Source organism: Limosilactobacillus rudii, assembly GCF_014145455.1.
GTDB classification, from domain to species: Bacteria; Bacillota; Bacilli; order Lactobacillales; family Lactobacillaceae; genus Limosilactobacillus; species Limosilactobacillus rudii.
This window is the reverse complement of sequence record NZ_JACIVB010000063.1, coordinates 115,343-173,013: the sequence shown is the minus strand read 5'-3', so window position 1 is coordinate 173,013 and position 57,671 is coordinate 115,343. Positions and strand designations below refer to the sequence as shown.

Genomic DNA, 57,671 nt, shown 5'->3' with positions numbered 1-57,671 from the left:
GTTAATACCGCCAGTGACGCCGTTAAGCACGACCAAACTTTAGTTAACAACGCACAAGCCGCCGTTAATGCGCAAACTAGCACAACTACTAACGACAGCATTGACAACTTAAAAGAAGGTCAGCACTTAACTTACAATCAAGCTTTACAATTGATTGATAAAATTTATCCCCGTATTAAGTTAAACCCTGCATTTGTTGAAGCCTTAAAAGCTGGCAAAGATACCGATGATATTAATCCTGGTGAGTTCGTTTCCGATGGCACATATGACATTCCCGACGGTTTAAACTTTGATCTCGGGTACAATGCCAACGGTAGCTTAGACGCTAAATCTTCTAAACTTCTTTCAATTTACATTATTAAAACCTTAAACTACATGCGCCAACAAATTGGCACTTTGCCATTACAGATCAATGATAAAGCCATCAATGAAGCCACTTGGATTACTGATCAATACACCAAACAAAACTGGATTATTGATGCCGGCCACGATATGACAACAATTCATCAAGCAATGGCTAAATATAACTTAGAAAATATTGGTGAATGTCTAGGCGGAGGTCTAGGTAACAATAATAAAAAATATTTGAATACCAAGGTAAACACCGCATTTAACCTTACAATACAATATTTATATAGTTCAATATTGTCAATGATAACCCAAGATTGGAATAACGGAAATAAAAACGGACATGCAAAAGCAATGCTTGGATTAAGCGTTTCTCAAGGAAAAAACAATGAATTTTTTGCATATAATTCCGACGCATCGAATATCGACTTAAGCCACTTCGAATTCATGTCCTTCGCTGATCCCGCTGACGCCGCCGTGTCTGATTCCTTAGATTACGTGCCAAACCAAGTTGACGCCACGGCCAAGGCTAACTTAGCTAAAACTCAGCAACAGCTTGCCGCTGATCAAGCTAAACTCAATCAAACTCAAGCCGCATTAACAGCCGCTCAGCAACAAGCTAACAACGATCAAAACGCCCTTAACGACGCCAAGGCTAAGTTAGCTACCTTAAAGAGCAATCGTGATCTTAATATCAATACCTTAGCCGGCAATGCTGCTCCGGATAACGCTCACGTTACCCAGTTAAAGCAACAACTTGCTGCCGTCGAGACTAAATACAATAACGACGTCAAGCACGCTAACGAACAGTTCGTTGCCAACAAGAACAAGTTAGAACAGGATTATCAAGCTAAGATTACCCAAATTAAGGTCCAACCTGAATCTAACAATGATCTTAAAGCTCAGTTAGACGCCAAGTTAGCGGCCTTAAGAAAGAATCACGAAACTAAATTAGCCAACATCAAAGCTGATGCTGATCAAAAGTTAACTGTGTTAAAGCAACAAGTTGCTAAACTCGACGATGACAAGATTAACGCCATTCAAAGTCAAATCAACCAATTACAACTTGAATTGACTAACAAGAAGCACCAACTTGACCAACAATTAACTAACTTAAAGAACCAACATGCCATTGAATATCAACAATTGCATGACAAGCTCTTTACTAAGAATGATCCATCGGCCGCTGCCAAGGGTCAACAAGACCACTACACCACTGATCACGGTCAAGAAGTTGTCTTGAAGCCGGATACGAAAGACGATAGTTCTGAAACAGAAAAAGTTGAAGTAGTTTCAACTAGTTTTAATAAAGGAGTTACTAATTCTTCCGTTCATATGACTCGGGAACAATATAGAAAATTACCGCAAACTGGTAATAATAATTCGCTGGCAGTAATAGCATTAGGTGTAATTAGCTCGATGTTTGGTATTAGTTTGGTTGCTAAAAAACGTGAGCAATAAACTATAATACGACTTTGTTTTAGTATTTAGTAAAGGTAGAGTGAGGCTTTATGAAAGATAAGATAAATGAAACTACGAAAGCGGTTAATAGTACCTCAACATCAGAAAAAGTGTCAGAGGACAAGAAAGAAGATCTGCAAAATGATGAGGAGACTCCTAAAAAACAGATAGAGGAAATACCATTAGATGTGGATGAAGATTTAAATGAATTCTTAAAACAGAGAGACATCAAGAATAATATAGCTGCATTGCGTAAAGCTTATCGTATAAAACGTTTAGTAGCAGATATTCCCTTTGGTGTATTTATAATATTTTTGTTACTGTGCATAAGATGTAGGAATTTGTGGATTATAATGGGGCTGATTGTTTTAGGATATGCTATTTGTGGGTATTGTTATTACAAATTGCGAAGAAGAGGAAACCGCAAATTTTCAACTGCTTCTCGTGATATGATTAATTCAGTACAGGAGATTTTTGAAAATGATGAATTTAGAGATAAGGAACAATACCTGTATTTTATATTGTCACAGCGAATTAAAGAGAGACAGAGACTCGATAATCAATTTGAAAAAATAATGAAAATAATTAGTGGAATCTTGAAATTACCTCTTCTATTAGGTGTTATTGTTGAAGGGATAATAATAGTCAAGGCTGGTACAAGTATTGATAGCAAAATGATAACTTATGATTTAATAGTTATAGCAATTATTATTATCATAGGAATAGTTGTAGACTTGTTCAACTATTTGACATCCGATTCTTATTATTTGATACATCAAACGCTACTTGCTGGTATTAAGAAGTCTATTAGTAAAAAGGCGTAAGTAAATAAAAGCCCCGGATTATCCGGGGCTTTTTTATTAGAACAATAAATAACAACCTTTTAATGTAATTTCAAAGTCACCGCTAATAGTATTAAGCGCTAATTCCCAACCGACATCTTTACTATTTGATTCATTAAGATAGGTCACAACCTTATTTAAATAAGGAGCAAACTTTATAATATCGATTCCAATTCTTCCTGTTAATCTTAATTCGTCAGTTTGCTCAGCAGAAAGTTGATAACCAACTTGTAATTCTAGGTCTTCTTTGACTTCCTCCACGCGTTTATTAATTGTCTCTTGTAAATTTAACATAATAACGTACCTCCTGATTTTGTTATCAGAAGCTGTTCAGTCGGGTACCGACTTCAGTTACTTTTTGATTTGCGCTTAGCATTCATCGTAAGGTCTTTTCGTATACTTAGATATACATTTATTAATAATGATTTTTATTGGTATTTTAGTTATACTAAACATAACCTAAATAAAAGGAGTGTAGCTGAATGGAAATCACAATCAATGGTGAAAAGCATCAATTAGTTGGTAATCCGCCTAAAGTAGGTGATGAATTCCCTCATTTTAAGGTTTTTGATAAGAATAACCATAAGATTAAAATGAAAGAATTACTTGGTAAGGTTACCTTATTGAGTGTAGTTCCTGATATTAATACACCAGTATGTAGCATTCAGACTAAGCACTTTAACTCAACAATGGATCAGTTTAGCGATGTTAACTTTTTAACTATTTCAACTAATACCATTGCAGATCAGCAAAAGTGGTGTGCTGCTGAAGGCGTTAAGAAGATGCAATTAGTTGCTGATACTGAAGAATCGTTTGGTTATGAATCAAAGTTATTAATTCTAGATGAAGGAATTCTAGCACGGTCGGTTTGGATTCTTGATAAAAATGGTAAAGTTGTTTATCGGGAGATTGTTAGCGAATTAGTCGACGAACCAGATTATGATCAAGCAATTACAGCATTAAAAGAACAATTGAAAAAATAAAGGTTTAAAAACGAGACTTCATTACATTAAAAGATGTGGTGAAGTCTCGCTTTTGATTATTTCTGTGTTTCCTTTTCCATATGTTTCTTTCCCCATTCAAAAAGATCGCCCATTGTGTAGATTAAACTCTTTCCTGTATCAGTTAAGTGATAGGTAACTGATGGCGGAACGGTTCCTTTGGATACACGTTTGAGTAAGCCATCCTCTTCTAATTCACGGAGACTCTTTGTTAGCATCGTATTCGTAATTGAGCCAATACTGCGTTTTAGTTCGTTGTAGTGCTGACCATCGTTAAGCATCAAATACCACATGACGGGGATTTTCCACTTTGAGCCGATAATCTTCATTGAGTAAAGTATTGGACATTCCTTAGGCATATTTTCATGAAAGTATTTTATTTTCTTATCGAATTCATTTTGATCCATTTTAATCCCTCCAAATAAATTTAAAGGAAGAAAAAAGTGCGTACTTGTCCTTCTCTTTCTATCAAGATACAATTACTTTTGTACTTAGTCAAGAGATAAAGGAGTGAATAAAATGCCATTTATTATGTCACGAGTAAATATTAAGATTCCTAAGAATAAGGAACTAATGTTAAAGAAGAGATTAGGATTAGCGATTGCAAATGTCCCCGGAAAAAGTGAGGATGTCTTAATGGTTGGTTTTCAAGATAATTACCCACTTTACTTACGTGGAAAAGGTGATGAACCTCTAGCGTATATTGAAGTAAGTATTTTTGGTACTGAAAATCATATTGGTTACGAAGGACTAAATGCTGATATTACTAAAGCATTTTATGACATTTTAGGTATCCAGCCTGATCATTTATATATTAAATATGATGATATTAGCAGTTGGGGTGTACAGGGACAGTATATTGACCGACGAGATTATCTATAGTAAGTTATTAATTTTTTTAGCCTTTAAGGAAGAAAAAAGTGCGTACTTTAAAAAATATCTCTAGAAGATAAAATGAATATAACAATAAAAAACAAAGGAGTTTTCAATTATGAACAAAAAATATGAACCACTATTTCAACCATATACACTCAATAATGGTGTTGAAATTAAAAATCGTCTCGTTGTTGCTCCATTAACAGTTTATGATGCAGGCCCTGATGGTGAATTAACACCTGCATCAATAAAGTTTTGGCATGATCGCTTTAACGGTTTTGGAATGTGGATAATTCCATTTACAAATGTTCACCCAAGCGGAATCGGTTTTGAATCACCGAATGCTTTTAGTGAAGATCATCTTGAAAACTTAAAGGAATATGCACGGATTTCACACGAACAAGGTGCTAAGGCAGTTATTCAATTAGCCCATGCTGGTGTTCACGCTGATAAGTCAATGACCCGTGGTAACGGAGTGTGGGGCCCAAGTGAGTTATCATACTTTGGCGCTCGTGAAATGACTGATGCAGAAGTTCGCGAAATCGTTCATTCATTTGCTTATGCGACTGAACTAGCGATTCGGGCTGGACTTGATGGTGTCGAAATTCACGGTGCAAACGGTTGGTTGATTCAACAATTTGTTTCAGCAACTTACAATCACCGGACAGACCACTGGGGAGGAACAATGGAAAAGCGTTTCAACTTCCCACTGGCAATAATTGACGCAGTTGATGAAGTACGACAAAAATATAATCGTCCTGATTTTATTGTTGGCTACCGCTTCTCACCAGAAGAACCGGGGGCAGACGGTTTAACAATGAAAGAAACGCTTGCACTTGTAGATCGGTTGGTTGAGAAGCCGCTACAATACATTCACATTTCTTTGTGGAACTTCTACAAGAAGGTACGCCGTGGTGGCGATCAAAATGTTACCCGGATGGAAGCAGTTCACCGTCGTATTAATGGTCAAGTACCATTTATCGGTGTTGGTGACCTCTTTGCCGAAGAAAATGGATTGAAAGCCTTTAATACAGGATGGGCTGATTTCCTTGCCGTTGGTGGAGCAGTTGAATTGAATCCGCACCTTGTCCAAATGATTAAGGATGGTAAGGAAGATGAGGTTCAAAGTGAATTTGACTGGAATAAGATGGACTCTTATCGGTTCACGCCAGCAATGCTTTATGGGACATTAGCTGGTAATGCAATGTTTCCAAAGGTTAAGCAACGATAGGAGGAATTGATGATAATGGCAAAATTAACAATTACAACAGTTACCGACCCGATGATGGGGATGCTATGGGAAACATGGCCAACAATGAGAAAACTTGAAACGCATTACGGTGACCAAATTGATTTTAAATTTATGATGGGGCAGTTGGTAAAAAATGTATATGACCTTGTTGATCCGAACGTGACCCAAATGTATGGAAAAAAAGTTGCTCTTAATCAATACTGGACACGGTTAATGCAGGTATATTTGCAAGAAGAACAAATTGCAGGAATGCCAATTTACATGGGTGGAAATGAACGGCTTTTTGATGAAGAACACCTTTCGTCAGTTCCACTTAATCTTGGCTTTTTAGCGATTGCTGGTAATGATTCTGAAAAAGAAAATCAAGTTCTTTATGAAATGCAATATGACACAGTTGTTAATAATTTACAAACTAACGATATTAAATATTTAACAGCACTAGCCAGTAAATTTGGAATAGACCAATCACAATTTGAATCACGTTATAATTCGACTGGCGTTAAAGGGCATTTGGCACAGTCACAGCAAATTATGCAACAAATGAAGATTGATCAATTGCCTGCTTATATTCTTACTTATAACGGAAAATCATATATCATTAAAGGAATTCCCAAATATGATGAATGGCAAAGGTTAATTAAGCAAGTTACAGATGACGAGATAAAAGCAAGCAGGATCGAAGCAAATAGCGAAACTATTAATGCTTTCATAAATTGCCATCCCCACATTTCAAGTCTTGAGTTAAAGGAAGCATTTGATGTTGAAGAAAAAGACGTTGTCGAATTGTTGAAGGAGACTCCATTAGAAAAAGAGAAAGTTAAGTCAACTATTTTTTATCGTAAAGCATAATGAAAGGAGGATAAGAGGATGAAGCGATTATCACTTCCAACTAAACGGGGGAGTGTCTTAACGGGAGTCTTATTTGATGCTCCTGCGCATGTTGCTCCTAATCCCTCAACAGTGGTGATTGCCATCACTGGAATCCATGGAAATTTTTATTCCAATCCCTTTTATGTAAATATTGGAAAAACACTATCAGCAGCTGGAATAGATTTTATCTACGCGCAGACAGCTGATGCGTTTGGTGAAATTCCTACCCTGAATGTTAAAACAGGAAAGCAGGAAATAATTGGTTCATGGAACGAGGACTTTAATAATACTGATGAAGATATTGAAGCCTATTTGGATTATGCCAGCCAGCAAGGATACCAGAATATTATTTTAGCTGGGCATTCACTTGGTGCTAATAAAGTTATTTACTATTTATCACGTCACCATGACTCACGAATCAAACACTTTATTTTCCTGAGTCCTGCTAATTTGGAGTATTTGACTAGCGTTGTAACTGAAGAGGAAAAGAATGAAATTTTAGCGCAACGGAAACGCGGTGAAGGTGATCAGCGGATGTCATTTAATTTGCTCGGCTGGATCCCAGGAACTGCTAACACCGACTATCAGTGGGTTTTTGATAATATCTTGGATAATGTCCATGTGGAACCAGAAAAGGACTTTTCACAAATCAAAGCAATCACCCATAGCGGGGCACTAATAATTGGTGGTTATGACCGCTTTACCTATGGCGACCCGCAAAAGTTTCTTGAAAACATCAATGATCATATGCAGACTGCAAAGCAAAATAAGTTAGTTGTTATCCCTGAGACTGGGCATACTTATCAGCAAAAAGAACAGCAATTGGCTGATGAACTGCTTAAATTGTTAAAAATGTGGGGATACTAATCAAAGGAAAGGGGAGAAAATCCAATGAAAAAGAAATATGAAGTCCTTTTTAAGCCGTATACGTTTAACAATGGCGTGGAAATTAAAAACAGACTAGTTGTTGCACCACTTACAATTTATGATTCTGGTAAGAATGGTGAGCTGACACCAACAGCGCGTAATTTCTGGCGTGATCGTTTCCGTGGTTTTGGAATGTATATCATGCCGTTTACTAATGTGGCGCCAAGCGGAATAGGGTTTGAATCCCCCAATGCCTTTGATGAGTCAAGCCTTGCAACATTGCAAGAGTATGTAAAAATTGCCCATGAACAAGGGGCTAAGATTGTTATGCAACTTGCTCATTCTGGTTATAAAGCAAAGAAATGGATGACAAAGGGGCATCCGGTGGTATCACCAACGGGAGATTCCCGTGGTCATGCACGGACGATGACTGGAACGGAAGTCAAGCAGATGGTCGCTAATTTTGCCAATGCGGCAGAACTAGGACTTCGTGCGGGAATGGATGGCGTTGAAATTCAAGGCTCAAATGGCTGGCTGATTGAACAGTTTTTTGCTGGTAATATCAACCACCGAAATGATGAATGGGGCGGAAGCTTTGCCGGCCGGCTTAAGTTTCCACTTGCGATTATTGACGCGATTGATGAAGTACGGAAGAAATATAATCGTCCTGACTTTATCATTGGTTATCGTTTCTCGCCAGAACGACCACGCCAAGGCTTTACGATGGAGGATACATTATCATTAGTGGATGAGCTTGTTAAGAAACCTTTACAGTACCTGCACATTTCATTACTTGGCTTCTATTCTCATCCACGACGCGGAGCAGATAAAAAATTAACTCGGATGCAGGTGTACCATGAACGAATCAGTGGAAAGTTACCATTAATAGGTGTTGGTTCGCTGAAAACGGCTGACCAAATCTTGGAGGCTTATAATACTGGTTGGGCAGACTTAATAGCTGTTGGCTGGGCGGTAATGTTAAATCCTAATTTGATTGACCTGATAAAGAATGATCATGAAGACCAAATTGAGACCAGTTTTAACTGGAAACATGCTGCTCATTACCGCTATACACCAGCAATGTTGCAAGCAGAGCATGATCATTTGGATATGGCAATTCACAACCCTCGTCCGGTTAGAAAAAATTAATAGGAAGAAGGGGTGGATGATGCTTGGAGCACTTGAAGTAAGTACTAAAACGGGAACAGTATTAAAGGGCAATATTTTTAAGACCCCCGGATCCCAGACCGTTGTTATTTTGATTACAGGTGTAGAAGGAAATATTCGTAATAATCCGTTTTATACGGTCATTGGAAAAAAGTTACAGCAAGAAAAAGTTGATTTAATTATTGGTCACACTCGTGATGCCTTTAATCGGGTGGCTGCTTTCAATGCGAAGACCAAGGTAAAAGAAATTTATGGTGCATTTGATGAAGATTTTGGGAAAAGTGATGACGATGTTGAAGCTTATCTAACTTATGCTCGCAATGCAGGGTATTCACATATTATATTAGGTGGACAATCCTTTGGTGCTAATAAGGTTATTCATTACCTTGCTAACCATCACAGTACTAATATTGAACATTTCCTATTGATGAGTCCGGTTGATGTTGAAGTTTTAAGAAAAAGTATTACTAACCGCCAACGACAGATAATTGATGAATACCTAGTTAATGGGGATGACAATAAAATTCTCCCATTTCGAATGTTTCGGTGGTTGACCAGTACGGCTATCAATGCCAAACGCTGGTTGGATGATGACACACTTAATAATGTTCATGCCGCCAATGATGGTGATTTTAGTCAATTAGAACATGTCAATTATAATGGGGCAATGCTCATTGGGATGTATGACCGGTTTGCCGGTAATTCGCCAAAACGATATTTGGAAAATCTCAATGCCCATTTGTTGAATAAAAGTGAGAATACATTGATATATATCCCTAATACTGGTCATATTTATAGTCACCAGGAAGAACGGGTTGCCCAGGAGATTAAAAAGTTACTGAAAAACTGGCGGTTGCTTAAAAATGGGTGAGTTAAATGTTTAATTATTGTCCGCAATGTGGAAACTCGTTGGTATGGAAAAAATATAAAGGACGACAGCGAAAAGTATGTCCTAACTGTCATTATGTTCATTGGAGTAATGAGAAAATAAGTGTTGGCGGTCTTGTCGCTAGGGATAAGCAGATATTGCTGGTGCAGCGAGCACAAAGACCGGGAAAAGGATTATGGACAATTCCAGGTGGCTTTGTTGAACAAGAGGAAACGATGCAAGAGGCAATTAAACGAGAAATTAAAGAAGAAACAGGGGTAATTGCAGAACCGCAACGGATAGTATCAACTGCTGAGATTCCAGAGAAAAAGTGCCATGAGATATATGTCACATTTGCTTTAGCATTTGTTAGTGGGGATGTTGTAATTCAACATAGTGAGATTTTAGAAGCACATTTTTTTACTTTAACGCAAGCTATGGACCTACCACTAGCAGATCTAACTCGTCAATTGTTGACTAATAACAGTGCTAACCATCTTAGTCCATTAGGCATAAAACCTGAGTTAGCCAATGGCTTTTACTTATACGGGTAAGTAAAATTTAAAATAATTGTTTTCAATAACTCGTCAACATGATATAATAATTTGTGTTGATAAGTTATTCCGGCATAGCTCAGTTGGTAGAGCACCTGACTGTTAATCAGGTTGTCGTCAGTTCGAGTCTGACTGCCGGAGTTATAGTAGATGTTAGCCTAATTTTAAGGTTAGCATCTTTTTTTATTTCACTTTTTAAATTTATATTTAATAACTGTTTTACCTAAAACTGTATGTTTCGCTGCTAAATAAATAATTGTCCTATCAAAAAAATTGTAGAAAGTGTGAGAGGAGCATATACTAAAAATGTAGTTAGTGTATGGCTTAAGAGAATGGAGGCTTAATAATGCAATTTAGTAAGGCAATTTTATTAGTAACAAGTATTTTTGCAATTGGTCTATGTTCAAGTGGTTGTAGCAATAATTCTAGTACTAGTAGCAGTAAAAGCAGTAGTTCTCAATCATCCGCGACTAAGAAAACAGAAGCACAGATTGTGGGCTCTTATCGTGATGATGCTGATGGAGCCGCTATAACATTAAATTCTGACGGAACGGGGACCTATGTAATGGCTAACCCAACGAAAGCGGATATTCATGATCAGTTGACGTGGAAGAAAGAAAAGAATAATTACATTATCAATTTAAATGATAGTAATTATGATACGCCGATTGATGCACGATTGAATGAAGATAATTTAAGCTTAGTTGGGAATGATGAATGGCCTAATCAATCGTTCCGACGGGTACATGGTGATTTTAACATTGATGATTTCTTAAATGAACAGCACTCGAAGAATAGTAATTCATCAAAGAATACGGAACCTAAAGAGTCATCGTCACATGCACGAGCGGCCTTAAAAAAGTGGGCCAAGGATCATCACAAAGATAGTAAGAAGATTGACTCACTAAAGGCGACGACTGACTTATCCGAGCCGGATGAAGGATGGGCATTTGTTGATGACAATGGTACTGAATATGCGATTGTACGAAATGGAAAAGTATATCCACGACCGGTTATTGATAACGATGATTCATCAAATTAATTTCTAATACAACAAAGTTAATTAAATGAAGGATAATAGCTCATATACCCTCCTTACTTCTCATCAAAAACTTATTTTTTAATTGACGATGTTTTAAAACACGTTTATAATAGTACTATTCTGAATTTTATTGTTAAAGTTTTTTAATATTTGGAATGAGTATCCAATTAACGGGTTGTTAATTGAAAAGCGAAATTATTTGGAGGAATTATATGAGTAAACAGAAAAATTTGGATACCTCCTTCTTCGGGCAACCACGTGGATTGTCCACCCTGTTCTTCACTGAAATGTGGGAACGGTTTAGTTACTACGGAATGCGGGCTATCCTTTTATTCTACATGTACTATGCTGTTACTAAGGGTGGTTTGGGAATGGACCAAGCTACCGCAGCATCGATCATGTCTATCTATGGATCATTAGTTTACTTAGCTAGTGTTGTCGGTGGATGGCTTTCTGACCGTGTTTGGGGATCGCGGAGAACGGTTTTCATCGGTGGTGTCCTGATTATGTTTGGACATATTGCGTTGTCATTACCGTTTGGTGTGTCTGCACTGTATGTATCAATTGCTTTAATTGTTATTGGTACTGGTTTATTAAAGCCAAATGTTTCTGAAATGGTCGGGGGATTATATAGTCCAGAAGATCGTCGTCGTGACTCTGGGTTCAGTATGTTTGTCTTTGGTATCAACTTAGGGGCAGCCGTTGCTCCATGGGCTGTTCCGTGGGCCGCTAATGGATTTGGGCTAAACCTCTTCCATGGTGAGATGAACTTCCATGCTGGTTTCTCATTAGCCGCTATCGGAATGTTCTTTGGCTTAGTTCAGTATGTTGTTGACGGCCGTAAGTATCTTTCTAAAGACAGTTTGTATGCGGATGACCCGATTGATAAGGAAAGTTTACGCCCCGTTATTATTTGGACAATCGTGGGAGTAATTGCCTTAGTTGTAATCCTCGGCTTACTCGCTGCAATGGGCCAGTTAAATATTACCAACATTATTACTTTAATTACGATCATTGCGATTGCATTGCCAATTTACTACTTTGTAATGATGCTAAATTCCAAGAAAGTTACAAAGGATGAAAAGTCACGGGTTGTTGCTTATATTCCACTTTTTATTGCCGCTGCAATTTTCTGGGCAATTGAAGAGTCTGGTTCTGTTGTTTTAGCTCTTTTTGCTGAACAACGGACAGTGTTACACATTGGTGGCTGGCACTTTGCTGCTGCTAACTTCCAGACGTTAAACCCATTATTCATCATGATCCTAACACCATTCTTCGTAATGCTTTGGGATCGCTGGAAAAAACAGCCAAGTGCCCCTGGTAAATTCGCTGCTGGGTTAGTAATTGCTGGTCTTTCATATGTATGGATGGCATTACCGGCAATGATTCATGGTACTACTGCTGGACGGGTTAGTCCTTTCTGGTTAGTTGGTTCATGGTTTATCGTGGAAATTGCTGAAATGTTGATTTCTCCAATTGGTCTTTCAGTTACGACTAAATTGGCGCCAAACGCATTTAAGTCCCAGATGATGAGTATGTGGTTTTTAGCTGATGCTGCTGGACAAGCGGTTAATGCTCAAATCGTTAAGTACTATTCATCAGCTACAGAAGTCCCTTACTTCTTAATTATCGGGGCTGTAAGTATTGTCTTCGGATTAATCCTCTGCTTGTTTGTTAAGAAGATTCATGCTTTAATGGACGGGGTAGAGTAAATATTAAATAGGGAGCTTGAGAAGTCTTTTATGCCTCCAAAACACAATAAGACTCCAGAGTTCGGTCTTGCCGAGCACTGGGGTCTTATTTACATACCACATTGATGGTATATTTAACTGACTGGAAATTTAAATGAAAGAAGGTCTTATATGAGAATTGCAGTAAGCAGTGATTTGCATTTAGATTTGAACCATGCAGAAATAGCAAATTTCATTACCCAACAAGTGGATTATTTAACGACTATGAAGGTTGATTACTATTTTTCATTGGGGGATATGTTTAATGATTTTGCTAAAACAGAGGAATATTTTAAGCAATTGCAACAGCAACTTCCTACTACCCAAGTTTTTTATTTAGCTGGTAACCATGACATGTTGAAAAATGTTACTTATAATCAGCTTGAGAATCTTGCGGATCCCCATTACTTGCATAATCATTTTATTGATCTTCCAAAAACTAACTGGCGAGTAATCGGCAATAATGGCTGGTATGATTATTCTTTCTCACAATATTATGGTTTTCCCGATAAGGTTGCTAGGTGGAAAAAAGCATATTGGATTGACCGCAATATTAGTCAGCCCATGAGTGATCAAGCACGAATGATTAATGTTTTAACTCAAGTTCGCCAACAATTGACTGCTGCTCAAATAAGCGGAAAACAAGTTTTATTTATGACTCACTTTGCGCCTGAAGCTGTGTTGCTTCCTCAAAAAATACCTTCTCAGCGGAAACGTCGACGAATGTGGGAAATGGTTAAGGCGATGATGGGCAGCCAAAAATTAGGAGATTTATTAGCTGAATTTCCAGTGGTTCGCCAAGTTTTTTATGGTCATTTGCACTATGCGCCCGCACTAACTACGATTAATGGGATTGCGTATCGGAATTGTGCAGTTGGTGTTCAGCGCAAGAATAGGGGAACCTGGCAAGACAAAAGCTTATTAAATCAATGGATTAGCCGTCTTTATTTTACACAACTCTAATTTTTTTGAGAAAATAGAAAAAAACTCTTGCAATGAAGATAGAAATTAGGTATTATAATAAACGTTGATTGATATGAGTTATCAATTACGTTACTTCATGGAGGAGTAGCGAAGTCTGGTTAAACGCGACGGTCTGTAAAACCGTTCCTTCGGGTTCGGCGGTTCGAATCCACCCTCCTCCACTTTATTATTGGGCTATAGCCAAGCGGTAAGGCAACGGTTTTTGGTACCGTCATGCGCTGGTTCGAATCCAGCTAGCCCAACTGTATTAAAGCTGTGACATGTATGTGTCGCGGCTTTTTTGTTACATTTTATTTTAAGGACTGAGATGTCATGCCAAAACAAGGACACTTTGCTAAATCATCACAGATAAAACAGTTAAACAACTTCAAGGTAAAGAAGCGTGGGGGTGAAACGGTAATTGCTAATAATCAATTAACTGATTTCTTAGTTGTCCGTTATGCCTTAACATTAAAAAAGCGGGTCAAGCCAGCGTATCGTGAAACGATTCAACGGATGCTTATTGAAATTTGCGAACAATTGCTCACTGCAAATGGTAACCTCCAGCAAATTGTTCCACCATTGCTTACACGGTTAAATGCCCGTGTACCTTGGCAATTTTATTTACAGGTATTAGCCGAATGGGAAGCCCTCCAACGTTTCTTACAAAAAGAGTTACCAGCTGTGCCACTTCGGCAGCGCTTGCGGATTACAGCGTCGATTAGCCAACCTGCGCTGGAAGAATTAGTTCTTCAGTTATTGGTAAAGAAAGTAGTAGCAATTACCTTCATTAATCAACCGCAAGCAGACCAGCAACGAAAATCACAAATGGTTGCAATGCTTACTACGTCGCTCTTCACTAACCAACAGATTGATTGGAAAAAGGTTCGGGCTTTACTACAACCATTTCCATTTGAGATTGACCAATCACTGGATGAGGGTACTCGACAGTGGTTGCAAAAATTAAGTGAGCAATAATGACATTGACTTTTATTTATCTTACTTGGTAAAATTAAACCGTTATTTAAAATCGTTTTATTGCATGGAGCTGTGGTGGAGTTGATCACCGTAGCTCTTTTGCTTTTAAAGGGAGGAATTAATACTGATATGGAAGCCAAAAATTTTTTCCGAATTTATCTTGCAATCGGTTCGGTAGCACTATTAACATTCATTGGGGTTCTTAATGAAACGTCAATGAATGTTACTTATCCGGAACTATCAGCACAGTTTAAGGTGTCTCTTGACGTTGTTCAATGGATTACAACCGGGTATTTGTTAATGGTTACAGTTACGATGGGAACGACTGCCTACCTATTACGTCAATATGCTGCGCGATGGCTGCATTTATTCGCGGTATCATTTTTTATCGTTGGCGACTTAATGTGTGCGTTGACGATAAATTTCCCAATCTTATTAACAGGACGGTTAATCCAGGCCGTGGCAACTGGGCTAGCAACTCCGATCATGTTTCATTTAATCTTTACCGAAATCCCGCGAGAACGGATTGGAATGATGACTGGTCTAGCTGGAATGGTAATTTCATTTGCACCGGCTTTAGGACCGACATATGGTGGAGTTGTTTCTGAAACACTATCCTGGCGGATGATTTTTTGGATCTTGCTTCCGATTGTATTAATTAGTCTTCTTGGTGGTCAGTTGTTTATTCGCAATAAGCCATTAGGGAATGACAAGGCCTTTAGTTATGCAAGTTTAATTACGCTTGCGATTGCTTTAGTCAGTACGATTAGCGCAGTTGCAACGGTTGGGAAACACGGTTTTAGTTTCCAATTTTGGTTATTATTATTAGTCGCAATTATTTTCTTTGCTATATTTATTTACGTTAACAATCATGGTAAGTCTTCGTTATTTGACTTACGCGTGTTCAAAGTTATTCCATTACGTTTATCGACGTTAACTTATTTTAATTTACAATTTATCAATATTGGAATTTCCTTGGTTATTCCAATTTATATTCAATATGTATTGCATTCGTCAGCGATTGTTGCTGGATTAGTTTTATTACCCGGATCACTAATCGGGGCATTTGTTTCACCGATTGCGGGGAATCTTGCTGACCGCCAGGGGTTTGTCGTGCCGGTAGTAACCGGTGGATGCTTACTCGTAGTTGGTACAATTTGTTTTAGCATTTTTCAACAATATTTGACACCGCTATTTGTCATGATTTTCTTTGTGATATTGCGAATTGGTTTTAATTTTGCCTTTTCTAATACCATTTCAAATGCTTCCATGTTAGTGCAAGCGCAGAATGCGCCGGATGTAAATTCAATTTTCAACATGGTCCAACAATTTGCTGGATCGTTGGGAACTAGTTTATTGGCTTCGGCGATTGCTCTATTTCAAGCGAAAAAGGTTGGCTCCTTAGCCGGGCGAACTTATGATGGTGGTCGCTTTGATTTTATTCTGCTTGGCATTATTGCAGTGGTAACTTTATTAACGATGATTGCCAATTATCATTTGCAGAAAAAGGGGCAAACAAGTATTTCCAAATAGGTGGTTGAATTAGGACGATAAGAATGTAATAATGTGGCATGATTAATGGAATTGCTATGATTTTAAAGAAAGCGACTAAAAAAGATGATACATTCTATCGTTCACTTTATGGTGAGCAATCAAGTTTTTACACTTTTTATTTGCCTCGCACTTGGCTTTTTAATTGGTAATTATAAAATTGCGGGGAAATTTAATATTGGTGCAACAGTGGGGACTTTAATCGTCACCCTTATCGTAGGGCAGATTGGAGCATTTCCGCGTAATGAAATGCTTGGGACGATTTTCTTCGGAGCCTTTATGTTTTCAGTTGGTTACCGAATTGGCCCACAGCTTCTTGTAAGTTTAAAACTTTTTGGAATTCGTATTTTGATTGCCAGTATTTTTTGGATGCTAATAGCATTTTTAGTTGGTTGGAGTCTTTTCTCCGCCTTTAAAATTGGCCCAGGAATTGCAGCAGGGGTGATTTCTGGAGCTCTGACACAATCTGCAACAGTCGCTAGTTCCTTGCAAACAATCAGTTCGTTACCTGTGAGTCAAAGTATCAAATCAACTTATGAAGCACAATTGCCAGTAGCCTATGCGTTAACATATGTGTTTGGCACACTGGGAGTAATTATTTTTTTGCGAGATATTGCTCCTAAGATTTTAGGAATCTCGATTGAAGAGCGTGGACCGCAAATGGCAGAACATTATCATTTTCACGCTAAAAATCCTAATCCAACTTGGCGCAGAACATATCGAATTGCTAGTGACTCGTCTCTTGTTGGGAAAAACCTAGAAGAATTTAACCGTCGTTCAGATTATCGTATTATTGCTTTAGCAGCATTTCATGATGGCAAAATGACCGATCACCTTGAATATCGTTTACAAGCGGGGGACCTATTAACGGTTATCGGTTATGCGGTACACTTTGACCGGCTTATGCGTGTTGCGGGTATTACCGAAGTACTTACACCGACGAATGCCCCCCGCGAACGGGAATTTGTGCTCGGCAAGGGGTTCAAGCCCAGTGAGTTAGCAATTTTACGCCAGCACGGGGTATTTATTAATATCCAAGACCCGATTAGCGGGAACCAACAATTAATTAACCAGTTACGTCCGGGAGATGTGATTTCATTAACTGGGAATACCTCTCGCACTAGGGCAATCTTAAAGAAAATTGGCCGGTGGAAAGCAGCGGATTCGGCGATGAACTATTCTTTGTTTTCATTAGGAATCGGTTGTGCTTCCCTTTTAGGGATTATCGGGATAAAATTAAACAGTATTCCTTTACAGCTTGGTAACGGGACTGCCGCATTGATTATGGGATTGATCTTAAGTTCATGGATTGAACGCCACCGCGACCGTAAATCGATTCCTGAGACCGTGACAGGGTTCTTGCAGAGCTTTGGGTTAACGATCTTTGTCGGGACGGTTGGATTACAGTCAGCGCAAGCTTTTACGAGTGCTATTAAATCGTTGGGGATTGGGGTTCTTGTAATTGGCGTCCTCATTTCAATTATGCCCCACCTGTTGACGTTGCTATTTGGTCGCTATGTTCTAAGAATGGAACCACTGGCGCTGATTGGGGCATTGACTGGATCGGGGACAATTGCTGCGGCAATGAGTGAGATTTCACAAAAAGCGGGACCAGAAGGAGGAGCGTATTACGCTGCTGCCTTTACACCAGCCTTTGTAGTCGGAAATATTGGGATTACATTATTAGGGCCGATTTTTGTGGCTTTATTATCATAGAATAATCGCTAAGAAAGGGCGTGCAAAAATAAATGCAACAGTTTTTTACAATTTTAGGTGGAATGGGTACCTTAGCAACGGAGAGTTATGTACGTCTATTAGATAAAAGGACACCAATCCACCGTGATCAGGATTATTTAAACTACTTGGTTGTCAACCATGCAACCGTTCCTGATCGAACAGCATGGATTTTAGACCATAGCCAGCCGGATCCAAATGAAGCATTGATTGAAGATATCAAGCAGCAAAGCCTATTAAATCCTGAGTTTTTTGTGCTGATTTGTAATACAGCGCACTATTCTTTCAATAAGCTTCAAGCAGCGACCGAAATTCCAATTTTAAACATGCTGCAAGAAACAGTGAATGAGATTAAAAATATTAAACCAGCAGCAAAGCGGGTAGGGCTTCTTGCAACGAATGGGACCTTAGCTGCTAACCTATATGATCCGTACATTACCGGTGCTGGCTATGAAGAAGTAAAGCCAACGCAGGAAATTGCAGACATGACAGAAGATTTAATTTACCATGATATTAAAGAGGCGGGCCACTCTGATGGTAAAAAGTATCATGAATTGGTACGTAAGATGGTAGAAGAGCAAGGATGTGATGTGGTTATCCTTGGATGTACAGAACTATCATTTGCTGAAGAAATGGATCCAGAGACCAGGTATCCCGTCGCTGATTCTCAATCAATCATTGTTGATCGGTCCCTTGAACGTGCATTAAAATTACGTCGCAAATAGTCAAAGCGTGATTTGCTACAGAATTTGTAGTGAACCACGCTTTGATTATTTTTAAAAATTGGTCTAGATGGGTAGGATGGTGTAAAATATAGGGGTATGCGACACTTGACAAATAGTGGCGTAAGGAGGAGAGAAGAATGAGTTCACCGGTCTATATTCAAATTCATAATCAGTTAAGAAAAAATATTGAAGACGGTAAATGGAAAGTTGGTGAGAAAATTCCAGCGGAGCGTGAGTTGGCTAGTGAATTTAACGTTAGCCGAATGACCCTGCGTCAGGCAATTCAAGCATTAGTTGATGAAGGAATTCTTGAACGCCGCGTTGGTTCTGGAACATTTGTTGCTAATCGTAAAGTTCAAGAAAAAATGTCAGGAGTAACAAGTTTTACGGAGCTGATGCAGGCGATGGGGAAAAAAGCTGCTAGCAAGACTATTTCCTACCATCTAACGGTTCCGTCACAAACGGAAGTGGAAAAGCTAAAATTAACTCCTGGTGAACAAGTCCTGCGAATGGAGCGAATTCGTTATGGTAATGAAGTGCCGATTTGCTATGAAATTGCAACGGTTCCTGCTAATCTCATTCAAAAATTTAGTAAGGAGGAAGTAACAACTTCTTTCTATCGGACATTAGAGGAGAAGGCTAATTTATATCCTGGACATGCCACTCAGCATATTTCTGCTACCAAGGCAACTGAAAAAATTGCTAATTACTTACAAATCAAACGAGGCGATGCTCTTTTACGCATGACACAGCTATCTTACTTACAAGATGGCCGGCCGTTTGAATATGTTCATACTCAATATGTTGGTTCACGATTTGAATTTGTCTTTGAAAAGTAAAATTTATAAGCTTAAGACAAATCCGTGTTACAATACAGACTAACTATATTACTTTTTGAGAGGAATTATACTAATGAAATTTGATTATCCGGATGATAGCATTGCCCTTCATACTGACGCGTATGAATTGAGCATGATGCAGACTTATTGGAAACAAGGACTGGGAAACCGTCGGGCGGTATTTGAAGCATTCTTTCGTAAAATGCCGTTTCAAAATGGGTATGCTGTATTTGCCGGGTTAGATCACATTATTCGGTACGTGAAGCAGTTACATTTTACTGATAGCGATATTGAATATTTAAAGTCAACAGGTCAATATGATGAGGAGTTTTTGGAATACTTACGTGATTTCAAATTTACTGGTTCAATCAATAGTTTTGAAGAGGGTGACTTGGTCTTTAATCATGAACCGATTATCCAAGTCGATGCTCCGATTATAGAAGGACAGTTGATTGAAACGGCTATCTTAAATATCCTTAATTACCAAATTATGGTGGCAACAAAGGCCGCAAGAATTAAGTCAATCGTTGGCAACCAGACTGTAATGGAATTTGGTTCGCGGCGGGCACAGGAATTTGATGCTGCTTTATGGGGAACGCGTGCTGCTTATATTGGTGGATTTGATGCAACAAGCAATGTTCGTGCGGGTAAGTTATTTGGTATCCCAATTTCTGGAACTCATGCCCACGCACTTGTTCAGGTTTATATGAACGATTATGATGCATTTAAGGCATATGCAGAAACGCACCATGATTGCGTGTTCCTCGTCGATACCTTTGATACCTTAAAGAGTGGCGTGCCTAACGCAATCAAAGTGGCCAAAGAGTTCGGTGATAAGATTAATTTTGTGGGTGTCCGGATTGATAGTGGTGACATGGCATATCTCTCAAAAAAAGTGCGTAAAATGCTTGATGATGCTGGATTTCCAGATGCTAAAATTATTGCTTCAAATGGCTTGGATGAAAAAACCATCCAAAATCTTCAAATGCAGGGAGCAAAGATTGATACGTGGGGAATTGGCACCAAGTTAATTACTGCTTATGATCAGCCAACTTTAGGGGCGGTTTATAAGCTTGTAGCGATGGAAGATGCCAATGGCAAGATGGTTGATACGATCAAGATTTCAAACAATGTTGCTAAAATGTCAACTCCTGGTAAGAAGCAAGTTTGGCGGATTAATGATCGGGCTGACCGTAAGAGTGAGGGTGACTACATCACATTAGTTGATGAGGACCCGCGTCAGGAAAAATCACTCAATATGTTCAATCCTAATTTTCCCCTTCAACAAAAAGACGTCGATGACTTTACCGCACGCCCAATGCTTAAGCCGATTTGGCAGGATGGTAAATTTGTCTATGATGAACCGACCCTTGAAGAAAGCCGTCAACATGGCTTTGATAGCTTAAATGCTTTATGGGATGAATATAAGCGGGATCTTAATCCGGAAGTATACCCGGTTGATCTCTCACAAAAATGCTATGATAATAAACTTGAATTAATCCATAAAGTCCATGAATATGTTAAGTCATTAAATAAATAGAGGTAGTTACTAGTGCGAAAGTATCAAGAAAAAATAATACGGGCCCTACATGTTAGCCCCCAAATTGATTCGCAAGAAGAAGTCCAGAAGCGCGTGCAGCTTTTAGGTGACTTCTTGCAAAAGACAGGGATGAAAGTTTTAGTGCTAGGGATTTCAGGCGGTCAAGATTCGACGCTTGCTGGACGGCTGGCCCAATTAGCGGTTGAACAGTTACGAGAAAAAACTGGTGATAGTGCTTATAAATTTATTGCTGTCCGCCTGCCGTATGGCGAACAAGCCGACGAATCAGACGCAATGACGGCAATTAACGACTTTATTAAGCCTGACCAGGTAATGCGGGTTAATATTAAACCAGCTACTGATGCAATGGTTGATTCCTTGATAACTGCTGGTTCACAAATTAGTGATTTTAATAAGGGAAATATTAAAGCTCGTGAACGAATGATTGTTCAATATGCGATTGCAGGACAATTTGGTGGTGCAGTTGTTGGTACCGACCATGCTGCTGAGGCGGTTACCGGTTTTTATACCAAGTTTGGGGATGGCGGTGCTGACATTACTCCGCTTACCGGTTTAGATAAAAGACAGGGAAAGCAGTTATTGCAATTCCTTGATGCTCCTGCAAGACTTTATGACAAGATTCCTACTGCGGACCTTGAAGAGGATAAGCCGATGCGGCCAGATGAAGAGGCGCTAGGGGTACGTTACGAAGAGATTGATGATTATCTTGAAGGGCGTGATGTTTCACCAGTAACAGCGGAGAAGATTGAAGGATGGTATGCAAGAACTGAGCATAAACGCCACTTGCCGATTACCCCTTTTGATACATGGTGGAAGTAATAACTAACGATCATTACGAGGCTGAGGATCATATTTTCTTAGCCTCCCCCCCTTATTTTAAATTAATTATTTTGGAGGAAAAAATGGAAGAGGAAACACTTCAACTTGTTAGCAAACAATTACCCGATATTCGTCCGCAGCAAATTAAAGCGGCCCTCGGTTTGATGGATGAGGGAAACACAATTCCTTTTATTGCCCGGTATCGTAAAGAAATGACCGGAACTTTGGATGAAGTACAATTACAGTCAATTCGGGATGAATATCACCGGGTCACCGTACTTCGTGAACGACAAGCAACAGTTATTAATAAAATCAAGGAGCTGGGGAAATTGACGCCAGCTCTTGAAAAACAAATCGAGGCCGCTACTGAACTACAAGAAGTAGAAGACCTTTATCTACCATATAAGCAGAAGCGACAAACAAAAGCGCAACAAGCAAAAGAACATGGCCTGGCCCCATTAGCAAACTGGTTATTGTCTTATCCTGATAGCAGTCTTGAAGAAAAGGCAGCAGAATTTATCAACGATGATGTTCCAGACGTTGACAGTGCCCTTGCTGGTGCTCATGAAATTTTAGCAGAGGCAATTAGTGAAATGGCAACAGTTCGTAGTTGGCTGCGCAATTATACTGCTCAACGCGGCCAGCTAGAGACGAATGTTAAACGTGATGGTGAAGAAAAGGACGAGTTAGGTACATATAAACAGTATTATGAATTTGCTAGTTCTATTCAAAAACTTAATTCGTACCAGATTTTGGCTTTTAACCGGGGCGAAAAGGAAGGCGTAATTAATGTAAAAGTAACGGTGGATGATGCGCCAATAATGAATTATCTTCACTTTCGGCTAATTCGAACAAGTAAGCAAAATGAGGCTACAGCTTTTATCGAAGAAGCATATAAGGATGCATATAAGCGTTTCTTAGGACCAGCAATTGAACGAGAACTACGGCGGCAATTGACCGAAAAGGCTGATGAACAAGCAATTAAGGTATTTGGTGAAAACCTTTACCATCTGTTGATGCAAGCTCCGATTAAGGGAAAAGTTGTCTTGGGCTTTGACCCAGCATACCGAACGGGTTGTAAATTAGCGGTCCTTGATGAAAATGGTAAGTTTTTAGCCAAAGCAGTTATCTATCCTCATAAGCCAGCACCAGAAAAGCAACGGGAAGCAGCAGAGGGTGAATTTATTGACCTGCTTGAAAAATACCATGTTGAAATGATTGCGATTGGTAATGGAACTGCTAGTCGGGAATCAGAACAGTTTGTTGCAGAAGCATTGAAGAAGGTTAAGCGACCGATTTATTACGTAATTGTTAATGAAGCGGGGGCCTCTGTTTATTCCGCAAGTAAGGAAGCACGAGACGAATTTCCGGACTTACATGTTGAGCAACGAAGCGCAATTAGTATTGGTCGTCGGTTGCAGGATCCACTGGCAGAATTAGTGAAGATTGATCCACAGGCAGTCGGGGTTGGGCAGTACCAGCATGATTTGCCAAAGAAGGAGCTAAGCGGTGAACTAGAAACAATCGTTGAACGGGCAGTTAATCGGGTTGGTGTTAACCTTAATACCGCTAGTTATCAATTGTTGACTCGTATTTCTGGCCTGAATAAGACAATTGCAAAAAATATTGTAACTTACCGGGATGAAAATGGACGCTATACTAACCGGACACAACTAAAGAAGGTTCCCCGGCTTGGACCTAAGGCTTACCAACAGTCGGTAGGTTTCTTACGGATTATTGGTGGAGAGAACCCGTTAGATAATACTGATGTTCACCCGGAAAGTTATAAAGTTGCTCAGCAAATTATTGAGTCAGTCGGAATTGAATCTACTGACTTAGGGACGCCAGCGACTGAGAAAAAATTAAAGGAAGTTAACATTGACCAGTTTACTAATGACCAAGTTGGTGCTGAAACGGTTAAAGACATTATTGCTTCCTTACAAAAACCTGGGCGCGACCTTCGTGATTCAATGCCAGCACCATTACTGCGCCATGATGTTATGACAATTGAAGACCTTAAGCCGGGGATGAAACTTCAAGGGACGGTTCGAAACGTTGTCGATTTTGGAGCCTTTGTTGATATTGGTGTCAAACATGATGGTTTAGTCCACGTTTCGAAGATGAGTAAACAGTTTATTCGTGATCCGCGGGCAATAGTTGCCGTTGGTGATATTGTTGACGTATGGATTGATGACGTTGATTTGAAACGACAACGAATCCAATTAACGATGATTGAACCACAAACAGTTGCTAATGACTAACGAAGAATTGCAGCGATTGACTGAGCAGTGGTCAGAAGAATACTTTAATCGTCCCTTTAACCACCAAGTATTTTTTAATAAACGGTTAAAGACAACTGGCGGTCGTTATCATCTTGGTGATCATCATATTGATATTAATCCGTTAATGTATACCGAATTTGACCTGGATAATTTACGCGGGGTTGTCCTGCATGAGCTATGCCATTATCATTTACACTTAGCAGGAATGGATTACCATCATCGCAGCCATGCGTTTCGAACGTTACTAGCCCAAGTTGGTGGTTCGAGGTTTGCACCGCCAACCAGTAAGCGGCGCGTTGATGTAAGAAAAAAATGGCATTACCAATGTACTGGTTGTGGGGTTAAAATAGCGCGACAACGGCGTTTTAACACTCATCGATACGTTTGCCGAAGATGCGGTCACCATTTTATTTTAAAAAATTAAAAAAAGTTGTTGCCAACGAATAGGTATCTTGCTATAATAATATTCGTTGGTTGATATGCGGCCGTGGCGGAACTGGCAGACGCGTAAGATTAAGGATCTTATGGTCAATTATGACCGTGGAGGTTCAAGTCCTCTCGGCCGCACTAATAAAGTCTGAGTTTAATTACTCAGGCTTTTTTTGTTTTAAATTTTACTACTAAAATTTAGTAAAACTTTAACCACTCCTCTTGCTATTATATTTATGAAAGCGCTATACTTTAGTTGTTGTATGTAGTAACGAGGAGGGATTTACTGATGGATGCAAATATAAAGTGGCTTGATGATCCGGAGACATTCCGGGTCAATCAGTTACCAGCACATAGTGATCATTATTACTATGGAAATTATGATGAGTGGCAGCATCACAATAGTCGGTTTGTTCAAAGTCTTGATGGTAAGTGGCAATTTAACTTTGCCAAGAATCCGCAGGAACGGATAAATAACTTTTATGCTACCGATTATGATAGTCGGAGCTTTGATACAATTGATGTTCCTAGTGAAATCGAGCTAAATAATTATGCCCAGAATAACTATATTAATACCCTAATTCCATGGGAAGGAAAAATCTATCGGCGACCTGCTTATGCCTTGAGTCCAGATGACGACCAGGAAGGATCATTTAGTCAGGGGAAGGATAATACTGTTGGTCAGTATTTAAGACGTTTTGACCTTGATCCAGCCTTACGTGGCAAGCAAGTGCGAGTTCGTTTTGAGGGTGTTGAACGCGCAATGTTCCTCTGGCTAAATGGCCACTTTATTGGCTATGCTGAAGATAGTTTTACCCCGTCTGAATTTGACCTTACGCCATATCTTCAAGATGAAGGTAACGTGATGGCAGTTGAGGTATTTAAGCACAGCACTGCTTCGTGGATTGAAGATCAGGATATGTTCCGCTTCTCCGGTATTTTCCGTAGTGTTGAACTAATGGCGCAACCGCTTGTTCATCTTGAAGACCTTGATATTCGGCCAACAGTAACCGATGATTATCAGGATGGTATTTTTAACGTAATGCTCCACTTGCAAGGTGAGAAGACGGGGACAGTTAATGTACGGGTGCTAGATGATGATGGCAATACGCTAATTAATGAAAGTCATCCGGTCGATACCGAAGTAAAAGTTGTTGACCAACACCTTGAAAATGTTCACTTATGGGATAATCACCATCCTTACCTTTATCAATTATTGGTTGAAATTAGAGCTGAAAATGGTGACTTACTTGAATTAGTTCCATATCGGTTTGGTTTCCGACGGATTGAGATTAATAAAGATCATGTTGTCTTATTAAATGGTAAACGCTTGATTATTAATGGGGTTAACCGTCACGAGTGGGATGCAAAACGTGGACGGGCAATCACAATGAAAGACATGACTGATGACATTGCAACGTTTAAAGAAAATAACATCAATGCTGTGCGGACATGTCATTATCCCGATCAAATTCCTTGGTATTACATGTGTGATGATAACGGAATTTACATGATGGCAGAAAATAATCTTGAATCGCATGCAACATGGCAAAAGATGGGTGCTATCGAGCCTTCATATAATGTTCCCGGTTCTGTTCCGCAGTGGCAGGAAGTAGTAGTTGATCGTGCGCGGACAAATTATGAGACATTTAAAAATCACCCTTCAATATTATTCTGGTCACTCGGTAATGAATCATATGCCGGCGATAACCTTGTAAAAATGAATGATTTTTATAAGAGACACGATGATAGTCGGCTCGTTCATTATGAAGGTGTCTGTCATACGCCAGAGTATCGTGACCAGATTTCTGATGTGGAAAGTTGGATGTATCTACCACCAAAAGATGTTGAAGAATACTTAAAGAATAATCCAGATAAACCGTTTATGGAGTGTGAGTACATGCATGACATGGGAAACTCCGATGGGGGGATGGGATCATACATCAATCTTCTCGACAAGTATCCACAATACTTTGGTGGATTTATTTGGGACTTCATTGACCAAGCCTTATTTGTTAAAGATCCGGTAAGTGGTCAGGAAGTTATGCGATATGGCGGTGATTTTGATGATCGTCATTCAGATTATGAATTCTCAGGAGATGGCTTAATGTTCGCGGACCGGACACCGAAACCGGCAATGCAGGAGGTAAGGTACTACTATGGCTTACACAAATAAATTAAATGTTATTTATGGTGATGGGACACTAGGCTTAGCCGGCAATGATTTTCATTACATTTTCAGCTATGAACGTGGTGGCCTTGAATCAATGAAAATAAGCGGTAAAGAATGGCTTTACCGTGAACCGATGCCGACTTTCTGGCGGGCAACCACCGATAATGACCGGGGGAGCGGTTTCAATATTCGATCGGTACAGTGGCTGGGAGCAGATACCTTCCATAAGTGTACTAAAATTGATTTAACGGTTGATGGCCAACAATTTACTGAATTACCAATTGCACCGATAACGAATGAATTTAGTGATGCTATTGAGGCCCACACCGTGGTGGTTAAGTTTACTTATGAGACATTAACGACTCCGGCAACCAATGTTACAGTTGAATATACGGTTACACCAGATGGTCAAATTAAGGTAACCATGCATTATTATGGTCATGAAGGGCTGCCCGAACTTCCGGTTGTCGGAATGCGGTTTGTGATGCCGACAATGGCTAAAGGTTTTGATTATGAAGGACTTTCAGGTGAGACTTATCCTGACCGGATGGCGGGCGCAAGTGAAGGAGTTTACCATGTTAATGGATTGCCAGTTACTAAGTATTTGGTTCCGCAAGAGAATGGAATGCATATGGCAACGCATCGGGTGGAAATTACCCGCGATACAACATTAAATAATGCTGATAAAGACAAAACTCCATTTTCACTAACGATAGCGCAAGAGAACCAACCATTTGCATTCAGTTGTTTGCCGTATACGGCAGAAGAACTAGAGAATGCTACTCATATTGAAGAGCTGCCTCTTGCACGGCGGACCGTTTTGGTTATTGCCGGTGCTGTTCGTGGTGTTGGTGGTATTGACAGTTGGGGTGCTGATGTTGAAGAGCAATACCATATTCCAGCTGACCAAGATGTTGAATTTTCATTTATCTTGAATGCTAAAGAATAATCAGACGAAAAAAATACCTAGTTTAAAATGAAATCGGACGATGAGCTGAAAAAACTTGTCGTCCGATTTTATGCATTAAAATTATATCGCAGCTCGTATTTTCTAAACCTTGCCTATTTTTAGGTTATCTTTGTCATTCCCAGTCATAATATGGTCAAAATAGTTTTTGAGATGAGTACAAAAGTAATAAAGACCGTACAACGATAGGATAAATAAGCCGCTTAGCGAAATAGTAAGCAGGATTGTAAACCAAGTTGCTTGTTTAAAGTAAAGGGTAACAGTATTTTTCCCCGGTTGTTGGTCAACATAGGGAGCGCCGACTGATGAACGTTGGTAGTGACGCAACCGGTGACCGTTAACCGTTAGGATCGATTCCTTATAAGTGATGATGGGGAGCCGTACTTTTTGAGCAGTTTTTGCTGTCCATGTCAGTTCAAGACCTCCATGTTTTAAGACGGTGTGGGTATATTTACGGGATTCGTTGATAATTTGGCGCTCATAAGCATATGAACGAACGTAATTTTGGTTTAAGTATTTCTTAGGTATTGGGAGGTAGTCCGGGCTCCGCTTTTCGACCATCGTTAGTAGCTGCCCAGGATATAAGTCGTGAACAGAGTGACGAATCGCTGCCTTATCGTCACTAACGCGAGTGATTGCGCTAAAACTATTAAGAACGACTTCCGAATCGTAGCGCGCAGCCCGAGCGTAAACATCAATTGTTGTTGGTGAAAAAACCAAAAAGAGCAATAACATTAAAAAGCCCTTTGTCAATTGATTGCAGAGAACGGGATGATTGCTGTTTTGAGTGATGGTTGTCATGCTGATTGCAACCCCTGCCAGTAAGAGTGGATAGGCAATAATTGTAAGGCGATTAGGAAACTGGAGGGTATGACCAAGCATTGGAAATATTTTTTGGATGATATTCCAGGGAGTAAATATCGAACTGAACAGTAGCATAAGAGTACCAAGAATGGTTAATACAGTATTAGTTAATGAATTTTTTAGCGTGAACAAAACGTATATTAACTGCAAAATAAATAGAATCCACATTGCGTAAATTAAATAATCACGGGTACTATTAAACATTGCAGGTTGTAAAGCGTTATTCAATAGATTGAATTTAGCAGGAGTGGCAATGTCATTATCCACGTTAAGCATTAATAGTGCTCCCCAAACATTAGCAGTTAAGATAATTGTTCCGAAGACAGCTTTTATTGTATCAATCCACATTTGCCAACGATTTGTGGCTAGGATCATTCCAATAATAAAAAACGGTATTAATGTGACTACAAAGAATAAGGAGCTTAGGATATGAATTTGAATTACGACGGTCATTAGGATCATTAACTGGAGCCAATTAATCGGACGTTGATGATTTTGAATCATTCGAATACCGCAGATGACCATAAAAGGAGCAAGGGCAGCTCCCCAGGCATTCATGTTTTGTGCTAGTTCCCACCGTGGTAGCCAACCGATATTCATATATATCAGGGCACAAATAGTAGCAAAAAACCTTTTACTATGGGCATTAATCCCTAAGCGGTACATTCCAACCCCGCCGATGAAATAAACAAGAAAAGTGGTAACGATTTGATAACGGTACCAGGTGCCAACGATTCCTAGAATAATACCGTTTAAATAAGCAAATAACGGTCCATAGACAGCGTTGATAATTCGTCCACTTTGTTGAAAAGAGTAATTGCTTTGAAAATAGTTAAAATTAAATTGTTGAACCTGCTTGGCGGCATCATAGAAGCGATTAAAATGAAAAATCGAATCGGTTCCTAAAATGACACCATGCGATACGATTTGGGGAAACATAATTAGGTAAGCCATAGCAATAATGGCACAATAAGGAAGCCCCCAGTTAATTAAATTTGCGATTTTGGATTTCATAGAATTAATAGCTAAGCATAGTTAAGCTTATTTATTTCCTTTCCTCGAATACTTACCTTAGTAATTATACGGCAGAAATAGATTTTGCGAAAATTCAATTGAAATGATTATTGACTACTTGATTGTTAAGAACGACTAAAATGCGCTATTATAAATAGTGGCAAAGGGGAGTGAAAGAATGGCAGAATTAGTGATTGTTCGTCATGGACAAAGCCAAGCAAACCGCGATAACATATTTACTGGTTGGACAGATGTTCCATTGACTCCTAAGGGAATCGAACAGGGTGAAATGGTCGGTTTAGAACTGCAGAAGCTAGGAATTCAATTTAGCGATGCTCATACGTCGTATATGCAACGAGCTATTGTAACTACTGATATTATTTTAGCTAAGATTAACCAGCTATATATCCCAGTGCATAAGACGTGGCGGTTAAACGAACGACATTACGGTGCCTTAAGCGGGCGCAATAAAGACAAAGTAAAACAAGAAATTGGTGCAGAACAGCTTCATAAATGGCGGCGGGGGTTTAAAGACTTGCCACCACAATTGAAAGTTCGGCAACATGACCGCCGATATGACCGTTTAGGTGTTAAGATTCCCCTTAGTGAAAGTCTTGAAATGACCCTTCAACGACTACTTCCATACTGGGACGATCATATTGCGCCACGCCTTCTTGACGGGCATAATCAGCTAATTGTAGCACATGGTAGTTCCTTGCGGGCACTGATTAAATATCTGGACAGAATACCGGATGACCAGATTGATAAGGTAGAAGTGCCGAATGGAAAGCCAATTTTATATCGTTTTGATGACCACCTTAACGTCATTAAAAAAACTTTTATAACAATGGATGGTGAAACTGATGACAATACACGAACTAGCAAATAATCCAACACTCAGTGGACAAGTACGGTTAATTGAAAATGTTACTTATGCCGCAATGTCTGGTGAGGCATTGCATATGTCAATTCTTGCTCCATGGACACAACGCTTTCCGAAGCAATATCAAACCAAAGCGCGTCCGCTAATTGTTTTTGTTCAGGGGAGTTCCTGGCGGACGCCAACATTGGGTGAAGAAATTCCCCAATTAGTTCAGTTTGTTCACGTAGGATATATTGTTGCGACGGTACAACACCGAAGCTCGATTGACGGGCACCCATTCCCGGCATTTCTCCAGGATGTTAAAACCGCAATTAGATTTTTGCGGGCTAATGCAAAGAAATACGCAATTGATCCACACCAAGTAGCAATTTGGGGTACTTCATCAGGCGCCAATGCTGCAATGCTTGTTGGGTTAACAGGAAATGATCCACGTTATAAGGTTGACCTATATCAAGATCAATCTGATGCGGTTGATGCCGTTGTAAGTTGTTTTGCGCCAATGGATGTTGCGGATACTTTTGAATACGATGCGAATGTCCCGGGAAATAAATTATTACAATATTGCTTATTAGGATCAGATGCATCTAAGTGGACGGAAATTGCCAAACAAATGAGCCCGTTATACCAAGTGAAAAATGGACAAAACTATCCGCCATTTCTATTGTTCCATGGTGATGCCGACAAGGTTGTTCCTTATGAACAAATGGAGCGAATGTATATGCGGCTAAAAGATAATGGCAATAAAGTAGAAGCCTATCGCGTTAAAGGTGCCAACCATGAGCGTGACTTCTGGAGCCCGACAATTTATAACACAGTCCAAAAGTTTTTAGATGACCAATTTAAATAAAGGTGTTGACAACTTATTTTTGATAAGTTAATATATTGACATACTAAGTTAGGAGGAACACGCCATGTTTAACAATCAACTTGTAAATGCAGCTGCTTGTTGTTGTGGATCGCGTCTTATGCGACCCACGTTTTGGCGTGCTTACTTTTAGTTGAGTAACTGCTAACATATCGGGAATAAATGCATAAGGCGCAAATTCAAGTGATTAATTCTTGAATTTGCGCCTTTTTGTATACAATTTTTGAGTTTATTAAAAGGAGATAAGTGTTATGAAATTCAATACGCAGTTAATTCATGGTGGCAATAGTGAAGATCCAGCGACTGGTGCAGTATCAACCCCTATTTATCGGTCGTCGACATTTCACCAACACGTTCTTGGCGGCGAACCAAAGTGGGAATATTCGCGAACAGGTAACCCAACACGGGCCTCGCTGGAAAAACTGATTGCGGAGTTGGAACATGGAACGGCGGGCTTTGCATTTGCATCCGGCTCTGCAGCTATTCATGCTGTCTTTTCTCTCTTTTCACAAGGAGATCATTTTGTAGTCGGGAGTGATGTATATGGCGGGACTTTTCGGCTAATTAATAAGGTTTTGAAGCGCTTTGGTCTTGAGTTTACAGTTGTTGATATGCGTGATTTAGCAGCAGTTGAGAACGCAATTCAGGATAATACAGTTGCAATTTACTTTGAAACACCAACCAACCCGCTTCTTCAGATTGCGGATATTCATGCGGTAACTACCATTGCAAAACGTCATGGAATAAAAACAATCGTTGATAACACCTTTGCAACTCCTTATAACCAGCAACCATTAACACTTGGTGCAGATATTGTTGTTCACTCTGCTACTAAGTATCTTGGTGGACATAGTGATGTTGTGGCAGGGCTAGCTGTTACTAATGATGAACAAATTGCTGAACAATTAGCTTTCCTGCAGAATTCAATTGGCAGCACCCTTGGACCTGATGATAGCTGGTTGTTACAACGGGGAATGAAGACTTTGGGAGCACGGATGCGGGTTCATCAAGAAAACGCAGATGCAGTTATTGAGTTTTTACAGGCGGATCCACATATTGACAAGATTTATTACCCTGGCCTAAGCAACTTTACAGGACATGACGTAGCTGCGAAACAAATGCGTAACTTTGGCGCAATGATTAGCTTTGAATTGCAGGCAGGGCTTAGTGCTAAAAAGTTTGTTGAAAGTTTGCGGCTAATTGACCTAGCAGAGAGCCTCGGAGGAATTGAAAGTTTAATTGAAGTGCCAGCAGTAATGACACATGGTTCTATTCCCCGGGAAATAAGATTAGAAAACGGGATTAAGGATGAATTAATTCGCCTGTCTGTGGGAATTGAGGATCCTGAAGATATTATTGATGACTTAAAACAAGCGCTTAATAACCTTGATTAGTCAATGGAAAGGAAAACTTAGCTTATGTGGGAAATAATCAAGACATCATTACCGCAACTATTAGCAGCAGGATTTAAGTATACGATTCCGCTGGCGATAATTTCGTTCTTCTTTGGCCTTGTAATTGCCTTAGTGACTGCTTTAATACGGTTATCTCGGCAGCAAGGGGCATTTATGATTCTCAAGTGGATAGCTGGTTTCTATGTTTGGCTCTTTCGCTCGACACCATTACTAGTCCAATTATTTATCGTTTTCTTTGGCTTGCCGTATTTACGGATTAAGGGTATTTTACCGCACGGGATAAAATTAGAACCGTTTACGGCCGGCATTATTACTTTTTCCTTAAATACCGGTGCCTATGCTTCAGAAACGATTCGAGCGGCGATTAGTGCGGTGCCGGTTGGACAATGGGAAGCAGGAGCGGCGATTGGCATGACGCGCTGGCAAATTCTGCGCCGAGTAATTTTGCCGCAAGCATTACGTGTTGCGTTACCGCCATTATCAAATAGTTTTATTAGTTTAGTGAAAGATACATCGCTAGCTGCTTCAATTACGATCATGGAAATGTTTGCGGTAAGCCAGCAAATTGCGGCTGAAAATTACCAGCCATTACTAATGTATAGTTTAGTAGCAATGGTTTATGCAGCTTTTACAACCGTCCTATCTTATCTTCAAACCTATTTGGAAAGAGTAGTTAATCAGCATGTAAGTGTAAAACGGTAGGTGAAAAAATGAAATTAACAAATATTAATAAGTATTTTGGTAATAAACATGTCTTGAAAAATACCACATTGGATTTTCCTGCGGGGCAAACGACAGTAATGGTTGGCCCATCTGGATCAGGAAAATCAACAATCCTCCGATCGCTTAATTTATTGGTAATACCAGAAAGCGGGCAATACGACTTTGGGAAACATCATCTGGATTTTAGTCACAAGGTAAGTAATAAAACCAAATTGGCAATTCGGCGCGAAACGGGAATGGTATTTCAAGATTATAACCTTTTTCCAAACAAAACTGTTTTGCAAAATATCACTGAGGGACCAATCCAGGTGCTAAAACAACCTAAACAAGCAGCAATTAGGAATGCACAAAAATTACTTGTAAAAGTAGGATTAGCAAATTATGGCGATGCATATCCTCATGAGTTATCTGGTGGTCAGGCACAGCGGGTAGCGATTGCACGTGCATTAGCGATGAACCCAAAGTATATTTTACTTGATGAACCAACCTCGGCACTTGATCCAGAATTAGAGCTAAGTGTGTTAAAAGTCCTTTCGCAGCTGGCCGCTGAACGACAATCAATGGTGATTGTTACCCATAATATGATATTTGCCAAACGAGTTGCTGACCGAATAATTTTCGTGGAAAATGGTGAAATTTTATATGATGGCACACCAGAAGAATTTTTTGCGGTAAATAACCCCAATCAGCGAATTAAGAATTTTATTTCATCAATGACAATGGAAGATTTATAAAATAAGGAGAGATTAAAATGAAGTTTTGGAAGAAAGCATTATTGACCATAGCAGCGTTAACAGTTGGTACATCGGCAGGAATTAGCAGTATTCATGCGGCCTCAGTGAACTCTGAACTAAAGAATAAGGGTGAATTAACAATTGGGCTTGAAGGAACATACTCACCATACTCATATCGCCAAAATAATAAATTAACTGGTTTTGAAGTTGAACTTGGGAAGGCCGTCGCTAAGAAGATGGGCTTAAAAGCTAAGTTTGTTCCAACTAAATGGGATTCTTTAATTGCTGGTCTTGGTTCTGGCAAGTATGATGTAGTCATGAATAATATTACACAAACCCCAGAACGAGCTAAGCAGTATAATTTTTCCACACCATATATTAAATCGCGCTTCGCATTAATCGTTCCTGCTAATAGTAAAATTAAGAACTTAAATGATATTAAGGGTAAAAAAGTCGTTGCGGGAACAGGAACTAACAATGCGGATATTGCTAAAAAATATGGCGCAAAACTTGTTCCTAATGGTGATTTTGCCAGTGCTGTGGGCATGATTAAGCAAGGACGTGCTGAGGCAGAAATTAATTCTCGCGAAGCATGGTATTCATACCGTAAAAAGAATAATACTAAGGGACTAAAAATGATTGATGTTTCTAGTGAACAGAAGCCAGCGAAGATTTCAGCCCTTTTCAATAAAAAAGATCCGGCAATTCAATCTAGCTATAATAAGGCAATAAAGGAATTACAAAAAGACGGTACTATTAAGAAATTGTCTGAAAAATACTTTGGTGCTGACATTACAGAATAAGGGTAAGTTAACAATATTAAGCGCTGAATAAAAAGAATGAGGTTATATTTACACTAATTGTGTTGTTGAAACCTCATTCTTTATTTTAAATTATGCGATTGTTTTAACCATGGCTAGGTTATTTATGTAATTACTAAGCACGGTTAGTCTTAATGACGTTTGCGAATAGCCTGCCGGATGGGACGATAATGAATTATCAAGTACATGTCGTAGGTAAGGCTGGTAGCAACATTTAATACCCAAACGAACCACTCGTTTTTGATATTGAAAAAGGCTACTATCGAGATGTCCTTTAATATTTCATTAAGTAATTCATGAATAATGCCGTCAGTCTTGAGCGTTGGTTCGTAGTGTAAGTCAATAATAATTATAATGATAAAGACTAATAACCAACCGATAAGGTATGACCACCCGCGTTTAACTTTAACGATCGGTCGGTGATATTTGTCGATTTGTCCGGTTGTTTGTATTTTGATTTTACTTGCTTGAAACAGACCAATACAAATACCAAGGATTAACAGAAAGACTGCGGTTAGTATTTTTGATAATGAATATTCATTATTTAAAGTGATTACCATCATTAGTGTTGAATAGGCAGGGATGAGGACCATGTCGAAACGCGTTATTTTTTCATATTCAAAAGTTCCGCGGATAAATTTATAGACAAGAAGGAAAAGTAGCAGGCATATTCCCAAATCAATCATGTCCTTTCTAAATAAAAAAGCTGTAACGATTATCAAACTGTCACAACTTTTTATCAATAAGTGTTAAATTGTTAGGCTAATGTTCCCATTGGATCCCATGGCTTAAGAACTACTGGACTCTTAGCATAGTCACGTTTTAAGTCATTGCTGAGATATTTTCTGTTAATAACGACTTGGTAACAGTATTTATCCATCCAAGCATCGCTCATTACAAAGTAGCCTTTGTGACCAACTTTATTACCCCAAGAATTTTCAACTTTCCACTTAGTTGGCTTACCGTCTACAAGGTCAACTCCAGTAATGACCATCGCATGATCCATCATACTTTCGCCATAGTCAAGTGCTTCGGCTTTTGTCATTTCGAGGTCGATGTCAAAAAGTTTATCATAGTCGTAAGTATTTAGGGCCATGATGCCAAGCTTTGTTTCAGAATACTTGATAACGTCAGAGCCAAACCAAACGCTTTCGCCGTTTTTAAGTTGTTCAATGGCTAATTGCTTGAATTCATCCATTGGGAGATTCAAGTGTTTAATTGCCCGACCGCCGACAACATTTCCGAGCATATCGATTGTATATGTTTGGTGGTATTTCTTGTCAGCAGTTGGGGCTTGGATAATTGAAATGTAGTCATCGAGATTCCAGCCGACATACTTTTCAAAGAATTTTTGGGGTGTGAGGTTTGCGTCACGATGAAATTCATTATCCTTTTTTGTCTGGTATTCAAAGTCAAAATGACTAACTGGTTCACCGAATGTATATGCTAAAATGCGGTAATTTTCATTTAACATTTTTCGGCGCTGATCATTAATTGCTTCTTCATTAGCATGGTCTTCTTTAATCATCTTTCGTAGGATAACCGCGTCATGACGAAGCTTGTTGTTTAGAACTTCGTCGATTCCCCTAGAGTTTGATGAATTAAATGATTCTGGCATGGCAGACTTTGGCATTACCCCGTATTTACTGATAAGAGCACAGAGCATATCCCATTGTCCGCCATCATTTTGCGGTTCATTCATCAACCACGAAACCTTTCGACTATCAGTTGCCTTTTTAGCAGTTTTAATAACGTTTTGATAGAAGTAGTTAGACTTTTCAAATTTATCCCAGAAAAATTGATAAGCTTGGGAAAGCTCAAAGTTGTCAGGAAGGTTGAACTTTTTTTGCATATCATGACGCATGGTGTTAAGGGCCGCGAACATCCAGCAGCGGCCTGATTGCTTTTGATCGGAAACGTCGCCAGTCTTTAGATCAATTGAAAAGTGGGGAGTATTGTCAGCAATTGAATGCCAATTAAAACTAGCATTGCGTACACCATTTTTAGTGACAGTATTTTCTAAAACCTTGCTATTAGGGTGATTGCGATAGTCTTTATGGAAATTAGCAATATCTTCTTGATTAATTGAAAAGCTCATTTAAAAAATCTCCTTTTTATATTTAACTGGTGAGTTAATTAGAAATTAACGAGCGTGTAGTACCTTAGGGCCGTTTTGTGTACCGACAATTACATCATTAACTCGATTTAGGAATAAACCAGTTTCAACAATTCCTACCATGTGAATCAACTCGTCTGCCAATGCTTTTGGATCATCGATTTCCCCAAGGTGGAGATCAATAATGTAATTATTTTCATCAGTCCGGTACTTTTGATCGCCATCCATTCGCCATGTTGGCTTATAACCCTTCTTTTCCAGACGGTTAAAGACGTGTTGTGCACCAAAAGGAATCACTTCCACTGGCAATGGGAAAGCACCAAGCTTATGAACTAGCTTGCTTTCATCAACGATCCACATTACCTTGTTAGAAGCATTAGCAACAATCTTTTCCCATAAAAGGGCGCCACCGCCACCTTTAATGCCTTGGAAGTCGTCACTAATTTCGTCAGCCCCATCAATTGTTAAATCAATATGGTCAACGTCATCAATATCTTTGATCGTGATTCCCAGGTCAGTAGCTTGCTTAGCGGTACGGCTAGAAGTAGTAACCCCGATAATATCTTTGATCTTACCTTCTTGAACTTGTTTGCCGAGTTCATCGACCATGTATTTAACGGTTGAACCAGTACCAAGGCCGACAATCATTCCAGATTTAATATACTTTACTGATTCTTTTCCAGTCTGTTCTTTTAGTGCATTTTGATCCATATTGTATTCCTCCTAATTAAAACGATCAGTGGCTAGCAGCAATTGTTGGTATTCTGGATGTAGTTTAAACTGGGCAACTGCATAAGGACACATCAATTTTACTGTATAGTGCTTTTCAGTCGCATACGTTACAAAGCGCCGTACTAATTCAGCGGCAATTCCTTGTCCGCGATAGGCTGGCTGGACAAAGACCCGTTCAATAACTACCCGGTCATCCATGTCAGGGACTTTGGGAAAACTAATCTCACCAACAAAAGGCTCCTGGTCATCAAACGCAACGATGCGTTGACCATCAACACGATATTGCATGTAAACACATCCATTCATAATAATTTTCGGTAAACTGCTTTTAAAAGTCAAGTAGTTAAAGCAATACCAATAACTTATTAACTAGCATATAATAGTATACTGAAATTATTAAGAATAAAATACTATGAGGTGAACCTGATGAAGCGCGGATTTAAAATTGTTTCAAGTAAAGTAGGTCAAGATATACATTTACCCCAACGGCAAACGACAAGTGCGGCTGGCTATGATTTTGAAGCATCAGAAGATTTTGTTCTTCCCTCAATTTGGAAGGGGAATTTTTTGAAGGTGTTATGGCGGCTTCATCATCACGAAAAATTGACAGATGAAGAGTTTAAGACTGCTGATAAATGCTTAAAGCCTTATCTAGTTCCAACGGGAATTAAGGCTTACATGCAGGCAGATGAATTTTTACTTCTTGCTAATCGGTCGAGCGGGCCTTTTAAACGGCGCCTGATATTGCCAAATGGGATTGGAATTGTTGATGCAGACTACTATGACAACGATAGTAATGAAGGAGAGATCTTTTTTCAATTAATTAATTATGGTCTTCGTGACTATCACATAAAGAAGGGTGAGCGAATCGGTCAAGGAATATTCATGCCGTACTTAATTGCTGATGGCGAACAGCAACCAACGGCTAAGCGTACCGGGGGCTTTGGCTCGACAAAAGAATAAAACACATAGAAGGGAATTGAACAATGGCAAAAATACGGACACAATATGTTTGTCAAAACTGTGGATATAATTCACCACGGTACTTAGGGCGGTGTCCAAACTGTGGTGAATGGAATACACTAGTAGAAGAACAGGTAGAGGCAGGCAATAATGCGACAAAAAAAGCAACGACAACCTTGACGGGATTAGTTGCTAAACCGCAGAAGATAAATGAGATTGATAGTAAGCAAACACCACGGGTAAAGACTAAATTAAATGAATTAAACCGGGTGCTTGGTGGAGGGATTGTTCCCGGATCGCTTATTTTAATTGGTGGTGATCCAGGAATTGGTAAATCCACTCTCCTACTGCAAGTTTCGGGTCAGTTGAGTGATGAACACCACCGCGTTCTTTATGTTTCTGGTGAAGAAAGCGGTTCGCAGATTAAGATGCGGGCAGAACGATTAAAAGTTGCGGGGGATGATTTCTATGTTTACCCGGAAACAAACATGGATAGTATCCGGGACACAATTAGGGAATTAAAGCCGGAATATGTTGTGATTGATTCTGTCCAAACGATGCAGGCAACAGATGTTAGTTCAGCAATCGGTAGTGTTTCGCAAATTCGTGAAGTTACGGCACAGTTGATGCAGATTGCAAAGAGCAACAATATTACTATTTTTGTCGTTGGTCATGTGACTAAGGGCGGGGCATTAGCTGGTCCCAAAATCCTTGAGCATATGGTCGATACAGTGCTCTATTTTGAAGGCGACCTTCACCATACTTACCGGATTTTACGGTCAGTTAAAAATCGTTTCGGTTCGACTAATGAACTGGGAATTTTTGAAATGCATACGAACGGACTATCAGAGGTAAAGAATCCGTCAGAAATATTCTTAGAAGAACGATTAAAGGATGCAACTGGTTCCTCGGTGGTGGTATCGCTCGAAGGAACTCGGCCCATTTTAGTTGAAATTCAAGCGTTGGTAACACCAACTGTTTATGGAAACGCCCAACGTACCGCTACCGGTTTGAGCAGAAACCGAGTATCATTAATAATGGCAGTGTTAGAGAAGCGAGCAAATTTAATGCTTCAAAATCAAGATGCTTATTTAAAAGCAGCCGGTGGTGTAAAACTAGATGAGCCAGCAATCGACCTAGCAATTGCGGTTAGCATTGCATCCAGCTATCGTGATAAGGGAACCCAGCCGACAGATGCTTTTGTAGGTGAAGTAGGGTTAACTGGGGAAATTCGCCGGGTTAATCGTATTGAACAACGTGTTGCTGAAGCGGAAAAATTAGGCTTTAAGCGGATCTTTATTCCCAAAAATAATCTTAAGGGATGGACGCCATCAACAGGGATTCAAGTTGTTGGTGTTTCAACACTTAAGGAAGCGTTGTATCTAGCACTGGGTTAAAATTAAACAGAAAGGATGAAGCAAATGCGGCGTAGAATGATTATTATCATCTATATTCTGGTTGGCGCGGCAGTGGGCTTTTACTACTTACCATTATTATGGGGTGTCATAAATATCAAATTTAATCCAGCATTACTGGTTTTCTTAGATATTATTATTGGTGCAATTATATTCTGGATTTTATCTCTCCCACTGGTTGGCGTAACGGAAAAGATGATTCAACGAGTTGAAAAAGAACTAACTAAGCGAAGCCCGGTTTACCTCTTCTTCGGAACATTGCTAACGATTATCGGCTTAGTATTAGCGGTTCTGATTTCAATTCCCTTATGGCGAACTAATATTCCAGTAATTAATAACATCTTACCGGTATTATTAATGATTATTTTTAGTTACTTTGGTTTTCGAATCGGAACGACCCGGCTGGATGACTGGCGAAAAGCATTTTCTCATGTTAAAACTAGTAATAAAAATGACGGAAAGAATGTAATTAAACGGCAAGATGCTAATTATCACCATTACAAAATCTTAGATACAAACATCTTGATTGATGGCCGAATTTATGATTTGGTAAAAACCGGTTTTCTTGAAGGAACCTTACTAGTTCCCAACTTTGTACTATACGAATTGCAATATATTGCAGATTCGGGCGAAAGTATTAAGCGGGTTCGGGGACGCCGAGGATTAGATATTCTAAATAAACTCCGAAATGAAAATATTGTTCCGATTGAGATGTATGATGGTGATTTTGAAGATATTCCGGAGGTCGATAGTAAGCTAATTGCGCTTGCTAAGAAGGTTGACGGTGTTATTGTGACGAATGACTATAACTTAAATAAGGTCATTCAGTTTCAAAATGTTCAAGTATTAAATATAAACAACCTAGCTAAATCGCTTCGTCCACGGGTAATTCCAGGTGAAACAATGACCGTAGTAGTTGTGAAAAAGGGGACCGAGCGTCAGCAAGGGGTTGCCTATCTTGATGATGGAACGATGGTTGTTGTTGAAGATGGGCGTTACTTTATGGATAAACAGGTTGAAGTTGAAGTAACAAGTGCGTTACAAACGGATGCTGGTCGGATGATTTTTGCCCGCCCACTTCATTCCCAAAGAGGGATTGATGAACATACGGCACATAAGGATAAAACCAAAGATAACAAAAAATAATATATGAAATAACAATAAAGAAAAAAGAGTGACCAATTTTGACGAAATTTTGGTCGCTCCTTTCTTTTTAGTATAGTTAACAATCTAATGAACAAGACTGATTTTAATGTCTTTTTATTTATAAAATTTCGTATTTCGCTAATCAAACGGTACTTATTTTTGATGGATTATTTATGATATATGATAAAACTATCATTTATAAAAAATGAATTTGATGCTAGGAATCGTTGGTACTAAAGGGAAACTAAAATATTGACATGTTTATAAATTGAAAAGCGAAAATAAAGATTGTATTATTTGAAGTGTTGGAAGAACTTATTTAAGAACTTTATAAGACTGATTTTTAAATTAATTTAGGAGGAGTAAAAATTGGGATCTTCAAATAATCAAAGCAGTCAAATTACTGCTGCCACCGCAAATGATCAACGTCAAACAGTAAAGAAGCTTACTGTTGGAGTTTCATCTATTTTATTAGGCTTTGCCTTTGCTGGTGCAACAACCGTTCATGCTGATACAGCTACCCAACCTACAGGGGATGCTGAACATATTTCTGCAACAACTACTAATCAATCGATAACTAATAGTAGTGAGCAAGTTTTAAAGACCACTCCAGCTACTGAAACGTCAGCAGCAAGTTCAGCTGCTAGTGCAAGTGCTGTAAAAGATACAACTACGACTGCCAATTCAGTAGCAACAGTTAATGCTGACTCAGCAGTAAACAGTGCTAGTGCTGCTGTAAGTGAAGTAAGCAATCAAAATGATTTGACGAGTGCTAAAAGTGAAAAGCAGCAGGCAGCTACCGTGGCTGACAATTATGAAGCAGCAGTTAATGCTTCATTAAAGCAGGTAACGCCAACATCAACATCAGCTGCCGCTAGTGAAAGTAGTGCGGTCAACAGTGCTTCAACTGCTCAAACTGCTAATTCAGCAGCAAGCCAAAGTAGCCAAGCCCAAGCTTCAAGTGCTGCCGAAGAAGTAGTAGTTGCAGCAGTGCCAATGACTAATTATGACGTTCAACCATATTCACAAGCCCAACGAGAGGCAAATGCTCAGGCTGGTCTTAAGTTAGCAACCGATTTTGTTAACATTTTAACGGCACCAACAATAACTGCTAAGATTGGTCAAGGGATTACCTTTATCAAGGATACGATTAACTTAATTACTCGTCATCCATTGGCTTACCAACGTTATCAAAACATGACTGCTCGCCAAATGCGGTTGGCAAATCGGCAACAAGCGTTAGCATTAAAGCAAAAGCAAATGGAATTACAACATAAGCCACAATGGCAAATTAACTTTGTCATTTCACAACAACGGTTCTTAGCAAACCGCCAAGAACGTCTTGCCATTCAACGTCAGACAATGGTTAGCTACTTACGTGCAGATGCAAATAGGATGACTAATACTGTTTTTGCTTAAAGATTAAAAGAATATGACGGGAACTGCGGATAATGTAGTTTCTTTAAAAAGATAAAGAGGTTGAGAAAAAGCATGTGTTTTTTCTCAACCTCTTACTTATTACCAGTAATTTCTGTAGTGGGAATTAACCGAGAAACTCAAGGCTAATGCCGCAACGCAAGTCGATTTATTTATATATTAAAAAAGAAGCAACTTGGGAAAAGCTGCTTCTCAGGGAGTATTACGATAATCTTGGGGGAGATTTCGTAAAAGAAAATATTTTTTTCGGTTACTATTGGGAGGAGTAATTGAAAAATAATAGGTTTCATTGATGTAGTAAAGTTCTTCTTTACTACACTACTTATATTAGCAATAGAATGTGAAGAAAGTATGACTAAAATGTAAAAGAATTCTTGAACGTAAATAAATGTTATCGTAAATGCTATTCTAATACGGAATGTGGTAAGATTAACTGTACAATTTAGTTTTAATTTTTGATTCAATTAAGTAATTTAAGGAGCGGATAGACATGCTAACAATATATAATACGTTAACAAGAAAAAAAGAAGAGTTTAAGCCATTGCACCCTGGCATTGTTAACATGTATGTCTGTGGACCAACAGTTTATAATTATATTCATATTGGTAATGCTCGAAGCGCGATTGCTTTTGATACAGTGCGGCGTTATCTTGAATTTAAAGGATACAAGGTTAATTACGTTTCAAACTTTACAGATGTTGATGATAAGATGATTAAAGCTGCTGCTGAACAAGGAATTACGGTTCCCCAGCTCGCTGAAAAGTATATCAAGGCTTTTATGGCGGATACGACAGCCATTAATATTGAGCCGGCAACCTTACATCCCCGCGCCACTGAAAATATTACTGATATCATTAAATTTGTTCAGGGATTAGTTAAAAAAGGATATGCTTATGCTGTGGATGGTGATGTCTATTACCGAGCACGCAAGTTTAAAGACTACGGTCAGCTTTCCGGTCAGTCAATTGATGATCTTGAAGTCGGTGCTAGTGAGCATGTGAGTGCTGACGAAGTAAATAAAAAAGAAGATCCAATGGACTTTGCTCTTTGGAAAGCTGCAAAGCCTGGCGAAATCAGTTGGAATTCACCATGGGGACAAGGACGTCCAGGCTGGCATATTGAATGCTCGGTGATGGCAACTAAGTATCTGGGTGAGACAATTGATATCCATGCGGGGGGACAAGACTTAGAGTTTCCGCATCATGAAAATGAAATTGCACAAAGTGAAGCAGAGACAGGTAAAAAATTTGTTCGCTACTGGATGCACAATGGCTTTGTAACAATTGGCAAAGATAATGAAAAAATGAGTAAGTCGCTACATAATTTTGTTACGGTTCATGACCTTATTAAAGAAGTTGATCCCCAAGTCCTTCGCTTCTTTATGGCTACTACGCAGTACCGGCGTCCTATTCAATATAGCCAAGCAAACTTAACTGATGCTCAAAATAACTTAGATCATATCCAGACTGCTATTGATAATTTAACTTATCGAGAACAAGATGCAGAAAATAAAGAGGACCAGGAAGTGCAAGCAAAGGTAGCCGCCTTTCATGATCAATTTATTCAAGCAATGGATGATGATATTAATGTTCAAAATGGAATTACAATTGTTTATGAGTTAGTGAAGTATGCCAACATTTACGCGCAACGCGATAAAGTTAGTTTGACCGCTTTGCAAACCCTTAAACAAGAAATAGTAAAACTTATGAGTATCTTTGGCGTAAAGCTTGTTGCAAGTAACAATCAAATTGATGACGAGCAGATTCGGCAATTAATTAATGAACGTAATGAAGCTCGTAAGAACAAAGATTTTGCTCGTAGTGATGAGATTAGGGATAATCTTAAGCAGCAGGGCATAATTTTAGAAGATACGCCGCAAGGTACGCGCTATAAGAAAGAATAGAAAGGACTTTTATGGTACAAACAGATTATCGTCAACTTAATGGAATTGCCCTTGCTTATCTAGGGGATGCTGCTTATGAAGTATATATTCGCCAGCATCTTCTATTAAAAGGGATTAGTAAGCCAACCAAACTTCAGCATATTGCAACTCACTATGTTTCAGCTAAAGCCCAGGCGGCACTTATTGACTTAATGAAAGCAGATGATCTCTTATCAGAGGAAGAATGGTCGTATTTTAAGCGCGGTCGAAATGCTAATAGCCATACGCATGCGAAAAATACATCAGTAATGACTTATCGAATTTCAACCGGCTTTGAAGCAGTGATGGGTTATCTTCAACTAGCTGGTAAACAAGATCGATTGAAAGAATTGGCACAATGGTGTATTAAACAAGTGGAAGCGGGGCGAACAGCACATGAAGAATGAAAGTACAGATTTTATTATTGGTCGGCATCCAGCCGTGATGGCATTAAAGTCAGATCAAGAGATTAATAAAGTTTTTATCCAAGCGGGGTTAAAGGCCGATGCAATCTCACAAATTATTAAATTAGCCAAGGAACGGCGGTTGGTTGTTTCAAATGTCCCTAAGAACAAACTGGATTTAATGACTGACCATCAGAATCACCAAGGTGTGGCCTTGGCAGTTGCAGCATACCATTATGCAACAATTGATGACCTGTTTGAAAATGCAGCTAATCATGATGAAGATCCATTCTTTTTGATTTTGGATGAATTAGAAGATCCGCACAACTTAGGGTCAATTATCCGAACGGCTGATGCGGCTGGCGTTCATGGGATTATTATTCCACGGCGACGAGCAGTTGGCTTAACTTCAGTGGTGGCAAAAACGTCAACTGGCGCGATTGAACACGTACCGGTTGCCCGGGTGACTAATTTAGTTCAGACTGCTAAGGAGCTTCAAGAACGTGGAGTTTGGCTGTTTGGAACTGATATGAAGGGCAAAGATTATCGAACATGGGATGCCCATGGTGCAGTTGCACTGGTGATTGGTAATGAAGGGAAAGGAATTTCAGCGTTATTAAAAAAGACTTGTGATGAGATGCTAACGATTCCGATGGTTGGCCATGTGCAAAGCCTAAATGCAAGTGTTGCAGCTAGCCTGTTGATTTACCAAGGATTCAATTCACGTCACCCATTAACAAAGTAAGACCGGTTGAACGGAGGAACTGTAGCAGTCTAAAACTGTTATTTAGTTCCTCGCTTTTAATTTAGAAAGGATTAGCAACCCATGACAAAAATTAATTTAGATTTTGTTGAGAATTTAACGCTTCAGGAAAAAGCAGATTTAGTATCAGGGAAGGACTTTTGGTTCACTGCAAAGGTTCCGGGCGTAGATGCGATGATGATGACTGATGGTCCGTCCGGTTTACGAAAACAGGAAAATACTGGGGATGCACTTGGAATCAATGATGCGGTGGACGCGGTTTGTTTTCCTTCATCAGCACTTACTGCTTGTTCCTTCGATGATCAGATGCTTTATAAGCTTGGTGAGCACCTTGGAATTGCGGCTAATGCTGAACATATTGGTGTGTTGCTGGGACCAGGAGTTAATATTAAACGAAGCCCACTTGCTGGCCGGAATTTTGAATATTTTTCTGAAGAACCGTTACTTGCGGGGCGGATGGGAACAGCATATGTAAAAGGAGTTCAGAGTAAAGGTGTTGGTGTTAGCGTTAAACATTTTGCAGCTAATAATCGGGAAAATCAACGCTTTACATCATCTTCTAATATTGATGAACGAACGTTACGTGAAGTTTATCTTGCTCAATTTGAACAAATTGTTAAAGAGGCTCACCCAGCAACAATTATGTGTTCATATAATCGGTTAAACGGAACCCTGAATTCGCAGAACCAACGTTTGTTAACTGATATTTTACGGAATGAATGGGGCTTTGAAGGGCTGGTAATGTCTGATTGGGGAGCAGTTGCTGATCATATTGCTGCTATCAAGGCAGGACTGGATCTTGAGATGCCTGGTAAAGGTGATGTTTCTACTAAGGAAATTATCAATGCCGTTCATAGTGGAATGCTTGAAGAATCAACATTAAATCGTTCAGTTCTCCGGGTATTGAAAATGGCAGAAAAATACGGTCGGCAAAATCAGCCACGGGTTAAATATGATAAGGCAGAACAACATGCATTTGCCCGTCAAATGGCTGATGATGGGATTGTCTTGCTTAAAAATGCAGAGAATTTATTACCACTAAATGGTACTCAATCAATAGCAGTTATTGGTGAATTAGCTAAAAAGCCTCGTTATGAGGGTGGTGGTAGTTCACATGTAAATGCACATAAGGTTGTCACCCCGCTTGAAGCATCGCCAACAGGCAGTGATTATGCGGCTGGTTATTCACTGGCCGGGAAGGAAGAAGATTATGAACAAGCAATCACGCTAGCGAAGAACAAAGATGTGGTCGTTTTCTTTGCTGGATTTCCGGCAGAGATGGAAACTGAAGGGTTTGATAAGCAGACAATTAACCTTCCCGCTAACCAGACGGCATTACTTAGTGAAATCCTTAAGGTTAACCCCAATGTCATTGTTGTCCTTGAGAATGGTTCGGCTGTTGCTATGCCATGGGCCGACCAAGTTCCAGCAATTGTCGAAACCTACCTTGCAGGTGAGGCGGTAGGTGAAGCTACTTGGGATATTTTGATGGGGAAGGTTAATCCGTCGGGTAAGCTGGCAGAAAGTTTTCCATTACGGCTAGAAGATAACCCAACTTATGGAACCTTTGATGCAAACCATGATAATGAAAATTACTATGAAGGTATTTTTGTTGGTTACCGTTACTATGATTTACATAACATTCCTGTTCGTTTTCCTTTTGGTCATGGACTTAGCTATACGGATTTTGAATATCATAATTTAAAGCTTAAAGAAGATTCCAATAGTGTCCATGTTACTTTTGAAATTCAAAATACTGGTGACCGAACCGGAAAGGATGTTCCACAGCTATATCTGGGCAATCGGGCTAGCCGAGTAGAGGTGCCGGTCTGGACGCTTGTTGACTTTATTAAAGTTGAATTACAGCCAGGGGAAGAAAAAGCAGTAACATTCGAACTCCCGCGGCGGGCATTTAGCTGGTATAATGCGACTGAAAAGCGATGGGAAGCTGATAATGGTAAATATCAAATTGCAGTGGGGCATTCTTCTCGAGAATTATCATTAATTGCTGATTTTGAATTGACGATTGGTATTGATCCTGTTGGTCATATTACTGGTGATACTTATGTTGGAGAGCTAATGGCAATGAAGTCGGCAAAAGTTATGGATGCACTAAAGAACGCCAAAATGCTGGATACGATTAAGCAATCATTAGCGACACCAGATGGAGCTGCAATTTTCAATAATATTCCAATTCGATCACTGACGATGACGGGGATAAAACATGAGCAAATAATTCGTTTCTTACGTGATGTTAATTACTAGGCTGAGCATTTTAATAAATTAGATGCCCCTAGTTGCTTTTAAACCTTAATTCGTGCTAACCTAGGTACTGTGTGGAGGTGACGCGTATGTCCCAGAAAAAAGTAGCATTGGAATGTACAAAGTGTGGCGCTCGTAATTATACGATCACTGCCAACCCTCAACGACAAGAACGATTAGAATTACGCAAGTTCTGCAAGCATTGTGGTGAATATACGATCCACCGCGAGAGCAGATAGTGGAGGATATTATGCACTTAATTCGATTTATTAAGAGTGTTAACCACGAAATGAAGCTAGTTGTATGGCCAACAGCCAAAGAAAATCGCCGTGATACGACTATTGTTGTAACATTGACGCTGTTTTTCGTACTATTCTTTGCTCTGTTTGATTGGTTAATTCAGTTAATGATGAAACTCTTTGTTTAACATTAGTAGTCAAATAGAAATTAGTTTGCTATACTAAATTTTAGGGAACTTCGTAGCTATACGAGGTTTTTTATTTTGCTAAAATAATCAATTTAAATTTATGATAGGAGGATTCATCGTGGAATCACATGAAAAACGTTGGTATGTGCTGCATACTTACTCTGGTTACGAAAACCGGGTAAAGAGCAACCTAGAATCACGGGCACAATCAATGGGAATGCAAGACTATATCTTCCGGGTAGTCGTTCCTGAAGAAGAAGTCCGTCAGGTTAAGGATGGGCAAGCAAAGGAAACCGTTGAAAAGACCTTCCCTGGATATGTTTTAGTTGAAATGGTAATGACTGATCAGGCCTGGTATATTGCCCGTAACACCCCTGGAGTAACTGGTTTCTTAGGATCTCACGGTGGTGGATCAAAGCCAACGCCATTGCTTCCAGAAGAAGTTGATCGGATTTTGAACCGAATGGATACGGAAACGACTGTTAGTGACATTGATGTCAAGGAAGGCGACACAGTTAAGGTTATTGCCGGATCTTTTGCTAACATGACCGCCAAAGTTACTGAAGTTGATCATGAAAAGCAAAAAATTAAAGCAACGGTTAAAATGTTTGGACGAGAGACAGCGGCTGAGCTGGGCTTTGACCAAATCGATACATTTTAATTGAATTATAAAAAATATTGAAAAAAATTGAAAAATATGGTATGTTCCTATAGTATGCTATTAACATACTGTGGGAGAGGTAAAAATTACTGCCTCATCATGACCACAACACGGACTAAGGAGGTTTTGTCTCGTGGCAAAGAAAGTAGCTAACGTTGTCAAGTTGCAAATTCCTGCCGGTGCAGCTACACCAGCTCCACCAGTAGGTCCTGCACTTGGACAAGCAGGTATTAACATTATGGGCTTCACTAAGGAATTTAACGCGCGGACAGCAGACCAAAAAGGTATGTTGATTCCAGTTGTTATTACCGTATATGAGGACCGTTCATTCGACTTCATTACTAAGACGCCACCTGCTGCTGTCTTACTAAAGAAGGCCGCTGGTGTTGAACATGGTTCCGGTGAACCTAACACAAACAAGGTTGCTTCAGTAACCAAGGATCAAGTTAAGGAAATCGCTGAAACTAAGATGCAAGATCTAAACGCAGCTGACGTAGAAGCAGCTATGCGCATGATTGAAGGTACTGCTCGTAGCATGGGCTTCACTGTTGAAGGCTAATTGCTAGCAGTCCGGATGCATCATGAAAGTGTTGCATCCCCGTGGGAGGTATTAACTCCGCTAGACCACATTTGCAAGGAGGAAAACACAAGATGGCTAAAAAACGTGGTAAGAAGTACCAAGACGCGCTCAAGAAAGTTGACAGCAAAAAAGAATACGCTGTTAAAGACGCGGTTCAATTAGTAAAAGATATTGACTTTGCTAACTTTGACTCAACTGTTGAAGTAGCATTTAACTTAAACGTTGACACTAAGCAAGCTGACCAACAATTACGTGGTGCCGTTGTTTTACCAAACGGTACTGGTAAGGATCAAACTGTTATTGTATTTGCTGAAGGTGAAAACGCCAAGGCTGCTCAAGATGCCGGTGCTGACTTTGTTGGTTCTGACGACTTAGTAGAAAAGATTCAAGACGGTTGGCTCGACTTTGATGTTGCTATTGCAACACCAAACATGATGCCTAAGGTTGGTCGTTTAGGTCGGGTTCTTGGACCTAAGGGCTTAATGCCAAACCCAAAGACTGGTACAGTTACAATGGATGTTGCTAAGGCTGTTTCTGACGCTAAGGCTGGTCAAGTAACTTACCGGACTGACCGTGATGGTAACGTTGCTGTTCCATTCGGTAAAGTTTCATTCGATACTGACAAGTTAGTTGAAAACTTAGCTACTTTAGAAGATATTGTAGCTAAGGCTCGTCCGGCTTCAGTACGTGGAACATACATCAAGCACGCTTCAATCGCATCAACATTCGGTCCAAGCGTTACACTTGATTTAACTACATTTTAATTTAAGTTAATTAAATCAAAAAAGACTTCGGGGAAATATTTTTTCACGAGGTCTTTTTTTATGGGGAGAAAAATAATGCAACTAACGAAAAACAAGCAATCAATGATTATATTGATAGTATTGACAGTTTTATTTGGAATTAGTTCATTAAAAAAGGTAGCAGCAAGTGACAATCGAGATTACCAAATTAAACAGAATGATATTTATGTAAAGATTAACCGTAATGGGAGTGCAGATGTTACCCAACAAGTTCATTATCAATTTAAGGGAAAATATCATGGCGTTTTTATCGTCCAAGATACCAAAGGATTAGGAAAAATTAGCCAGATTCAAGTAGCTAAGGATAACCTTCCAATCCATCAGCTACTTGAAAGTCCCGACCTATATTTTACCCAGGCAGCTAATATTGGGCAGAGTGATCAAATTTTATCATTGAATGATCATTTAAAGTTTAATGCTGCCTTTTATCAGCCAAATACTGATGCTGATGGCGAAAAAGCGAAGGGCGATTATCGAATAGTTAGTTCTGTGCCTAGTGAGAATAAGCAGGTTATTACTTATCATTACCATTTAAGTGCAGTTGCTAAGCGGTATCTTGATACAGGTGAAATTAATTGGAAAATCATTGGACGTAGTTGGCAACGAGAATTACAACAAGTTAGGATAACAATAGTAATGCCAGCGGCAAGAGGGCAGCAATCCTTGTGGGTTCACGGTGCAAAGTACGAACATAAGGTATGGAATAGGCACACCGCCACAATAAGTTTGACGGCGGCAGATGTTAACCAATACCTTGAAATTCACCTGCTTTTTCCTAAAGAGGCGATTGATAAGGCACCCTTACATGCTAGTGAACGGGTTGCAATTGCCCAAAAGAAGGAGCGAAGAATTGGGGGTGTTGAACAATTCTTTATTGAACGGCATCCAATAAATTATCTAATCGTAGCGGTTAGTTTAATGATCCCATTTGGTATTTATGGACTTTATTGGCTAATTTATAATCGCCAGAACTTAATTAAGCGGGATCATATTAGTGAACATCTTCATCGTTTTGCCCTTCCTTCCTTACCACCAGTACAGGCTGCTTCAATTTACCAAGCGAGCTTAAGAGAGGATACGGGGATGATTCCCCTAGCGACTGAATTAGCTGCGCTTCAATTAGCGGGAAATATTAAAGTCGAGGGAGAGCAAATAAAATGGGAAAAAGGAACTGCCGAAGATTCAAAATTTATCTACTTTTTAACGCATAATTATGGCGACGAGAATAACCAAGTATCATTAAAACAGGTTAGAAATGATAATGATAATACCCTTTATAATCATTGGCTTAGTACCAAGGAAAAATGGAGTAGCTTAGGTGGCAAAGTTAATCCGGCGAAGGCCAGTTTTGATAAGTTCTCGTGCATTTATTTTTTAGGAGTAGCGTTCATTGCTTTCTTATGTTCACGGCTAGTTACTAATGGCTTTAGCATTGGCCTACTTATCGGTGCCCTAGTTCGAATAAGTGAAATAATGATAATTGGGGTTGGGTTAAGTGTTTGGCAACCGTTTGAAAAGATCAAGCAGCTACTTTTTAGAAAATACGATTTTAAAATAAGTTATTGTTTATATAGCTACGTCCTTGGGCTGATTGTTTGTATTCTTTTATATATTGCCGCTAGTTTTGATCATAATATTAGTAGTATTTTTGGACTTGGTTTTAAGACTATTTCTCAACCAATAATTGTTGGTGTTTTGATATGTGGCTTGGGGTTACAGGGATTGAACGCATTAGTTGATTACCACTATGTATCTTATAGTAAAAAGCAGTATCAAGATTTGACCGAAGTACTGCAATTTAAGCAAATGATCCACGATATTGGTCGATTTAATAAAAAGCAGCTCCCAGATCAAGCACTATGGGGAGAATACTATGTTTATGCAACAGCAGTCGGTGAGACAAGTGAATTTATAAGGGGATTAGAGAAACAATTTGGCGCAAAGTTAGTGGCTAAAAATCTTGACCAACAGTTGCAAGGCTTTTCTGCAAATGAATGGGAAGTTCAGCAGTTTGCTAACAGAATAATTAGTAATAGCGAGGCCAAGGTAGGCAATGATGGTTCCGAAAGTTCATTTGATAATTCATCAGGAGGCTGGGGCTCTTCTGGCGGTGCAGGTGGCGACTCTGGTGGCGGTGCTTTCTAAATAGCAGGCCTAATAATAAGGTTGTTTATTAATTTTAAATTGATTACTTCACAAGAAGACATTGTTGTGCTATATTATTAATCAATGATAAATAGATTAAAAAACAATTAAAGATTATCATTATAAATTAATTAAGGAGTGACGACAATGACACAATTTAAATATTCAAAGCGTGTTCCAGCAGATGGTACGGATGCGGTTGGCGCAATTTTACAAGCAGCGGCGGATCCTAAGATTATTTCGTTTGCTGGTGGATTGCCGGCACCCGAACTGTTTCCTGTGAAAGAAATGAAAGCAGCAGTTGATAAGGTCTTCGCTGAGCATGGTCAAGAAGCAATGCAATACGGAGCTGCCAAAGGGGTAACAGCATTGCGTAAGGCTATTCAGCAGCATGTTAAGGAAAAAGAAGACGTTGATTCAGAATTAGATAATGTCTTAGTTACTACCGGCTCCGAACAAGTATTGGATTTGGTGGGCAAGGCATTTGTTGATCCGGGAGATACGGTTTTAGTTGAACAACCAACATATCTTTGTGCTTTGGATGTTTTTCGGTCTTATGGTGCTAACTTTGTTGGGGTAGAGATGGACGAAGAAGGCATGAAGATGGATGCCTTAGAGAAAGCATTAGAGGCTAATCCAAATACAAAATTAGTATATACTGTCCCTAATTTTCAAAATCCAACTGGTCGGACGATGACGGTTGAACGTCGTAAGAAGTTAGCAGAGTTGGCTGAAAAGTATGACGTTTATGTCTTAGAAGATAATCCTTATGGTGAAATTCGTTTTGCAGGTCACCATGTTCCGGCAGTTAAGTCATTTGATAAGTCCGGACATGTATTTTATATGAGTACATTTTCTAAGACTTTGGCACCGGGCTTTCGTTTGGGCTGGGTTGTTGCTGATAAGAATGTTGTAAATAAATTAACCGTTCTTAAGCAATCGGCAGACCTTCATACAGACAACCTAGCTCAATATGCAGTAGCTCAGTTCTTAGAAGATAATGATCTTGATGCCCATGTTAAAGAAATCAGTGACTTGTACGGCAAGCGAAAAGACTTAATGCTAACAGGAATTGAAAAGTACTTCCCAGCAGGTGTTAAGTATACAGATCCTGAAGGTGGAATGTTCTTATGGGTTGAAGTACCAGGAGTAGATGACACGGTTGAATTATTTAAACAATGCCTTGAGCATAATGTAGCATTTGTTCCTGGGGACCCATTCTTTGCTGGTAAACCACAACCAGGGGCTTTCCGGTTGAACTATTCAAATATGAAAGAAGACCAAATCGAAGTAGGACTGAAGCGGCTTGGTGAAGCTTTAACTGCCGCAACCAATAAATAGGATAAAATTCGGCCATTAAAATAAAATCCTGGTTAATAAGATTGAGGAATTATTCCTTGATCTTTTTTATTTGGGCCTGTACTTCAATTAAATTTTGATTATAATTGTAGTAATTGCTGAAAGTTTTAAATATTCGGGTTTCACGCTTTTATTTTGATTAGCGATAAGCATTATTAAAAACTCTATGGAAAAGGAAGTTTTAATAATGACGTTAATTGATTTTAATAGTGCATGGATAGCGTCTACTGTTATCATTACATTAATGACGATGTTTGGTTTATCTTTCATCATTAGTTTTATCTTTTGGTTGGTATATCATCAAAATATTCGTAAAGGGCAATAACTAATGCTTACAGTAATTTTTACCTTAATTTGGTGCATTGCCTTGTTTGTCTTTTTGTTTTATTCCCTAATCAGTCTTTTGTTCCGCGTAATTTCATATCCACGTGATTTTTATCGCTTTGCCGGTAATCAACGGCCAGCAAAGATTGATTCATCTTTACATTATTTTGTGATTGTTCCGTGCTTTAATGAGGCAGGGGTGATTCAACGAACACTAGTCAAATTACTTCAATTTGAAAGTTTTGAAGTAGTGGTGGTTGACGATGACAGCAGTGACGATTCCGTTGCGCAAATTAAAATGATTAATAATCCGCGTCTTCATTTGTTACGGCGGCATCTTCCTAATGCTCATACTGGTAAGGGAGATGTCCTTAATTTTGCTCTTGATTATATTTATCAGAAAATAATCCCGCGGGGTATTCCGTTTGATAAAACAATTATTGGGGTTGTTGATGCTGATGCGCAATTAGCAGAAAATGCGCTTCAACGGTTAAATGCTTATTTTTCATCGCCACAAACGAGCATCACGCAAATGCGGGTTAAGATGTACCCGCGTTTTAAGAATGAATTACAGATATTGCAAGATATTGAATTCTTTAGTATCAACCATATGGCGCAAATTATGCGGATGTATACCAGGACGGTTGGCTTAAGTGGCAATGGTCAATTCTTTCGCTTACAGCCAGTTCTTAATAAAATTGGCCTGCACCCGTGGGGAAATGCTCTTCTCGATGATTATGAATTAACGATAAAGATGATGCTCAAACATTTACACGTTGATTATATGACCGATACATATGTTTACCAAGAGGCCTTGACTTCACCACGACGCTTTATTCGGCAACGGAGTCGGTGGGTACAAGGTGACCTTAATTGTCTTAAATATTTGCCACGCATCATAAAGAGTAAGGTCCTTAGTCGTACTCAGAAGTTGGGGATATATTATTTTCTTGTGCAACCGTGGCTAAACCTATTAGCTGATTTGGCAATTATTATCTTAACAGCTGTTACGTTAATTAATTGGCAGTATCTTTACAAGGGAATGCCATTATTAATGTTAATGATAGTTGTCATTGGATTAGTAGTTTTTTCACTTTTCTGGGGAATAGTATTTGGCTTGTTCTATCATCATGATTTGAAGCATTTTAACGAACCGCGATTACGGCTATGCCAATCACTGATATTACCAGTTGGTATTTCATATATGTATATCATCTTATTCTTTAGTATTATAATTGCTTTTTGGCGGTGGTGTTTTCATGAAAATTCGTGGATTAAAACTGAGCATGGCAAGAAAGTAAGCTAATGAAAGAAAAGCAAAAAATCAGGAATGCCATGCTAGAAGAAATTAGGAAGGTTAGACAACTTTCTGGAATGTTATAAGTAATTGGGGAAGATAAAATGAAGAAAATTAAAGTAATGTCTGTATTTGGTACTCGGCCGGAGGGAATTAAGATGGGACCGGTTGTTAAAGCATTAGCTGATGATGATCGTTTTACATCGGTTGTCGTTTCAACGGGACAACATGCGGAGATGCTTCAACAGGTTCTAGATGTTTTTGCGGTAAAGCCGGATTATGATTTGAAGATAATGAAGCCGGGGCAAACATTGACAGGAATTACGGTTACAACGATGACCAAATTAGAACCAATTATTCAAAAAGAGCATCCTGATATTATGTTAGTACATGGAGATACTAGTTCAGCCTATGCAGCAGCTCTAACGGCGTTTTATAATCAGGTTGCGATTGGACACGTTGAAGCTGGACTACGGACCTGGAATAAGTATTCACCATATCCAGAAGAAATGAACCGGCAAATGATTGATGACTTAGCAGACCTATACTTTGCACCGACAAAGACAAGTGCGCATAATCTAGCATTAGGAAACCATCAACAAGGGGTAGTTATTACAGGAAATACGGCAATTGATGCGTTACATTACACAATTAACCAAGATTACCAGCATAGTGTACTAGATGAAATTGATTCAGAGCATAAGATAATCTTGCTAACGATGCATCGGCGGGAAAACTGGGGCCAGCCAATGGAAGAAACCTTTAAAGCAATCAAAAAAGTGGTAGATGAACGAGAAAACATTGATGTTATTTATCCAGTTCATCTTAATCCTAAAGTCCAAATGGTTGCTAAAAAGATTTTAGGTGGCGATAACCATTTTCATTTGATTGCACCATTAAATGTTGTTGATTTTCATAACCTGATGAGTAAGGCGTTACTAGTGATGAGCGATTCTGGTGGCGTTCAAGAAGAAGCCCCTGCTTTGCATAAACCCGTCCTGGTATTACGTGATACTACTGAGCGACCTGAAGGAGTAAGTGCGGGTACGCTTAAACTAATTGGTAATCAGTATGAGAATGTTGTGGAGGAGCTATCAACGTTGCTGGATAGTGAAGATGAGTATCAAAAGATGAGTGAGGCAAAGAATCCGTATGGTGATGGGCGTGCAAGCAAGCGAATCCTTGATGCAATCGCCAAGTGGTTCGAACAAAAATAAATCATAAAAATTTCTTTACAGAACTTTTGATAGTATGTTAAACTATAAAAGTTGATTAAATATGACTCTGCCTAAGACTCAGGTGGCGAAAGCCTTAATTATAATGCCTGCCGAGGAAGAAATGAAAGTTCCTTCTCTATGTCTGCGGTCATAGGGATTTTTTATAAATCCGATCAAAAATACATTGCAGGAGGTGAAAATTCATGAGTGAAGCAGCTATTGCTAAGAAGGCTGAGATCGTTAAGCAAACAGTTGATATGCTTAATGCAGCCCAATCTGCTATCGTTGTTGACTACCGTGGTTTAACCGTTGCTGAAGTTACTGACTTACGTAAGCAACTTCGGGACGCCGGTGTTAAGATGTCAGTTATCAAGAACAAGATTCTTGATCGTGCCGTTGAAGGTACTGATTATGAAGGACTTCGTGATACTTTTGTTGGTCCAACTGCCGTTGCCTTCTCTGACGAAGACCCAATTGCTCC

Annotated in this window: 56 protein-coding genes, 4 tRNA genes and 1 other annotated feature (2 of these 61 running past the window's edge); of the genes, 53 read left to right on the top strand and 7 right to left on the bottom strand. The window is 39.2% G+C overall.

Annotation, left to right across the window (positions count from 1 at the left end):
* Nucleotides 1-1,809, top strand: partial view of an SEC10/PgrA surface exclusion domain-containing protein gene (locus tag H5S39_RS11455; RefSeq protein WP_182597192.1) — the 3' portion only. The gene continues 750 nt to the left of window position 1, outside the view; the window shows 1,809 of its 2,559 coding nt (coding positions 751-2,559); the start codon falls outside the window, past its left edge; its stop codon occupies nucleotides 1,807-1,809.
* Between the two features lie 50 nt (nucleotides 1,810-1,859).
* The gene (locus H5S39_RS11450; RefSeq protein WP_182597191.1) at nucleotides 1,860-2,633 is read left to right on the top strand and encodes a hypothetical protein; all 774 of its coding nucleotides are present in this window, start codon (nucleotides 1,860-1,862) and stop codon (nucleotides 2,631-2,633) included.
* A gap of 36 nt (nucleotides 2,634-2,669) precedes the next feature.
* Here the strand turns inward: H5S39_RS11450 and H5S39_RS11445 are convergent, their stop codons facing one another.
* The gene (locus H5S39_RS11445; protein ID WP_182597190.1) at nucleotides 2,670-2,945 is read right to left on the bottom strand and encodes a hypothetical protein; all 276 of its coding nucleotides are present in this window, start codon (nucleotides 2,943-2,945) and stop codon (nucleotides 2,670-2,672) included.
* Between the two features lie 188 nt (nucleotides 2,946-3,133).
* On the opposite strand from H5S39_RS11445, the gene tpx reads away from it, so the two are divergent.
* Nucleotides 3,134-3,634: a thiol peroxidase gene (gene tpx, locus H5S39_RS11440; protein ID WP_182597189.1), complete on the top strand. Its 501-nt coding sequence runs from the start codon at nucleotides 3,134-3,136 to the stop codon at nucleotides 3,632-3,634.
* A 56-nt stretch (nucleotides 3,635-3,690) separates the two neighbouring features.
* Here the strand turns inward: tpx and H5S39_RS11435 are convergent, their stop codons facing one another.
* Nucleotides 3,691-4,059 carry a winged helix-turn-helix transcriptional regulator gene (locus H5S39_RS11435; RefSeq protein ID WP_182597188.1) on the bottom strand — a complete coding sequence of 123 codons (369 nt, stop codon included), beginning with the start codon at nucleotides 4,057-4,059 and terminating at the stop codon, nucleotides 3,691-3,693.
* A 112-nt stretch (nucleotides 4,060-4,171) separates the two neighbouring features.
* On the opposite strand from H5S39_RS11435, the gene H5S39_RS11430 reads away from it, so the two are divergent.
* The 25 genes from H5S39_RS11430 (at nucleotide 4,172) to H5S39_RS11310 (ending at nucleotide 27,881) form a co-directional block, all read left to right on the top strand.
* Nucleotides 4,172-4,534, top strand: coding sequence for a phenylpyruvate tautomerase MIF-related protein (locus tag H5S39_RS11430; protein WP_182597187.1), 363 nt, complete (start codon nucleotides 4,172-4,174; stop codon nucleotides 4,532-4,534).
* 109 nt (nucleotides 4,535-4,643) lie between these two features.
* On the top strand, nucleotides 4,644-5,759 hold the full coding sequence (locus tag H5S39_RS11425) for an NADH-dependent flavin oxidoreductase (RefSeq protein ID WP_182597186.1): 1,116 nt from the start codon (nucleotides 4,644-4,646) through the stop codon (nucleotides 5,757-5,759).
* 15 nt (nucleotides 5,760-5,774) lie between these two features.
* The gene (locus tag H5S39_RS11420) at nucleotides 5,775-6,629 is read left to right on the top strand and encodes a DsbA family protein (RefSeq protein WP_182597185.1); all 855 of its coding nucleotides are present in this window, start codon (nucleotides 5,775-5,777) and stop codon (nucleotides 6,627-6,629) included.
* 18 nt (nucleotides 6,630-6,647) lie between these two features.
* Nucleotides 6,648-7,517 (top strand): alpha/beta fold hydrolase, encoded by an 870-nt coding sequence (locus H5S39_RS11415; RefSeq protein WP_182597184.1) that lies wholly within the window; start codon nucleotides 6,648-6,650, stop codon nucleotides 7,515-7,517.
* A 24-nt stretch (nucleotides 7,518-7,541) separates the two neighbouring features.
* The gene (locus tag H5S39_RS11410; RefSeq protein WP_182597183.1) at nucleotides 7,542-8,666 is read left to right on the top strand and encodes an NADH-dependent flavin oxidoreductase; all 1,125 of its coding nucleotides are present in this window, start codon (nucleotides 7,542-7,544) and stop codon (nucleotides 8,664-8,666) included.
* 16 nt (nucleotides 8,667-8,682) lie between these two features.
* Nucleotides 8,683-9,555 carry a DUF1749 domain-containing protein gene (locus tag H5S39_RS11405; RefSeq protein ID WP_182597182.1) on the top strand — a complete coding sequence of 291 codons (873 nt, stop codon included), beginning with the start codon at nucleotides 8,683-8,685 and terminating at the stop codon, nucleotides 9,553-9,555.
* Nucleotides 9,556-9,560: 5 nt separating this feature from the next.
* Complete coding sequence (locus tag H5S39_RS11400; RefSeq protein ID WP_259407333.1) at nucleotides 9,561-10,106, top strand: NUDIX hydrolase; 546 nt, start codon at nucleotides 9,561-9,563, stop codon at nucleotides 10,104-10,106.
* A 68-nt stretch (nucleotides 10,107-10,174) separates the two neighbouring features.
* Nucleotides 10,175-10,247 (top strand) — tRNA-Asn (locus H5S39_RS11395).
* Between the two features lie 205 nt (nucleotides 10,248-10,452).
* Nucleotides 10,453-11,148: a lipocalin/fatty acid-binding family protein gene (locus tag H5S39_RS11390; RefSeq protein ID WP_182597180.1), complete on the top strand. Its 696-nt coding sequence runs from the start codon at nucleotides 10,453-10,455 to the stop codon at nucleotides 11,146-11,148.
* Between the two features lie 212 nt (nucleotides 11,149-11,360).
* Nucleotides 11,361-12,860, top strand: a complete 1,500-nt coding sequence (locus H5S39_RS11385) for a peptide MFS transporter (protein WP_182597179.1) — start codon at nucleotides 11,361-11,363, stop codon at nucleotides 12,858-12,860.
* A 150-nt stretch (nucleotides 12,861-13,010) separates the two neighbouring features.
* On the top strand, nucleotides 13,011-13,841 hold the full coding sequence (locus H5S39_RS11380; RefSeq protein ID WP_182597178.1) for a metallophosphoesterase: 831 nt from the start codon (nucleotides 13,011-13,013) through the stop codon (nucleotides 13,839-13,841).
* Nucleotides 13,842-13,940: 99 nt separating this feature from the next.
* Nucleotides 13,941-14,023 (top strand) — tRNA-Tyr (locus H5S39_RS11375).
* Nucleotides 14,024-14,032: 9 nt separating this feature from the next.
* Nucleotides 14,033-14,104, top strand: a tRNA-Gln gene (locus tag H5S39_RS11370).
* A 70-nt stretch (nucleotides 14,105-14,174) separates the two neighbouring features.
* Nucleotides 14,175-14,819: a hypothetical protein gene (locus tag H5S39_RS11365; RefSeq protein WP_182597177.1), complete on the top strand. Its 645-nt coding sequence runs from the start codon at nucleotides 14,175-14,177 to the stop codon at nucleotides 14,817-14,819.
* A gap of 129 nt (nucleotides 14,820-14,948) precedes the next feature.
* Nucleotides 14,949-16,352, top strand: coding sequence for an MFS transporter (locus H5S39_RS11360; protein WP_182597176.1), 1,404 nt, complete (start codon nucleotides 14,949-14,951; stop codon nucleotides 16,350-16,352).
* Nucleotides 16,353-16,436: 84 nt separating this feature from the next.
* Nucleotides 16,437-18,086, top strand: a complete 1,650-nt coding sequence (locus H5S39_RS11355) for an aspartate-alanine antiporter-like transporter (protein WP_182597175.1) — start codon at nucleotides 16,437-16,439, stop codon at nucleotides 18,084-18,086.
* A gap of 32 nt (nucleotides 18,087-18,118) precedes the next feature.
* Nucleotides 18,119-18,829 (top strand): aspartate/glutamate racemase family protein, encoded by a 711-nt coding sequence (locus H5S39_RS11350; RefSeq protein ID WP_182597174.1) that lies wholly within the window; start codon nucleotides 18,119-18,121, stop codon nucleotides 18,827-18,829.
* Nucleotides 18,830-18,966: 137 nt separating this feature from the next.
* Nucleotides 18,967-19,668 (top strand): GntR family transcriptional regulator, encoded by a 702-nt coding sequence (locus tag H5S39_RS11345; RefSeq protein WP_182597173.1) that lies wholly within the window; start codon nucleotides 18,967-18,969, stop codon nucleotides 19,666-19,668.
* Nucleotides 19,669-19,741: 73 nt separating this feature from the next.
* Nucleotides 19,742-21,208: a nicotinate phosphoribosyltransferase gene (locus tag H5S39_RS11340; RefSeq protein WP_182597172.1), complete on the top strand. Its 1,467-nt coding sequence runs from the start codon at nucleotides 19,742-19,744 to the stop codon at nucleotides 21,206-21,208.
* Nucleotides 21,209-21,220: 12 nt separating this feature from the next.
* Nucleotides 21,221-22,048: an NAD(+) synthase gene (gene nadE, locus H5S39_RS11335; RefSeq protein ID WP_182597171.1), complete on the top strand. Its 828-nt coding sequence runs from the start codon at nucleotides 21,221-21,223 to the stop codon at nucleotides 22,046-22,048.
* Nucleotides 22,049-22,131: 83 nt separating this feature from the next.
* Complete coding sequence (locus H5S39_RS11330) at nucleotides 22,132-24,309, top strand: Tex family protein (RefSeq protein WP_182597170.1); 2,178 nt, start codon at nucleotides 22,132-22,134, stop codon at nucleotides 24,307-24,309.
* Nucleotides 24,302-24,754 carry a SprT family protein gene (locus H5S39_RS11325; RefSeq protein ID WP_182597169.1) on the top strand — a complete coding sequence of 151 codons (453 nt, stop codon included), beginning with the start codon at nucleotides 24,302-24,304 and terminating at the stop codon, nucleotides 24,752-24,754. Before H5S39_RS11330 ends, H5S39_RS11325 begins: the two co-directional genes overlap by 8 nt.
* A gap of 57 nt (nucleotides 24,755-24,811) precedes the next feature.
* Nucleotides 24,812-24,897 (top strand) — tRNA-Leu (locus H5S39_RS11320).
* Between the two features lie 151 nt (nucleotides 24,898-25,048).
* The gene (locus H5S39_RS11315) at nucleotides 25,049-26,935 is read left to right on the top strand and encodes a glycoside hydrolase family 2 TIM barrel-domain containing protein (RefSeq protein WP_182597168.1); all 1,887 of its coding nucleotides are present in this window, start codon (nucleotides 25,049-25,051) and stop codon (nucleotides 26,933-26,935) included.
* Nucleotides 26,919-27,881 (top strand): beta-galactosidase small subunit, encoded by a 963-nt coding sequence (locus H5S39_RS11310; protein ID WP_182597167.1) that lies wholly within the window; start codon nucleotides 26,919-26,921, stop codon nucleotides 27,879-27,881. The genes H5S39_RS11315 and H5S39_RS11310 overlap by 17 nt, the downstream gene beginning before the upstream one ends.
* A gap of 102 nt (nucleotides 27,882-27,983) precedes the next feature.
* Here H5S39_RS11310 and H5S39_RS11305 read toward each other — a convergent pair whose 3' ends face one another.
* On the bottom strand, nucleotides 27,984-29,777 hold the full coding sequence (locus H5S39_RS11305; protein WP_182597166.1) for a putative glycosyltransferase family protein: 1,794 nt from the start codon (nucleotides 29,775-29,777) through the stop codon (nucleotides 27,984-27,986).
* Between the two features lie 178 nt (nucleotides 29,778-29,955).
* On the opposite strand from H5S39_RS11305, the gene H5S39_RS11300 reads away from it, so the two are divergent.
* The 6 genes from H5S39_RS11300 (at nucleotide 29,956) to H5S39_RS11275 (ending at nucleotide 35,200) form a co-directional block, all read left to right on the top strand.
* Complete coding sequence (locus H5S39_RS11300; protein WP_182597165.1) at nucleotides 29,956-30,666, top strand: 2,3-bisphosphoglycerate-dependent phosphoglycerate mutase; 711 nt, start codon at nucleotides 29,956-29,958, stop codon at nucleotides 30,664-30,666.
* On the top strand, nucleotides 30,641-31,507 hold the full coding sequence (locus H5S39_RS11295; RefSeq protein ID WP_182597164.1) for an alpha/beta hydrolase: 867 nt from the start codon (nucleotides 30,641-30,643) through the stop codon (nucleotides 31,505-31,507). Before H5S39_RS11300 ends, H5S39_RS11295 begins: the two co-directional genes overlap by 26 nt.
* Nucleotides 31,508-31,776: 269 nt before the next feature.
* On the top strand, nucleotides 31,777-32,919 hold the full coding sequence (locus H5S39_RS11290) for a trans-sulfuration enzyme family protein (RefSeq protein ID WP_182597163.1): 1,143 nt from the start codon (nucleotides 31,777-31,779) through the stop codon (nucleotides 32,917-32,919).
* 24 nt (nucleotides 32,920-32,943) lie between these two features.
* Nucleotides 32,944-33,642, top strand: a complete 699-nt coding sequence (locus H5S39_RS11285) for an amino acid ABC transporter permease (protein ID WP_182597162.1) — start codon at nucleotides 32,944-32,946, stop codon at nucleotides 33,640-33,642.
* 8 nt (nucleotides 33,643-33,650) lie between these two features.
* Complete coding sequence (locus H5S39_RS11280; RefSeq protein ID WP_182597161.1) at nucleotides 33,651-34,397, top strand: amino acid ABC transporter ATP-binding protein; 747 nt, start codon at nucleotides 33,651-33,653, stop codon at nucleotides 34,395-34,397.
* A gap of 17 nt (nucleotides 34,398-34,414) precedes the next feature.
* Nucleotides 34,415-35,200, top strand: coding sequence for an amino acid ABC transporter substrate-binding protein (locus H5S39_RS11275; RefSeq protein WP_182597160.1), 786 nt, complete (start codon nucleotides 34,415-34,417; stop codon nucleotides 35,198-35,200).
* Between the two features lie 149 nt (nucleotides 35,201-35,349).
* Here H5S39_RS11275 and H5S39_RS11270 read toward each other — a convergent pair whose 3' ends face one another.
* The 4 genes from H5S39_RS11270 to H5S39_RS11255 form a co-directional block, all read right to left on the bottom strand.
* Nucleotides 35,350-35,904: a hydrophobic protein gene (locus tag H5S39_RS11270; protein ID WP_220477130.1), complete on the bottom strand. Its 555-nt coding sequence runs from the start codon at nucleotides 35,902-35,904 to the stop codon at nucleotides 35,350-35,352.
* 71 nt (nucleotides 35,905-35,975) lie between these two features.
* Nucleotides 35,976-37,316 (bottom strand): C1 family peptidase, encoded by a 1,341-nt coding sequence (locus H5S39_RS11265; protein ID WP_182597159.1) that lies wholly within the window; start codon nucleotides 37,314-37,316, stop codon nucleotides 35,976-35,978.
* Between the two features lie 45 nt (nucleotides 37,317-37,361).
* Nucleotides 37,362-38,045, bottom strand: a complete 684-nt coding sequence (gene rpiA, locus H5S39_RS11260) for a ribose-5-phosphate isomerase RpiA (RefSeq protein WP_182597158.1) — start codon at nucleotides 38,043-38,045, stop codon at nucleotides 37,362-37,364.
* 12 nt (nucleotides 38,046-38,057) lie between these two features.
* The gene (locus H5S39_RS11255) at nucleotides 38,058-38,354 is read right to left on the bottom strand and encodes a GNAT family N-acetyltransferase (RefSeq protein ID WP_182597157.1); all 297 of its coding nucleotides are present in this window, start codon (nucleotides 38,352-38,354) and stop codon (nucleotides 38,058-38,060) included.
* A gap of 138 nt (nucleotides 38,355-38,492) precedes the next feature.
* On the opposite strand from H5S39_RS11255, the gene H5S39_RS11250 reads away from it, so the two are divergent.
* From H5S39_RS11250 to rplJ, 19 genes are all read left to right on the top strand, one after another.
* Nucleotides 38,493-39,029, top strand: a complete 537-nt coding sequence (locus tag H5S39_RS11250; RefSeq protein ID WP_182597156.1) for a dCTP deaminase/dUTPase family protein — start codon at nucleotides 38,493-38,495, stop codon at nucleotides 39,027-39,029.
* A 23-nt stretch (nucleotides 39,030-39,052) separates the two neighbouring features.
* Nucleotides 39,053-40,426, top strand: a complete 1,374-nt coding sequence (radA, locus tag H5S39_RS11245) for a DNA repair protein RadA (RefSeq protein ID WP_182597155.1) — start codon at nucleotides 39,053-39,055, stop codon at nucleotides 40,424-40,426.
* A gap of 15 nt (nucleotides 40,427-40,441) precedes the next feature.
* Nucleotides 40,442-41,590 carry a PIN/TRAM domain-containing protein gene (locus H5S39_RS11240; protein WP_182597154.1) on the top strand — a complete coding sequence of 383 codons (1,149 nt, stop codon included), beginning with the start codon at nucleotides 40,442-40,444 and terminating at the stop codon, nucleotides 41,588-41,590.
* A 369-nt stretch (nucleotides 41,591-41,959) separates the two neighbouring features.
* The gene (locus H5S39_RS11235) at nucleotides 41,960-43,009 is read left to right on the top strand and encodes a hypothetical protein (protein ID WP_182597153.1); all 1,050 of its coding nucleotides are present in this window, start codon (nucleotides 41,960-41,962) and stop codon (nucleotides 43,007-43,009) included.
* 508 nt (nucleotides 43,010-43,517) lie between these two features.
* Nucleotides 43,518-44,930, top strand: coding sequence for a cysteine--tRNA ligase (gene cysS / locus H5S39_RS11230; protein ID WP_182597152.1), 1,413 nt, complete (start codon nucleotides 43,518-43,520; stop codon nucleotides 44,928-44,930).
* An 11-nt stretch (nucleotides 44,931-44,941) separates the two neighbouring features.
* Complete coding sequence (locus H5S39_RS11225; RefSeq protein ID WP_182597151.1) at nucleotides 44,942-45,355, top strand: Mini-ribonuclease 3; 414 nt, start codon at nucleotides 44,942-44,944, stop codon at nucleotides 45,353-45,355.
* Complete coding sequence (gene rlmB, locus H5S39_RS11220; RefSeq protein WP_182597150.1) at nucleotides 45,345-46,097, top strand: 23S rRNA (guanosine(2251)-2'-O)-methyltransferase RlmB; 753 nt, start codon at nucleotides 45,345-45,347, stop codon at nucleotides 46,095-46,097. The genes H5S39_RS11225 and rlmB overlap by 11 nt, the downstream gene beginning before the upstream one ends.
* A gap of 81 nt (nucleotides 46,098-46,178) precedes the next feature.
* Complete coding sequence (locus H5S39_RS11215) at nucleotides 46,179-48,380, top strand: glycoside hydrolase family 3 C-terminal domain-containing protein (RefSeq protein WP_182597149.1); 2,202 nt, start codon at nucleotides 46,179-46,181, stop codon at nucleotides 48,378-48,380.
* A gap of 86 nt (nucleotides 48,381-48,466) precedes the next feature.
* Nucleotides 48,467-48,616: a 50S ribosomal protein L33 gene (gene rpmG / locus H5S39_RS11210; protein WP_003666293.1), complete on the top strand. Its 150-nt coding sequence runs from the start codon at nucleotides 48,467-48,469 to the stop codon at nucleotides 48,614-48,616.
* A gap of 11 nt (nucleotides 48,617-48,627) precedes the next feature.
* Complete coding sequence (gene secE, locus H5S39_RS11205; protein ID WP_182597148.1) at nucleotides 48,628-48,804, top strand: preprotein translocase subunit SecE; 177 nt, start codon at nucleotides 48,628-48,630, stop codon at nucleotides 48,802-48,804.
* A gap of 118 nt (nucleotides 48,805-48,922) precedes the next feature.
* Nucleotides 48,923-49,465, top strand: a complete 543-nt coding sequence (gene nusG, locus H5S39_RS11200) for a transcription termination/antitermination protein NusG (RefSeq protein WP_310735863.1) — start codon at nucleotides 48,923-48,925, stop codon at nucleotides 49,463-49,465.
* Between the two features lie 133 nt (nucleotides 49,466-49,598).
* Nucleotides 49,599-50,024: a 50S ribosomal protein L11 gene (rplK, locus tag H5S39_RS11195; RefSeq protein WP_163705318.1), complete on the top strand. Its 426-nt coding sequence runs from the start codon at nucleotides 49,599-49,601 to the stop codon at nucleotides 50,022-50,024.
* Between the two features lie 92 nt (nucleotides 50,025-50,116).
* Nucleotides 50,117-50,809 carry a 50S ribosomal protein L1 gene (gene rplA / locus H5S39_RS11190; protein WP_182597146.1) on the top strand — a complete coding sequence of 231 codons (693 nt, stop codon included), beginning with the start codon at nucleotides 50,117-50,119 and terminating at the stop codon, nucleotides 50,807-50,809.
* A 75-nt stretch (nucleotides 50,810-50,884) separates the two neighbouring features.
* Entirely contained in the window at nucleotides 50,885-52,993 is a 2,109-nt protein-coding gene (locus H5S39_RS11185; RefSeq protein ID WP_182597145.1) for a DUF2207 domain-containing protein, read from the top strand.
* Between the two features lie 147 nt (nucleotides 52,994-53,140).
* The gene (locus H5S39_RS11180) at nucleotides 53,141-54,334 is read left to right on the top strand and encodes an aminotransferase-like domain-containing protein (RefSeq protein ID WP_182597144.1); all 1,194 of its coding nucleotides are present in this window, start codon (nucleotides 53,141-53,143) and stop codon (nucleotides 54,332-54,334) included.
* 205 nt (nucleotides 54,335-54,539) lie between these two features.
* The gene (locus H5S39_RS11175) at nucleotides 54,540-54,677 is read left to right on the top strand and encodes a hypothetical protein (RefSeq protein ID WP_182597143.1); all 138 of its coding nucleotides are present in this window, start codon (nucleotides 54,540-54,542) and stop codon (nucleotides 54,675-54,677) included.
* A gap of 3 nt (nucleotides 54,678-54,680) precedes the next feature.
* Nucleotides 54,681-55,982: a glycosyltransferase family 2 protein gene (locus tag H5S39_RS11170; RefSeq protein WP_182597142.1), complete on the top strand. Its 1,302-nt coding sequence runs from the start codon at nucleotides 54,681-54,683 to the stop codon at nucleotides 55,980-55,982.
* Nucleotides 55,983-56,077: 95 nt separating this feature from the next.
* Complete coding sequence (wecB, locus tag H5S39_RS11165; RefSeq protein WP_182597141.1) at nucleotides 56,078-57,190, top strand: non-hydrolyzing UDP-N-acetylglucosamine 2-epimerase; 1,113 nt, start codon at nucleotides 56,078-56,080, stop codon at nucleotides 57,188-57,190.
* 52 nt (nucleotides 57,191-57,242) lie between these two features.
* Nucleotides 57,243-57,362 (top strand) — a sequence feature (ribosomal protein L10 leader region).
* Between the two features lie 31 nt (nucleotides 57,363-57,393).
* Nucleotides 57,394-57,671 carry the 5' portion of a 50S ribosomal protein L10 gene (rplJ, locus tag H5S39_RS11160; RefSeq protein WP_182597140.1) on the top strand. It continues 223 nt past the right edge of the window, so the window shows 278 of its 501 coding nt (coding positions 1-278); its start codon is at nucleotides 57,394-57,396; the stop codon falls past the right edge of the window.

Bases quoted from the DNA above. Each gene is read 5' to 3' on its own strand.
- H5S39_RS11450 (WP_182597191.1), top strand. From the start codon at position 1,860: ATGAAAGATAAGATAAATGAAACTACGAAAGCGGTTAATAGTACCTCA.
- H5S39_RS11445 (WP_182597190.1), bottom strand. From the start codon at position 2,945: ATGTTAAATTTACAAGAGACAATTAATAAACGCGTGGAGGAAGTCAAA.
- tpx (WP_182597189.1), top strand. From the start codon at position 3,134: ATGGAAATCACAATCAATGGTGAAAAGCATCAATTAGTTGGTAATCCG.
- H5S39_RS11435 (WP_182597188.1), bottom strand. From the start codon at position 4,059: ATGGATCAAAATGAATTCGATAAGAAAATAAAATACTTTCATGAAAAT.
- H5S39_RS11430 (WP_182597187.1), top strand. From the start codon at position 4,172: ATGCCATTTATTATGTCACGAGTAAATATTAAGATTCCTAAGAATAAG.
- H5S39_RS11425 (WP_182597186.1), top strand. From the start codon at position 4,644: ATGAACAAAAAATATGAACCACTATTTCAACCATATACACTCAATAAT.
- H5S39_RS11420 (WP_182597185.1), top strand. From the start codon at position 5,775: ATGGCAAAATTAACAATTACAACAGTTACCGACCCGATGATGGGGATG.
- H5S39_RS11415 (WP_182597184.1), top strand. From the start codon at position 6,648: ATGAAGCGATTATCACTTCCAACTAAACGGGGGAGTGTCTTAACGGGA.
- H5S39_RS11410 (WP_182597183.1), top strand. From the start codon at position 7,542: ATGAAAAAGAAATATGAAGTCCTTTTTAAGCCGTATACGTTTAACAAT.
- H5S39_RS11405 (WP_182597182.1), top strand. From the start codon at position 8,683: ATGATGCTTGGAGCACTTGAAGTAAGTACTAAAACGGGAACAGTATTA.
- H5S39_RS11400 (WP_259407333.1), top strand. From the start codon at position 9,561: ATGTTTAATTATTGTCCGCAATGTGGAAACTCGTTGGTATGGAAAAAA.
- H5S39_RS11390 (WP_182597180.1), top strand. From the start codon at position 10,453: ATGCAATTTAGTAAGGCAATTTTATTAGTAACAAGTATTTTTGCAATT.
- H5S39_RS11385 (WP_182597179.1), top strand. From the start codon at position 11,361: ATGAGTAAACAGAAAAATTTGGATACCTCCTTCTTCGGGCAACCACGT.
- H5S39_RS11380 (WP_182597178.1), top strand. From the start codon at position 13,011: ATGAGAATTGCAGTAAGCAGTGATTTGCATTTAGATTTGAACCATGCA.
- H5S39_RS11365 (WP_182597177.1), top strand. From the start codon at position 14,175: ATGCCAAAACAAGGACACTTTGCTAAATCATCACAGATAAAACAGTTA.
- H5S39_RS11360 (WP_182597176.1), top strand. From the start codon at position 14,949: ATGGAAGCCAAAAATTTTTTCCGAATTTATCTTGCAATCGGTTCGGTA.
- H5S39_RS11355 (WP_182597175.1), top strand. From the start codon at position 16,437: ATGATACATTCTATCGTTCACTTTATGGTGAGCAATCAAGTTTTTACA.
- H5S39_RS11350 (WP_182597174.1), top strand. From the start codon at position 18,119: ATGCAACAGTTTTTTACAATTTTAGGTGGAATGGGTACCTTAGCAACG.
- H5S39_RS11345 (WP_182597173.1), top strand. From the start codon at position 18,967: ATGAGTTCACCGGTCTATATTCAAATTCATAATCAGTTAAGAAAAAAT.
- H5S39_RS11340 (WP_182597172.1), top strand. From the start codon at position 19,742: ATGAAATTTGATTATCCGGATGATAGCATTGCCCTTCATACTGACGCG.
- H5S39_RS11330 (WP_182597170.1), top strand. From the start codon at position 22,132: ATGGAAGAGGAAACACTTCAACTTGTTAGCAAACAATTACCCGATATT.
- H5S39_RS11325 (WP_182597169.1), top strand. From the start codon at position 24,302: ATGACTAACGAAGAATTGCAGCGATTGACTGAGCAGTGGTCAGAAGAA.
- H5S39_RS11315 (WP_182597168.1), top strand. From the start codon at position 25,049: ATGGATGCAAATATAAAGTGGCTTGATGATCCGGAGACATTCCGGGTC.
- H5S39_RS11310 (WP_182597167.1), top strand. From the start codon at position 26,919: ATGGCTTACACAAATAAATTAAATGTTATTTATGGTGATGGGACACTA.
- H5S39_RS11305 (WP_182597166.1), bottom strand. From the start codon at position 29,777: ATGAAATCCAAAATCGCAAATTTAATTAACTGGGGGCTTCCTTATTGT.
- H5S39_RS11300 (WP_182597165.1), top strand. From the start codon at position 29,956: ATGGCAGAATTAGTGATTGTTCGTCATGGACAAAGCCAAGCAAACCGC.
- H5S39_RS11295 (WP_182597164.1), top strand. From the start codon at position 30,641: ATGACAATACACGAACTAGCAAATAATCCAACACTCAGTGGACAAGTA.
- H5S39_RS11290 (WP_182597163.1), top strand. From the start codon at position 31,777: ATGAAATTCAATACGCAGTTAATTCATGGTGGCAATAGTGAAGATCCA.
- H5S39_RS11285 (WP_182597162.1), top strand. From the start codon at position 32,944: ATGTGGGAAATAATCAAGACATCATTACCGCAACTATTAGCAGCAGGA.
- H5S39_RS11280 (WP_182597161.1), top strand. From the start codon at position 33,651: ATGAAATTAACAAATATTAATAAGTATTTTGGTAATAAACATGTCTTG.
- H5S39_RS11275 (WP_182597160.1), top strand. From the start codon at position 34,415: ATGAAGTTTTGGAAGAAAGCATTATTGACCATAGCAGCGTTAACAGTT.
- H5S39_RS11270 (WP_220477130.1), bottom strand. From the start codon at position 35,904: ATGATTGATTTGGGAATATGCCTGCTACTTTTCCTTCTTGTCTATAAA.
- H5S39_RS11265 (WP_182597159.1), bottom strand. From the start codon at position 37,316: ATGAGCTTTTCAATTAATCAAGAAGATATTGCTAATTTCCATAAAGAC.
- rpiA (WP_182597158.1), bottom strand. From the start codon at position 38,045: ATGGATCAAAATGCACTAAAAGAACAGACTGGAAAAGAATCAGTAAAG.
- H5S39_RS11255 (WP_182597157.1), bottom strand. From the start codon at position 38,354: ATGCAATATCGTGTTGATGGTCAACGCATCGTTGCGTTTGATGACCAG.
- H5S39_RS11250 (WP_182597156.1), top strand. From the start codon at position 38,493: ATGAAGCGCGGATTTAAAATTGTTTCAAGTAAAGTAGGTCAAGATATA.
- radA (WP_182597155.1), top strand. From the start codon at position 39,053: ATGGCAAAAATACGGACACAATATGTTTGTCAAAACTGTGGATATAAT.
- H5S39_RS11240 (WP_182597154.1), top strand. From the start codon at position 40,442: ATGAAGCAAATGCGGCGTAGAATGATTATTATCATCTATATTCTGGTT.
- cysS (WP_182597152.1), top strand. From the start codon at position 43,518: ATGCTAACAATATATAATACGTTAACAAGAAAAAAAGAAGAGTTTAAG.
- H5S39_RS11225 (WP_182597151.1), top strand. From the start codon at position 44,942: ATGGTACAAACAGATTATCGTCAACTTAATGGAATTGCCCTTGCTTAT.
- rlmB (WP_182597150.1), top strand. From the start codon at position 45,345: ATGAAGAATGAAAGTACAGATTTTATTATTGGTCGGCATCCAGCCGTG.
- H5S39_RS11215 (WP_182597149.1), top strand. From the start codon at position 46,179: ATGACAAAAATTAATTTAGATTTTGTTGAGAATTTAACGCTTCAGGAA.
- rpmG (WP_003666293.1), top strand. From the start codon at position 48,467: ATGTCCCAGAAAAAAGTAGCATTGGAATGTACAAAGTGTGGCGCTCGT.
- secE (WP_182597148.1), top strand. From the start codon at position 48,628: ATGCACTTAATTCGATTTATTAAGAGTGTTAACCACGAAATGAAGCTA.
- rplA (WP_182597146.1), top strand. From the start codon at position 50,117: ATGGCTAAAAAACGTGGTAAGAAGTACCAAGACGCGCTCAAGAAAGTT.
- H5S39_RS11185 (WP_182597145.1), top strand. From the start codon at position 50,885: ATGCAACTAACGAAAAACAAGCAATCAATGATTATATTGATAGTATTG.
- H5S39_RS11180 (WP_182597144.1), top strand. From the start codon at position 53,141: ATGACACAATTTAAATATTCAAAGCGTGTTCCAGCAGATGGTACGGAT.
- H5S39_RS11175 (WP_182597143.1), top strand. From the start codon at position 54,540: ATGACGTTAATTGATTTTAATAGTGCATGGATAGCGTCTACTGTTATC.
- H5S39_RS11170 (WP_182597142.1), top strand. From the start codon at position 54,681: ATGCTTACAGTAATTTTTACCTTAATTTGGTGCATTGCCTTGTTTGTC.
- wecB (WP_182597141.1), top strand. From the start codon at position 56,078: ATGAAGAAAATTAAAGTAATGTCTGTATTTGGTACTCGGCCGGAGGGA.